This window comes from Caballeronia pedi (assembly GCF_001544915.2).
Classification (GTDB): Bacteria; Pseudomonadota; Gammaproteobacteria; order Burkholderiales; family Burkholderiaceae; genus Caballeronia; species Caballeronia pedi.
This window is the reverse complement of sequence record NZ_FCOE02000054.1, coordinates 1-45894: the sequence shown is the minus strand read 5'-3', so window position 1 is coordinate 45894 and position 45894 is coordinate 1. Positions and strand designations below refer to the sequence as shown.

Below are 45894 nucleotides of genomic sequence, written 5' to 3'. Positions count from 1 at the left end.
CCCCGCCGCAGTTGATCTGCACGACCACGCCGTCGATCGACACCGGCCCGGCCGCGCTGATCGCGATGCCGGACGGCCCGAGCACGATGGTGTTGCCGCCCGCCTTGAGCGTGAGCGTCACGCCGGCCTCGATGGTGACGTTCGCTCCGCCCTTCACATCGACGTTAACACCCGCCCCCACCGAAATATTCGCCCCGCTCTTGTGATGTGTATCGCCGCCGATATCGAGGGAAAACTTGCCGCCGATGCCCGTGCGCTGGTCGCCTCGCACCGCGTCGCTGCGATTTCCGCCGCAGCGCGCGTAGTCGTCCTGCTCGACGATTACATGCCGCTCGCGGCCGATGCGCGTGAGCGCGTCGTGCTTGACCCAGGTTTCCAGATCGCGCTCGGCGTGAAAGAACAACTGCTCGGCATTCTTCGTATCGTCGAAGCGCATTTCGTTGAAGCCGTTGCCGCCTTTCGTCGAATTGCTCTTGAGCGTGGTGCGGGCCATCTTCGCAGGCAGTTCGTAAGGCGTCGTCAGCGCGGCGTTGTAGACGCTGCCGATCACGAGCGGCTGATCCGGATCGCCTTCGATGAAATGCACCAGCACTTCCTGTCCGATGCGCGGCAGGAAGAACGCCCCGTAGCCCTTGCCGGCCCAGGGCTGCGCGACGCGCACCCAGCAGCGCTGCAGCGACTCGCGCGACGCTTCCGGTCCGAGCTGCTCCCAATGAAACTGCACCTTGATGCGGCCGTATTTGTCGGTATGGATCTCTTCGCCTTTCGGCCCGACGACCACCGCCGTCTGCGGCCCCGCCACGCACGCGCGCGGCGTGCTGCGCGCGGCCCGGAATCCGGCGTCGCGCGGCAACGCCGTGAAGGCGCAATCGAACACGGGCGGCCGGGCGCGCGCATCGAAAATTGTAATATAGTCATCCGAATTGATTTCATATTCGGCCGAAACGACGAGGTACTCGCCGTTGTGCTGCGCGAGCGGATGATCGCTCAAATGCACGGTTCCGCCAGGCCAGATGGCGCGCGCGGTCGTGCGCGCGCTCACGAAGACATTGGCCGCCTGATGCGCCTCGACGCGCGTGCGTGCGAGACGCTCGGCGTCTTCGTGGCGCGTGTAGCCCGGCGCGTGCTCCTGCATCGCGTAGACGGGCTCGTCGAAGCGCTTCACGCGATGCGCCCGCGCGACGAGACCTTGCTGCACCGATTGCGACGGCTTCTCGAAGTCGTAATCGTTGAGCTCGACGATGCCTGTCGCCACTTCGCCGCCCGTGGACCATGCGTAGACCCACTCGTGCTCGTGCGGCGCGCTGCTCTGCGCGCGAAATGGCAGTGCATCGCAATGCGGCGTCGCGCCATGCGCCTGTGACGAATCCGTGAGAATCAGCCGATGTTTGCCGCCCCGATGCTCGAAGTAGTAGTAAATGCCTTCGCGCTCGGCGAGCCGGCTCACGAAATCGAAATCCGTCTCGCGGTACTGCGCGCAATGTTCGAGGCCCGGATAGGTCGCCGAGCACTTGTTCTCGAAGTCGATGTGATAGTCGGCGAGCACGCGGCCGATGATCGCGGGCACGGTCATCTGGTGAAAGAAGCGGCAGTGCGACGCGCGCGTGAGCAGCCACAGGCGCGGGCGCACCGTCGCGCGATAGAGCGCCGGGCGGTTGGGCTGCGTGCTCGCGGGCCGCGCCAGCTCGAACGCCGTGACGATGCCGTTGTACTCGCGCGTGCCGCCCGACGGAATCGCCAGCGACAGCGAAAAGTCGCTGCCGAGCATCTTCGCGATGTCGAGATTCGACCGGTCCGCGAGCAGTTCGAGATCCCATTGCGCGAGGCGTCCCAACGCCTCGCGTCCGCGCATGCGATACAGCACGAGCGCGTTCTTGCCGAACGCGCAGGTCACCTGCGCGGTGCGATCGTTGTCGGTGAGCATCATCGGCGGCCTCGTCGTTCAGGGAATCTGCGTTTCGCACGTCGCCGGATCGGCGATCGTCACCACGCCGCCCCAGTTGCAGAGGCACCTGGAGACGTTGTCGAGCGACGGCTGGTTGCCGAGCAGCACCGTGAGCGCGCCTGGCACCCAGGGCGCGAGGGTCGCGGGCACGCAGGGCATCGGCGTCGGCGCGCCGAGCGCGGCGGCGGTGGCCGCGGCGACTTGCGGATTCGCCTGCGAGGTGCACATGCCGAACGGCATGATGTTCACGAGCGGCTCGTGATCCATGATGTTCGCGGCAATCGACCCTTCGCAGCGCACGCGGTTGACGGGCAGCACGACGAGCGCGGACGGCGTCACGCCGAACGAGCATTGCAGCGTCGCGCCCATGACGACTTGTTGTGGCATGACCGGCTCCTCAATCGAACGAATAGGTGAACTCGCCGTCGCATACGCCGACTTCGACTTTCGCTACGCTGCGGCCATCGACGAGACGGCTCAGGAATTCCGTGCTCACGCGCGGCAGCACGGTGTTGGTGAGAATCGCGTCGATCATCCGGCCGCCGCTCGCGAGTTCCGTGCAACGCCGCGCGATCTGCCCAACCACCGCGTCGTCCCAGGCGAAGTGGACGCGCTGCCGCTCGCCGATGCGCCGCCCGATGCGCGCGAGCTGGAGACGGATCACCGCATCGAGCATCGCCTGGTCGAGCGGGTAATACGGGATCACGGCGACGCGCCCGAGCAGCGCCGGCGGAAATGCTTCGAGCAGCGGCTCGCGCAGCGAGCGCGCGATGTCTTCCGGCGATGGCGCTTCACGCCCGCCGCACAGATGCGTGATGAGTTCGGTGCCGACATTGGTCGTGAGCAGGATCAGCGTGTTGCTGAAATCGATCTCGCGTCCTTCGCCGTCTTCCATGCGGCCCTTGTCGAAGACCTGGAAAAAGAGCTTGTGCACGTCCGGATGCGCCTTCTCGAACTCGTCGAGCAGCACGACGCTATAGGGACGGCGCCGCACCGCCTCGGTGAGCACGCCGCCTTCGCCATAACCGACGTATCCCGGCGGCGCGCCCTTCAACAGCGAAACGGTATGCGCTTCCTGGTACTCGCTCATGTTCACGGTGACGACGTTGTCCTCGCCGCCGTACAGCGCCTCGGCGAGCGCGAGCGCGGTTTCGGTCTTGCCGACGCCCGAGGTGCCCGCCAGCATGAACACGCCGACCGGCTTGCAGGGATCGTCGAGGCCGGCGCGCGCGGTCTGCACGCGGCGCGCGATCATGTCCATCGCGTGACCCTGTCCGACGATGCGGCGGTTCAGCGTCGCGGCCAGATCGAGCACGCTGGCGGCTTCGTCGCGCACCATGCGGCCGACCGGGATGCCGGTCCAGTCCTGCACCACCGATGCGACCGCGTGCGCGTCGACGCCCGGCAGGATCAGCGGCGCTTCGCCCTGACGCCGGGCGAGTTCATCGGTCAGCGCTTTCAGGTCCGGGAGCGTGACGGACTCGCCGCCCGCCTCGATCGCCCGCCGCGCCGCGAGAATGCGTCCGACGAGCGCGCGCTCCGCTTCCCAGCGCGCGGTGAGATCGGCGAGGCGCGCACGTTCGGCGTCGAGCCGGGCGGCGACATCGACGGCGCGTTCCCGCGTGTCGATGCCAAGCGCCGCTTCGCGCGCCACGATCTCGCTTTCCGTCGTCCACGTCTCGATGCGGCGCCTCGCATCGTCGATGGCGGGCGGCAGCGCCTGCTGGCTCACCGCGACGCGCGCGCAAGCGGTGTCGAGCAGGCTCACGGCCTTGTCGGGCAACTGGCGCGCGGGAATGAAGCGATGCGAGAGCTTCACCGCCGCCTCCAGCGCCTCGTCGAGCACCTGCACGCCGTGATGGCGCTCCATCTTGCGCACGAGGCCGCGCATCATCGCGATCGCGCCCGCTTCGGTCGGCTCCGGCACCTTGACCACCTGAAAGCGCCGCGTGAGCGCCGGGTCCTTCTCGATGTGCTTCTTGTATTCGACCCAGGTCGTCGCCGCGATCGTGCGCAGCGTGCCGCGTGCGAGCGCGGGCTTGAGCAGGTTGGCGGCGTCGCCAGTGCCGGCCGCGCCGCCCGCGCCCACGAGCGTGTGTGCCTCGTCGATGAAAAGAATCACCGGCCGGTCCGACGCCTGCACCGCTTCGATCACCTGCTTCAGCCGGCTCTCGAATTCGCCCTTCACGCTCGCGCCCGCCTGCAGCAGACCGACATCGAGCGTGCGCACGACGGCGTCGTGCAACGCGGGCGGCACGTCCCCCGCGACGACGCGCTGCGCGAAGCCTTCCACCACCGCCGTCTTGCCGACACCCGCCTCGCCCGTCAGGATCGGGTTGTTCTGCCGCCGCCGCATGAGAATGTCGATGACCTGGCGAATCTCCGTATCGCGCCCGACGATCGGATCGAGCTTGCCCTTGCGCGCTTCGGCGGTCAGATCGACGGTGTAGCGGGCGAGCGCGTCGTTCTGCGCGAGCGGCGCGGCCGGTTCCGTGGCGGGCGCAGCCTGCGCTTCCGGCGAGCCGTCGAGCAGCGCGTCGAAGCGTTCGGACAGCGCATCGAAGCTGATCTTCTCGAACTGGCGGGACAGCGCGTAGAGCGCGTTGCGCAGGTTCGGCGTGCGCAGCATGCCGATCACGAGATGCCCGGTGCGGACCTTCGGGGCATTGAACATCAGCGAGCCGAAGACCCAGCCGCGCTCGACGGCTTCATCGACTTGCGCGGAGATATCGGAAACGGAGGTCGCGCCGCGCGGCAGGCGATCGAGCGCGGCGGTCAGATCGCGTTCGAGCCCGGCCTCGTCCAGCTCGAAATGCCGCACGAGACGACGCAGATCCGAATCCGCCGCGAGCAGAATCTGATGCACGCAGTGCGCCAGTTCGACATACGGATTGCCGCGCAGCTTGCAGAACGCAGCGCCGTTTTCGATCGCACGATAGGCAAGCGGATCGAGCTTGCCGAACAACGCCATGCGGCTGATTTCAGTCATGAGAAGTCTCCTTGCTTCTGGCTTGCTTCCGGTTCGCTTGCGCCTGCCCGGCGATCACGACCCGATGGTTGTCATGAACCGGCGCGCCGCTCGTGAGCCAGGTGTTCCAGCCGAGGCGCGCGCCTTTCGTCGAATGCCCTTGCAGCCGCAGCGGCGGCACTTCCTCGCGCTTCAGATGCAGCGCCACGTCCCAGTCGAGCGGATCGCGCACGTAGTTGCGGACCCAGTCGGCGAGCTTCGTGAGGCTCGCGCCGCCCGGCAGAAAGCGCATGAAGTCGACGTAGCCGAGCGGTCCGATCACGATGCGAAACTTGTGCTGGCAATCCCAGACCCGCGTGCCGACGACCGTCGATACGCCGAGCCGCGCGCCGCAAAGACGTGTGCGCGCGTTCTCCGGCAGCGCGATCCAGTGGCCGCGCCACGGCTCGATCGACACGTTCACGCCGAAAAAGCGCGCGAGAATCAGCCGCAGCCCGTCGGCATGGCGCGTCGGCGCGGCGAGCACGCCCGCGAAGTGACGCTTGGCGGAATCGGGCACGGCGTCGCGATCGGCGAGTGCGGGCGCGCCGAGGCCGAACAGGCTGCCGACGTAGCCCGCGAAGCGATCGTCGCGCGGACGGTCGGCGCTCACGACCGGCTGCCCATCCGCCCACGCGCGATAGAACAGCGACAGCATGCGGTGATGGAACACGTCGAGAAAGCGCGCGAGCGTCGGATCGTTCGCGTTGCGCGCGCGCTCGCGCACGTAGGCGGTCAGGTGAGTCGGCAGCGGTCCGTTCGGTCCGAGCAGGCCGAGAAAATTCACCGCGAGCCGGCCGGGCTTGCCGTCCTCGCCCGGCGCGTAGTCGCCGAGCGTCGTCGGATGAAAGATCAGCTCCGGGTCTTGCGAGAGCCGCACCGCGTCGTCGCGCGCGGACAACGACCGGCCGAGGCGCGGACGCTCCCCATGCGCCTGCTCGATCAGCCGCAGGGCCTGAAAGAAGTCGAAGCGGCGGGCGTCGCGGGCGAGCATGCCGTCGATGGTCAGAGCGTCGCGCATCGTCCGGTCCTCGCTGGCCACTGCATGACCGGACCACGCGCGAGCGTCGCGACGTGGGTCTCGGTGAACGAATTGATCGACACGTACTGCGCGAAGAACTGCGCGAGCACCGCGCCGAGCAGGAACGCGCTCGCGCCTTCGAACGCGGCGTCGTCGAAGTGCAGCGTGATCGCGAGGCCGCGTCCGTAGACGATCGGACCCGGCGAAGGCAAACGGCGCACGACCGGCGCGCACGACACCGAACGCAGCCCTTCGACCTGACGATGCGCGGCGGCGTCATCGGCGGGGCAGTAGAGCGTGAGCAGTTCGCGCAGCGCGCGGGCGCCTTCCTGCTCGTTCGTATCGACGAGCGATGCGTAGTTAAGCGAAAGATGATCGAGCAGCCGCCACGCCGCCGGCCCTTGCGCGAACGAAGGCAGCGGCCGGCTCGGACCCGCGACGCAGCGCACGGCGGTGACGGGCGCTTCGGCGTCGAGCGTGAAGTCGGTCGAGCCCGCGCCGACCGGCATCGAGAGCGGCAGATCGCGGTTCGTGCACCACGCGCTGATGCCGAGCTGGCGCGCTTCGCCGCTTTCGGGCGCGCTCGCCGCATCGACCAGCGCGATGAAGGCTTCGCTGCCGAGGTAGCTGCTGCGCGCGCCGTTCTGCTGCTGCCGCACCGACGCGCGCCGCGCCTCGCGCCGCAGTTGATAGAACGCGCCGCCCTCGCCCGGCAAGTCGAGATCGTTCGCGCAGTGGAACGGCCGATACTGCTTCTGCGCATCGGCGCCCGCGCCGTAGCCGGTGACTTCGTCGATCTGATGGATTTCGTAGTCCATCGGACGCGTGCGGTCGACCACGACGTGATATTCGAACTCCGTGTCCGACAGCGCGACGCGGTCGGTGCGGCGGCGAAACAGGTTGATGGCGGGCGTGCAGTCGAGCGCGAAATTCGAGGCATCGACGCCGCGTTCGAGCGACGCATCGGCCTGATCGAGCAGGATCACGATCTCCGCTTCCCGCCCGTGGCAAAGACGCAGCGCATCGCGCAAGCCGGCCAGTTCGACGAACATGAAGCGCGGCGCGAAGGCGAAATATTCCTGCAGCAGGCGATAGCCGTCGAACGATTGCCGGCCGACCGGCAGAAGCGCCTCGTCTTCGGCGAAGCCGAGCGGCCGCAGCGCCGTGCCGGGCAGCACGGCGAGCGTGGTCGCGGCGCTCGCGCCAGTGCCCGGCTGCATCACCGCGACGCCGACGCAATGCGCGAGCAGCCGCTCGTGCAGCCTGGCCGGCAGGCCATCCGGGCCGCGCAGATACAGCGCGAGACGGTCGAGCGAGAGGCGCTCGAAGCCGAGCGAGCCGGTCGCGCGCACACGCAGGCGCAGTCCCGCCTTGACGCCCGCGGGCAGCGCCGCCGCGTTCAGCGATCCCGCATGCGTGAAGAACTTCGCCTGCGCGATCTCGATGGGCCACAGCGTGAGCGCATGCGCGGTGCGATATTCGCAGCGCGTCGATGCGGACTTGTCGAGCATGCCGCGCAGCGCCGTATGACGCGGCACCACGATGCCATCGGCGCTCGCCGCGAGTTGCGGGTTCGCGTGATCGGCCTGCAACTGCACGACCGTCATCGACGGCGTCGGCGCGAGATAGTGCGGATACGCCTGTTCCAGCAGATGCTGCGTGAAGCGCGGGAACTCGGCGTCGAGCTTCATCTGCACGCGCGCGGCGAGAAAGCTGAAGCCCTCCAGCAGCCGCTCGACATACGGGTCCGCGCATTCGACGCCATCGAGCGCGAGCCGCCCGGCGATCTTCGGAAACGCAGCGGCGAATTCTCCTCCCATCTCGCGGACGTGCTGAAGCTCCTGGCTGTAGTACCTGAGGAACGCGGGATTCATGTTTGCTGCTCCCCGGCCGACGCATCGCAGACGCGCACTTCGCCCGCTTCGAGATCCAGTTCCGTGCGCAGGAACAACCGCTCGGGATATGGCTGCGACCACATGTCCGCCTCGATCTCGAAGCGGATCACGTGGCCGCCTCTCGCGCTTTTGGCGACGCCCGCGCCCTTCGCCTCGTCGATCGCCGTCACCTGCACCGATTCCCGCGCGAGCCGCGGCTCGAAAGCCCACAGCGCGTCGCGGATGATGCGCTCCAGCGCGCCTGCGGCGAGCGCGGCGACGTCGCGGCCCGCGAGATCCGGCAGGCCGTAGTTGAGCACCGACGTCGCAACGTGCGGCAGCGTCGCCGCGCCTTGCGCGTTCGATCTCTCGCCGAGACCGCTCGCGTTGAGAAGCCAGCCGATATCGCGCTGCACGCTGTCGCGCAGCGCACGCGCCGAGATCACGCGACGCTCGCGGGATTCGTGACGCGCGTGCGGTTCGAAATCGGTCAGGCGGTCCAGCAACGACGGCTGCAGTCGGTCGCGGGCGGAAGGTTCGGACATGGGCGGCTCCTTTTGCGGGCAATGGGCGGACGTGCGCGACTCAGGCGGCCTTGGCCGTCGGCAGTTTCGACACGAGCCGCAGCGACACCGTGAGACCTTCGAGCTGGTAGTGCGGGCGCAGGAAGAATTTCGACGTGTAGTAGCCCGGATTGCCCGCCACTTCCTCCACGATGACCTGCGCGTCGGCGAGCGGCTTGCGCGCCTTGGTGTCTTCGGCGGAATGCGTGGGGTCGCCATCGACGTACTGGAGAATCCAGTTCTGCAGCCAGCGCTCCATGTCGTCGCGTTCCTTGAACGAGCCGAGCTTGTCGCGCACGATGCACTTCAGGTAGTGCGCGAAGCGGCAGCACGCGAACAGATAAGGCAGACGCGCGGCGAGATTCGCGTTGGCGGTGGCGTCGGGGTCTTCGTATTCGGCGGGCTTGTGCAGCGACTGCGCGCCGATGAATGCCGCGAAGTCCGAGTTCTTCTTGTGCACGAGCGGCATGAAGCCGTTCCGGGCGAGCTCGGCCTCGCGCCGGTCGCTGATCGCGATCTCGGTCGGGCACTTCATGTCGACGCCGCCGTCGTCGGTCGGAAACGCATGCACCGGCAGACCCTCGACCGCCCCGCCCGACTCGACGCCGCGAATCCGCGAGCACCAGCCGGAGGTCTTGAACGAGCGCGTGATGTTCGCCGCCATCGCATACGATGCGTTCGCCCACGCGTACTTGCTGCTGTTCGCGCCCGTGGTGTCTTCCTCGAAGTCGAACGCCTCGACCGGGTCGGACTTCGCGCCGTAGGGCGCGCGCGCGAGAAAGCGCGGCATCGCGAGGCCGATATAGCGCGAGTCCTCGGAATCGCGCAGCGAGCGCCACGCGGCGTGCTCGGGCGTCTGGAAGATCTTGGTCAGATCGCGCGGATTGGCGAGCTCCTGCCACGACTCCATCAGAAGCGCCGCCGGGTCCGCGCCCGCGATGAATGGCGCGTGCGCCGCCGCCGCGATCTTCGCGATCTGCGTGAGCAGGTCCACATCCGGGCCGCTGTGATCGAAGTAGTAATCCGCGACCAGCGCGCCGTACGGCTCACCGCCGAACTGGCCGTACTCTTCCTCGTAGAGCTTCTTGAAGAGCGGGCTCTGATCCCATGCGACGCCGCGATATTTCTTCAGCGTCTTGTGCAGATCCGCCTTGGAGATGTTGAGCACGCGGATCTTGAGCGACTCGTCGGTCTCCGTGTTGTTCACGAGGTAATGCAGGCCGCGCCATGCGCTCTCGACCTTCTGGAACGGCTCGCTGTGCAGGATCAGGTTGATCTGCCCGGTGAGCGTCTGATCGATCTGCGCGATCAGCGCCTCGATGGTCGCGAGGACATCGCCGGAAATCACGCCGGTGTCGCGCAATGCCTGCTCGGCAAGCGTGCGTACCGCGTTCGCCACGGCGTCGCGGGCACGCTCGGACTTGGGCTTGAATTCCTTTTGCAAGAGCGTGGAGAAATCGTCGAGTCCGGGCGCCGCGTCCAATACGGCGGCGCTGCCCTGTTGCTGGATGCTGAGTTCGTTCATCGCGTCATGCTCCGGTGACGGGTTGGTCTGCGTCGTCGTTCCGACGAGGCTGGGTGGCGAGCGCCTTCATCAACGCGGGCTCTTCGAGCAGACGGGCGATCAGCGCTTCGGCGCCGGTCTTGCCGTCCATGTAGGTCAGGAGGTTCGCCAGTTGCGTGCGCGCTTCCAGCAGTTGCCGCAGCGGCTCGACCTTGCGTGCGATCGCGGCGGGCGTGAAGTCGTCCATGCTCTCGAAGGTCAGATCGACCGCGACGTTGCCGTCGCCCGTCAGCGTGTTGGGCACCTGCACCGCGACGCGCGGCTTCATCGACTTGAGACGTTCGTCGAAGTTGTCCACGTCGATTTCGAGAAACTTCCGTTCGGCGGCGGGCGCGAGCGGCTCGGCGGGCTGTCCCGCCAGATCCGCGAGCACGCCCATCACGAAGGGCAGGTTGACCTTCTTCTCCGAGCCGTAGATTTCGACGTCGTATTCGATCTGCACGCGCGGCGCGCGGTTGCGCGCGATGAATTTCTGACTGCTTTCCTTTGCCACGATGTCTGCTCCTTTGCTTTGCTTGTTTCCAGGGCCGCTCAGACGACGCCGCCCAGATGCCTGAATTGATGCGCGCCGTCCGGCGCGACGTCCTCGATGATTTCGATGAAGCTCTTGCCGACCAGCCTCCGCGCGCGGCGCAGCAGCACCGGCAACGGGCTCGACGGCTCGCACTCCGCGTAGTACGCGCAGATCGCGTCGAGCGCGTCGCTCACGTCTTGCGCGCTCGCGATGCGCCGGGGCGCTGCGGGCCCGGCCGCGACGACTCGATGCGTCGCCGGACCGGAACCCGCGCCCTCTTCACTGCTGCTGGTCTCCATCACCCTTCCCCTTTCCCCTGTATCCGGATCCAGCACTTCGACCCGCGCCGCCACGAACTCCCCGATGCGTCCGAGCGGCCGCGCGAGCGGCCCGAAATCGAGCGCGCGCGCCGGCCCCACGCGAGCGGTCAGCGTGCTCTCGATCTGCGCGAGCGACGCCCGCGCCGCCGAGAGCGCCGCGCTCATCGCCCGCGCTGCGCCGATGCCTGCCTGCGCGAACGCCGCATCGATCGCCGCGAGCGTCGGCATCTCGTCGCCTTCGACAAGCGGCGCTTCACCCGCCATCACATCGAGTTCGCGCAGTGCGAAACCGCGCTGGCCGCGCGGCGCGACGAACGGCACGTCGCGCAGATCGCCCACCAGTCCCGCGTCGTCGACGAGCGCCGAGAGCGCGTTGACCCGCGCGATCGGATCGTCGTCGTCGCTGGCATCGAGCTGCGGATGCACGCCGCCCCAGTGCTGATCGAGCAGCCCTTCGATCAGCGCAAGGCCGCGCGCCAGTCCGATGAAACCCTCGCGGACCGTGCCCGAACGCGTGTAATGCACCGCCACGCGCAAGTCGCGCGTGCGTTCGAGCAAGGTCATCGAGAGCGAGTGGGCGAGCGTCCAGTCGGGCGGCGTGGCGGCGATCACGGTGCCGCCGTACTGGGCGTCGGGCTTGCCGGCGAGCGCCTCTTCCAGCGACCGGAAATCGGCGCTGTACTCTTCGTCCGCGCCGCACGGAACATCCGGCGAGAGGTCGGTGAGCCAGGCTGCGATATCTGCGCGATTCATGGTGAGGTCCGAAAGAGGCGTGGGTTAGTTCGTGAGCGGGCGGTTCATTCCGACTTGTTCTTCGGGATGTTCCACTTGCCCGTCACCACGCCGCCCTTCTTCGCGCCGGTGTTGTCCTGCGGCTGATACTCCATGTTGAATTGCGCGAAGTTGAGCGTGACGCTCTCGGCAATCTGGTCGCCGCCGCCCGAGCCCACCGAGTGGCTGCTGATGAGCACTTCCTTGAGCGTGATCCTCAGATACTCGACCGGCTCGTTGCCGCCCGCCTTGCGCAGCGTGAGCACGGCCTCGGGCATGTGCACGCCCTGGCAGCACGACTGCACGATCGTGGGCGAGCTCTTGTCGACGTACTTGCTGATCGTGAGGTCCTGCACCGACGCGGTCCCGGTGCCGCCGCCCGTGCCGGTGTGCGTGGTGCCCATCTGCGAACAGCCCCAGGACCAGCTCAGCACTTCGATCTCTTCGGTGTGACCCACCGCCAGAGATTCACCCTTGATATCGCCCAGCTTCAGAAACATATCTACAGCCATGTCAGTCTCCAGAGAAAAATGCGCCTTGCGGCACAGGCAAAATTCGCGTCGCCATTGGATCGCGAAGCTTGGTTTGCGGGCTTTGGATGCACCGCATTGATTTGGATGCCTAATTTGTATCGATGCTTCGACGCGTTTTAAACGTCGCACATCAACCACTATTCACGTCGGGGTTCATTCGCCGAGCGCGCGGCGGATCGCCGCCGCCACGGCTGTCGCGTCGCCGCGTTCGCAGAGCGCAGCCCAGCTTTCAAGCGTGTTACGACTCACCGCCGGCGCTTCGCAAAGTTGCGCAAATCGTGCGAGGGTTGCCGTCGAACCGGCTATGCTATGAAAACGTTCGCGTCCGATGCACGCGTCCAGCATGACCGCCATGCCTGCCTGCCGGGCCCGGTCGAGGAGGGTCTCCATGATCTGTCTCCTATTCGGTGGTTCGAGTGCGCGCCGTTGCGCGATCCGTGACCCGAAAACAGCCGCCCCCGGCTGCTTATTCCGCAAAAAAAATCGAAAAATTTCTGGAATAGATCGGGTTCTGGAGTGTTGTCAATCATGAGCGCGCCCATCACAGGAGTTGCCGCGATGAACGACGACGACCTGACGACCGTCCTGCCGACGCTGTTGCCGCGGCTATGGCGGTTCGCGCTGCGGCTCACGCAGAACCAGCACGATGCCGAAGATCTGGTGCAGCGCGCCTGCGTGCGGGCGCTGGAGCGGCGCAGTCAGTTGCAGCCGGGCACGTCGACGCTGAGCTGGCTGTTTTCGATCGTGCATTCGACGTGGATGAACGAATTGCGCGCTCGTTCGATCCGCAGCCGCGGCAGCATGGACTGGCAGGACGAGGAGATCGAATCGTTCGCCGATCCTTCGGCGCGTAACCCGGAGCTCGATTTGCTGCATCGCCAGGTGATTGACGCGGTCGAGACGCTGCCCGAAGCGCAGCGCGTCGTGATGGTGCTGGTGGCGATCGAAGGCCTGAGCTATCGCGAGGCGGCCGAGGTGCTCGACGTGCCGATCGGCACGGTCATGAGCCGGCTGTCGCGCGCGCGGCTTACGATCGGTCAGAAATTCAGCGTGCAGGCCTCGACGGCAACAACTAGAAAAGGGGAATCCTTATGATGAATGTCGATGATTCGCTGCTGATGTCGTACGTCGACGGGGAGCTTTCGCCGGAGCAGCGCGCGGAAGTCGAAGCGGCGATCGCGCACTCCGACGAACTGGCGGCGCGCGCAGCGGCGCTGCAGGCGTCGGTCCTGCCGTATCGCGCCGCGTACGACCGGCAAACGGTTCCGCCCGTGCCGGACAGCCTCACGCGCCGCATCGAGGAGCTGGTGAGCGTCAGCGCGCCCCAGGAGCGCAAGGCGTCGCGCGGCACGCGCCGCTTTTCGATGCAGTGGGCGGCCGCGGCCTTCGTCGCGGGTGCGGTCTGCTCGGGCGTGCTCACCGGTTATCTCGGCGGCTACAATCCGTTGAATCGCGGCGCCGATCCGTGGGTGCAAAGCGTGGCGGACTATCAAGTGCTCTACGGACGCGACACGGTCGCCAATCTGCGGGACGACAAGGCCAGCACGGAGCAGGTTCTGGCCGATATCCACCAGCGCGACGGCATGCCGGTCGCGGTTCCCGATCTGCGTCAGGTCGGTCTCAAGTTCAAGCGCGTGCAGCGCCTGAATTACCATGACCGCCCGCTCATCCAGATGGTGTATCTGCCGGAGCGCGGCGATCCGGTCGCCCTGTGCGTGATCGAGGAAAACGAGGGCGACGCGCCGGTGCGCTCGGGTCAGGTCGGGGAAATGAAGACCGTCACGTGGCGCGCCAACCGGCTCGCTTACGTGCTGCTCGCCAAAACGCCTTCGCTCGATCTGCAGGCCGTCGGCAACAGCATCGCCAGTGGGAAGACGGTTCCGCTATACAGCGATCGCGTGGACGTATCGCACGACAGTTAGCGAGCGCGTGCGCCGCGGACCGCGGGCGCGGCGCATGCATCACGCGGGGCGCTTCGCCAGGACGTCCTTGACAACCGGAAGCGCTGAAAACACATTCGGCCAGCCAGCATAAAAGGCCAGTTGCGTCATCACTTCGGACGCCTGTTCCGCAATCAGTCCGTTATCCATCGCGCGATTCAGGTGATAGGTGAGTTGCGCGACCTGTCCCGTCGCAACCAGAGCGCTGACGGTGACGAGACTGCGATCCCTCGGCGCCAGACCGGGCCGTAACCACAAGTCATTGAACAGCGTGTCGCGGGTGAACTGAAGCACCCCGGGCGACACCAGGCCGAAATTCTGTTGTACCGTGCTTTCTCGCAGGGCCTCCGCGGCTTTGTCAAGCGGGAGAAGCTCGACCGTCGCGTCCGGCAACTGCGCCGCAGTGATTCCACGTCGCTCGAACACGGTGCTCGTCACTTTCGCAGCAGCGGTGGCGTTGGCCCAACCGGAATAAAACGCGAGATGGGTGATGATTTCTGAAATCTCGCCGGGCGTCAGTCCGCTGTCGAGCGCGAGATCGAGATAAGACGGCAACTCCGCGCTCTGATTTCGGGCGATCAGGACCGAGAGCGTAACGACACTTCGATCTCGTGCAGACAGTTGCGGGCGTTTCCACAGATTACCCAGCACTACGTCGTTCGTGTAGCGCTCGAGAGCAGGTGAAACGTTGCTCATTCCGGCAAACGATGTCGTGAAAGATAAGTGATCCGTACTGGTCATATCAGGTTTCCTTTCGAGCTGCGAGCAGGCGGTCGTGCCGAGCGCTACAGACAGCACCGCCACGGCGAATATCCTCATCGGCATGTCCTCCGGTCGCTTAGTCCGCAAATCTGAAATCTAACGCGCCCCGATGCCCGCGACTAGGCGCTAGAATCGGCAAACACCTATGAATCGAGTTCATCAATGCGTCGCGAAAGCTACAACGACCTCCTCGCACTGATTGCCGTCGCGCGCGAGCGCAGCTTCACGCGCGCCGCCGCGCAGCTCGGCGTATCGCAATCCGCCCTGAGTCATACCATCCGGGCGCTCGAGTCCCGGCTTGGCATGCGGCTGCTCACCCGCACGACGCGCAGCGTGGCGCCGACGGAAGCTGGCGAGCGTCTCATTCAGACGGTCGCTCCCCGCTTTGAGGAGATCGATGCCGAACTGGCCGCCGTATCAGAGTTCCGCGACACACCTGCAGGCACGATCCGCATTACCGCAACCGACTACGCGACCGAGACGATTCTGTGGCCCAGGCTGTCGCCGGTCCTGCGTGACTATCCGGACCTCAAGGTGGAAATCATCACCGACTATGGCCTCTCGGATATCGTGGCAGACCGCTACGACATCGGGGTTCGACACGGCGATCAGGTCGCGAAGGACATGATCGCCGTTCGCCTCGCCCCCGAAATGCGCATGGCGATTGTCGGAGCGCCGGAATACCTGAAGACGCGCGCGTTACCCAAGAAGCCTCAGGACCTCACCGCACACAACTGCATCAATCTCCGCTTGCCGACTCTAGGTGGCTTCTACTCGTGGGAGTTGAAGAAAGGCAATCGCGAGGTGCAGGTTCGCGTCGATGGCCAGCTCGCTTTCAATGGGACGTACCAGATGCTGGCTGCGGCGTTGTCGGGGTACGGCCTGGCCTACGTTCCCGCGGATCTTGTCCAGCCGCACGTCCAAGCGGGTCGCCTCGTCAAAGTACTGGATGACTGGTGTCCCACTTTCCCGGGCCTGCACGCGTGCTACGCGACCCGACGCGAGTTCTCACGCGCGATGACCGTCGTGATCGACGCGATCCGCTATCGCAAGGGCGAGCCGAAGCACCGATCGCGGAATTCATGAATCCATCTCATGAGGGTTTGCCGTTTTACGTACTTTATCGCTGGATACGTCCACCCTATCATTGCAGCCTGCATGGAGATGACTGGAATGGACTATCGATATCTGGGGCGCAGTGCCCTGAAGGTTTCGCCCCTCTGTCTGGGCACGATGATGTTCGGCGGCGAAACGGATGAAGCAACCTCGCGCCGGATCATCGACAAGGCGTTCGATCAAGGCGTCAACTTTCTCGACACCGCCGACGTGTACCACGCCGGTCGATCCGAAGAAATCGTCGGGCGCGCGATCGCTCAGCGGCGCGACGACTGGATCGTGGCGACCAAGTTCGGGTATCCGGCTTCGGCCAACGCTCGCCCAAACGAGCAAGGCCAGTCACGCAAATGGATCTGCCGGACGGTCGACGCCAGCCTGAAACGCCTCAGCACCGACTACATCGATGTGCTCTATTTCCATCGGGCGCTCAACGACGCGCCGCTGGAGGAAGGCGTTCGCGCCATCGGCGACCTCATTCGACAGGGCAAGGTGCGTTACTTCGGCCTGTCCAACTTCCGCGCCTGGCGCATCGCGGAGATCGTCCGCCTTGCGGATCAGATGGGTATCGATCGCCCCGTCGCGATCGAGCCGGTCTACAACATGGTCGACCGCACCGCCGAGCTGGAACTGATGCCCGCGGCCGGACACTACGGCATTGGCGTCGTGCCCTACAGCCCGCTCGCGCGAGGCGTACTGACCGGCAAATACGCGCCCGGCGACGCACCGCCAGTCGACTCGCGCGTCGCGCGCGGCGACAAACGCATCCAGCAGACCGAGTGGCGTCCTGAATCGCTCGCCATCGCACAGAAGGTCGCGGCGCACGCCGCCGAACGCGGCACCACTTCGATAGCGTTCGCGATCGCGTGGGTGCTTCGGAACAAGCTGGTGAGCGCTGCCATCGCCGGGCCTCGCACGGAAGCGCAATGGGACAGCTATATGGATGCGCTGACCTTCCAGCTCGGTTTGGATGACGAACGGTTCGTGGACAGTCTGGTACCCGCCGGTCATGCATCGACGCCCGGCTACACGGACCCCAACTATCCGGTCGAGGGCCGTCCTGTGTAGGCGCGCCGGCGGTCACTAGCGACCGCGAAAGCCAGAGTTGAACAGCCGCGAGATCAGCAACAGGCAAAGCACCCCGGCGAGCACGGGCAGCAGCAGAAACTTCACCGACGCCCCGCCCGCCAGCATGATGACCAGCGGGTCCGCGCCCGCCGGCGGGTGCACCGTGCGCGTCAGTTGCATCGCCGCGATAGCGAGTCCGACGGCGATCGCCATCTGCCATAAGCCGACGCCTGCGAGCGCGCAGACGCCTACGCCAATCGCAGATGCAATCAAATGCCCGAACACGAGATTCCTCGGCTGGGCAAACGCGCTCTCGGGCACCGCGAAAAGCAGCACGCACGACGCGCCGAAAGGCGCGATCAGAAGCGGCAAGCCCGTGGTCTTCGCGAGCATGCCGAGGACGCCGATCGCCACTGTGCCCCCAAGAAAACCGAGCAACGCAGGTCCTGCCATGATGCGAGCCGTTGCTCGCATCCCTCCGCCGGATACATTTTCCATTTCGTCGTGACGAGTTTGGTTGATACGCCGCGATGCGTGAGGTCTCACCCATCGCGGCGCGATGGCCATGCCCAATCAGGCAACCTTGAATCGGCTTGCTTCTTCCGAGCCTTTGGTCGCGTTGCCGGCGGAATAGGAATGCGCACCGGTACCGGCGAGCTTGCCGCCATCGACGATCAGGTACTCGTCGCGAATCGGACGCTCGCCGAACCAGCATTCCAGAATCTCACGCGTGCCGGCCGCATAGCGCGTCTGCGCGGACAGCGTCGTGCCGGACGTGTGCGGCGTCATGCCCTGGTGCGGCATCGTGCGCCACGGATGATCACGCGGCGCGGGCTGCGGGAACCAGACATCGCCTGCGTAGCCTGCGAGCTGCCCGGTTTCGAGCGCGTGCACGATGGCATCCCGATCGCAGATCTTGCCGCGCGCAGTGTTGACGATGTACGCGCCACGCTTCATCTTCGAGATCATCTTCTCGTTGAACAGATGCTCGGTCTCGGGGTGAAGCGGACAGTTGATCGTCACGATGTCGCAGACCTTCACCATCGATTCGACGCTGTCGTGCCACGTCAGGTTGAGCTCGCGCTCGATCTCAGCGGACAGACGATGGCGGTCCGTGTAATGCAGCTTGACGTCGAACGGTTTCAGACGGCGCAACACGGCAATACCGATACGCCCGGCCGCCACCGTGCCCACGTGCATGCCTTCGAGGTCGTAGGCACGTTCGACGCAATCGGCGATGTTCCAGCCGCCCTTCTTCACCCACTCGTGCGAGGGCAGATAGTTGCGCACTTGCGAGAGGATCATCATGACGACGTGTTCGGCCACGCTGATACTGTTGCAGTACGTCACCTCGGCGACCGTGACGCCGCGCTCGATCGCGGCCTGCAGATCGACGTGATCCGAGCCGATTCCGGCTGTGAGCGCGAGCTTGAGCTTCGGCGCCTTCGCGATGCGCTCGGCCGTCAGGTACGCCGGCCAGAACGGCTGCGAAATCACGACTTCCGCATCATGCAGTTCGCGCTCGAACACGGAATCCGGTCCGTCCTTGTCGGACGTGACGACCAGCGTATGCCCTTGCGATTCGAGAAAGCGCCGCAAGCCCAGTTCGCCCGATACGCTGCCGAGCAACTCGCCCGGCGTGAAGTCGATTGCATCGGGCGTCGGCGCGGTCTGGCCGCCGGGATAGCTCGTGATTTCGGGCACGCCGTCGCGGGCGTATTTTTTCGGCATGCCGTTGACGGGATCGTCGTAAAGCACGCAAAGGACCTTGGCCATATCGTCTCGCTCCGTTTGATTTGAAAGATCGACCCGGCGAGCCATGATGCGCCGGGTCGATGGAGCCAAGTCTCGGCGAACGGGTATGGTCGCGTCCAATCGTTTGGACGTATGCGCTGATAAGCGCGGCTTATCAAGCGCCGCGTTGCGCGCGCGGCAACAGCGTATCGAAGCGCTGCTGGAGATCGAGTTCGCCGACCGCGCTCCACATCGCCGCGACGAGCGGCGGCATGGCCGGCGCGCTGCGCGTAATGAGCCCGATCTCGCGTGTGAGTTCGGGTTCGAGGGGAATCGCGCGCACGCCGCGTTCCTTGCCGTCGATCACACTGAGAAGACTATGCGGAAGGATGCTGTGCAGCCCCGCGTGCTGCACGTTCGAATGCAGGGCGAGCAGCGAATCGGTTTCCAGCACGACGGTCGGCTGCACGCTCGCGCGCCTGAACGCCGCGCTGATCACCTGGCGATTCTGCATGGCCGTGCCGAGCAGACAGAACGGCAGGTTGCCCAGCTCCGACCAGCGCGCCGCGCGCGGGCGAGCACGCGAGTGCGCCCCCGCCGGTGACAGCAGAAAATAGCGTTCGAGATACAGCGGCAGAACCGCGAAGCCGGCCTGCACGCGTTTGTCGAGGTACGTGAAGCCGATGTCGATCTCGTAGTCGTCGAGTTGACGGAGAATGACGTCGGAACTCAGCGAGCGCACGGTGTAATGGATCTCCGCGTGCTGGGCGCGGCACGCGCCGAGCAACAGGCCGATGATCGGCATGGTGGTCGGGATCACGCCGAAGCGCAGCGTCCCGCTCAGGCGCACCTGCGACGCCGACGCATCCTGGCGCATGTGTTCGAGCGCGGCGAGCGTCTGGCGCGCCCAGCCGAGCACGCGCTCGCCCTCCTCCGTGAAGCCAAGGAAGCGCCGCCCCCGTTTGACGATCACGAGGCCCAGTTCCGTTTCGAGGCTGCGGATTGCCGAGGACAAGGCCGGCTGCGACACGTTGCACAACTCGGCCGCTTTCGCGAAATGCTGCTCGGTCGCGAGCGTGACGAGATATTTCAGTTGGCGGATGAACATGTGGACGCGTCTTTACGGCCGCTCACGCGAGCAGATCTTCGTAGAACGCGCCGAAGGGCCGCGTCGGATGTGCGATCTGAATTTCCAGAATCCACAGACCGACGTCAGGGCACGCGTCGAAATCGCCGAGCTTGCCGGCCTTATAGATGGCATGCGGAAAATCGCTCACGCGATGGCCCTTGATGTCCAGATTGAGCCGCCAGCCGAGTTCGTGCGCGCGTTCTTCCGCATACTCGTAGAGTGCCTTGCCGCTCGAACCGGTCGCACGCCAGCGCGCTTCGACATCGTCGAAAATCTGTTTCGCGGCGGCCGCGCATGCCTTCATTTCCGCATCGTCGCCGACGACGAAAGTAGCGCCCGCATCGCCTTCGTGCCCGTGCCAGACGATGCCGAGGTCGATGAAGAAAATGTCGTCGTCGCCCAGCCGCGGATCGCCCTCGGAGCGTTCCTTGAAGGTCTTGAGCGTGTTCGCGCCGAAGCGCACCAGCGACGGATGCCAGATGCGCTCCATGCCGAGCGAGGTCATGATGCGCTTGCACGCAGCCGTCGCCTCCGATTCGAGCATGCCCGGCGCGATGATTGCGCCGAGCTCGTTGACCACGTCCCAGGTCCGGTCTCGCGCGAACTTCATCGATTCCAGTGTGAACTTCTCTCCGACGCGTTCTTGTGCCGTTTCCATTGCCGCTCCACGTTATATCCTCCCAAATATAACGAGGCGCGTCGAATCTGTCCACGCCGCCACTTCGATCGGCACACGGCGAGTCGCTCAGAGATACTCTACGTTCCCGTCGACGCTGATCGACTGTCCGGTGATGTTGCGAGCAGCGGGGGAAGCAAGAAAAAGCGCCGTGGCGGAGATGTCCTGCACCGTCACCATGCGACGCAACGAGATCTTCCTCAGGTAGTCGTCGCGCATCGCGTCTACCGTCACGCCCAGCGATTCCGCCCGCGCGGCGATCACGCGATCCATCCGTTCCCCTTGCACGATGCCCGGCAGAATGGCGTTGACTCGAATGTCGCTGGGCCCCAACTCGATCGCGAGCGATTTGGTGAGCCCGACCAGCGCCCATTTCGTCGCCGCGTAGGGCGTGCGAAACGCGTAGCCGAGCCTTCCCGCAACCGAAGACATCGTGATGATGCTCGCACTCCGCGAAGTCTCCTTCATGAGCGGCACCGCCTTGCGCAGGAAGTTGAACTGTCCGTTCAGATTGGTCGTGACCGTGCGCTCCCACTGCTGCGCGTCGATATCTTCGATAGCCCCTGTCGGACCGGCGATCCCGGCGTTGTTGATCAACAGATCGAGTCCGCCCAGCGCGCGCCCGGTTGCCGCGACGACCTGATCGACCTGGTCCGCGTCGCTCACGTCCGCGACGCAGCCACGCAACGACGTATTCGTCGACGTAAAGGCTTCGACGGCTGCGGCATCGACGTCGCAGATCATGACCTTCGCGTCGGCCTCGACGAACGCCTGAGCCATCGCGGCGCCGATGCCCGCAGCCGCGCCGGTGATCAATACCCGCAAGCCAGGCCGCGGCTTCAACAGTTCAAAAGTATTCATGTGGATTTCAGAGCGTCATGCCGCCGGACACTTCGATTACAGCGCCATTGATGTAGCTCGCCTCGTCGCTGGCGAGAAACGCGTAGACGTTCGCAACCTCTTCCGGCGCACCGAGGCGGCCCAGCGGCACCTGTTCGCGCATCCTGTGCAGAACGTCTTCGGGGATCGTCGACAGGATCGACGTGTCGATAAACCCGGGCGCGACAGCATTGACGCGAATGCCCTTCGGCCCGAGCTCCCGGCTCCAAGTCTTCGTGAAACCGATCACACCGAACTTGGACGCGGCGTAGTTGGTCTGGCCGAAATTCCCATAGATGCCGACGACCGAACTCGCATTCAGAATGACGCCCGAGCCTCGCACGATCATCCCTTCTGCGACGGCCTGGCTTGCATGGAAGACAGCGCGCAGGTTGACGTCGATGACCGCGTCGAACTGGTCGAGGGTCATCTTCTGGAGACGGGCGTCGCGCGTGATGCCCGCGTTGTTCACGAGCACGTCGACGCGGCCGAAGCGTTTGATCACGCTTGCGACCACCTCGTCGACGGCGAGCCGGTCAGTCATGTCGATGCAGTATGCCGCCGTTTCTGCACCCGCCTTCTGGCAAGCCTCCGTCACTTTCTTGAGCGCTTGCTCGTTGACATCGCACACGACGACCGTCGCACCTTCCTGCGCGAACTTGCGAGCGGTAGCTGCGCCAATGCCCTGCCCCGCGCCCGTAATCAGCGTTACCTTTTTCTGTAGTCTCATCTTTTCGCTCTGTGTCGATGGTTCAGGATTGCATGCCGGCAGCACTGCCGTTGCCAAGCGGGGACGATGCTTCGGTCTCGCGGCGAATCGCCTTTGCAAACAACGGCACGAGCAACAGCCCGAGCAACGACGCCACGAGAATGATGTAAAAGCCCGAATCGCTACGTCCGGTCACGGTCTCGGCCAATCCGAACAGGTAGGGTCCGACGAACCCGCCGATCAACCCGATCGTGTTGATGAACGCGAGACCTGCCGCGGCCTGAATGCCGTGCAGGCGCTTCATCGCAATCGCCCAGTACGACGGCAACACGCCGCCGGCAAAGAACGCTGTCACCGCAAGCAGCACCATGCGCGCCGCGGGGCTCGAGGTGGCGATGAACGCGCACGCGCCGGCGATGAGTCCCACCGTGAGCATGCCCAGGAACGCGCAGTCGTTGCCGTAGCGCCGATGAATCCGTGGCAGGATCAACACGCCCAGCAGGAAACCAAGACCGACGCTCGCGGCGAGCACCCCGACGAGCAGCGGCGACTTGACGTGCATCTGCTGAATCATCGAGGGCGCGAAAAAGTACAGCCCGACGAACGCCACCTGGTTGAGGAAGTAGATCAGGCCCATCAGAACGGTCGTCGGGCGCTTCAACGCCGCCATCCAGTCGGAAGACGTGAGTTCGGGATGTCCTTGCGCATCGGCGGCGGCACGCGACTCCAGCGCCTGCGCTTCCTCGGCGGACAGCCAGCGGGCGTCGCGCGGACGTTCCGGCATCTTGAAGAAAAGCAGAATGCCGACCAGAACGCTGGGAATGCCCTCGATCATGAACATCCACTGCCAGCCATGAAGGCCGCCGAGGCCGTTCATCTGCATCAGCGCGCCGCCGAGCGGACTGCCGAGCATCAGCGCAAGCGCCGGCGCGATGTAGATCCAGCCCACGACGACCGGCTTGTCGTTCGGTGCGAACCACAGCGTGACCATGTACATGAGCGCCGGAAAGAGCCCGGCCTCGGCGATGCCCAGCAACACGCGCAGAACGTAGAACGACCATTCGCCCTGCACCAGCATCATCGCGGTGGAAAGAATGCCCCACGTCACCGCGATTCTCGCGATCCATCGACGCGGCCCGATGCGATGCGCGGCAAGATTGCTCGGCACCTCCAGCAAGGCATAGCCGATGAAGAAGATGCCCGAACCCAATCCATACGCGGCGGCACTGATGCCGACGTCGATGGCCAGTTGCGCTTTCGCCAGCGCGACGTTCGTGCGATCGAGGAACGACATGAAGTAGATCGCACACATGAGTGGAATGAGTCGCTGCATCGCTTTGCGCGTCGCGGCGCGATGCAGCGTGTCGAAGTTATCGATGATGTTCATGTTGTCTCCGGGATGGGTCTGCGCCCTGTCTGCGAATATCGAGAGTTTTACGGTGTGACCTTGTCGCGCCCTTTCAGCCCGAGCATCGCGCGCGCTTCGTCCGGCGACGCGATGTCGAGCGACAGCTCTTCGAGGATTCGACGGATCTTGCGCACCTGCTGCGCGTTCGACTCGGCCTTGACGCCCTTGGCGATGTACACGCTGTCTTCCAGCCCGACGCGGACGTTGCCGCCGAGAATCGCGCTCATCGTGACCAGCGGCATCTGGTGACGGCCCGCGCCGAGCACGGAGAAGTGATAGTTCTCGCGTCCGAACAGGCGGTCGGCCGTTGCGCGCATCACGGTCATGTTCTCCGGGTCCGCGCCCATGCCGCCGAGAATGCCGAACACCGACTGAATGAAGAACGGTGGCTTGATCAAGCCCTGATCGACGAAATGCGCGAGATTGTAGAGATGTCCGAGGTCATAGCATTCGAACTCGAATCGGGTACCTTTATCGCCGAGTTCGAGCAGGATGCGTTTTATGTCCTTGAAGGTGTTGCGGAAGATCATGTCTTCCATGCCCTCGACATAGCCCTTTTCCCATTCGTAACGCCAGGACGATGTTTTCGCCGCGAGCGGATGGATCGAGAAGTTCATCGAACCCATGTTGAGCGAACACATCTCGGGCGCTGCACGCAGCGGATAAGCGAGCCGCTCTTCCAGGGTCATGCGCGTGCTGCCGCCTGTCGTGATGTTGATGACCGCGTCCGTCGCTTCTGCGATGGCGGGGACGAATTCGCGAAAGATGTCGGGGTTCGGCGTCGGGCGGCCGTCGTTCGGATCGCGCGCGTGGAGATGGATGATCGCCGCGCCCGCTTCGGCGGCTTCGATCGCCTGGTCACGGATCTGGGCGGGGGTGATCGGCAGATGCTCCGACATCGTCGGAACGTGGGTGGCGCCCGTGACAGCGCACGAAATGATGACCTTGCGGCTCGAATCGCTCATCGAAAAATCCTTGTCTCCGTTTCCGTTCAGCGCCTCCCTTGCACGGAGTGGCGCCTTGTGACTCGAATCTTATTGAGGTAGCATCCGCGAGAAAAGGTCTTTTTCGGACACCCGCGAGTCCTCAGAGGACAACAGAAAAAATGGCTACTCTTCGCCCTCCGCTGAACGAGCGTATGTTCGCGCCCTACAAGATCGCCGCACTGGTCGAGGTGCTTGCAGAGCAAGGCATCGCGCCCGAAGACAGCCTGAGCGGCTCGGGCGTCACGGTTGCCGAACTGCAGGACGCATCGGTTCTCACGTCCGTCGGGCAGTACGCGTCTGTCTGCAGGAACGCCGTGTCGCTGGGTTGCGAGCCGGCGACGCCCTTCAAGGTCGGACGCAAGCTGCACTTGTCCGCCTATGGGATGTATGGCTACGCGCTCATGTCGTGTTTGTCGTTGCGCGACTATTTCAAACTCGGCGTGAAGTATCACCGGCTGGCGACGCCGACCGTCGCTATCGAATGGACGGAGTATCCGGATCGCATGGTCTGGACATTTCCCGATGCGTTCACCTCGAGTCCGTCGCGTGAACTGCGCGAATTCATCATCGAGCAGCAATACACGCAACACGTGACGCATCTTCAGGACGTCGCCGGCGGTGTATGCCCGCCGGTGAAAGCGTGCTTCTCATATCCCGCGCCGGTGCACGCGGACATCTACGCCGAGTATCTCGGATGCGAATGCCTCTTCGATCAGGAGCAATGCGAGTTGATTTACGACAGCGCCATTCTCGAACGGAAGCCGCAACTCGCTCACCCTCTTACGACGACCTTGCTGCAAGAGACCTGCGACCGGTTGATTGGACAGGCGAAGACATCCAGTGGCGTCTCGGGCGAGGTGTATCAGAGCCTGATGGCCACGCCTGGATCCTTTCCCGACATGGAGAGCGTCGCGAAGTCGATGCATCTGACATCGCGCACCCTGAGGCGGCGACTGGACGAAGAAGGTTCGTCCTTCCAGGCAATCGTCGATGATGTCAAACGCTCGCTCGCGCTCGAATATCTCAAAACGACGAAGATGAGCACCGAGGACGTCGCGATGCTGCTTGGATTCAGCGATGCCGCGAATTTCCGTCGCGCGCTCAAGCGCTGGACGGGGAAGGGGGCGGAGGAGCTTCGTCGCTGAACGAAGATGATCCCGGCGAGCGCCCCCTCTATCTCGACAGCAATCCGAACACGGCTACACCGCTCCTCGTGCCCACATACACCTTGCCGTTCGCGATCATCGGCGTGATGAACTTGTTGCCCTGGCCGAACTGGTCTCGCGCGCCGAAGTCGTTGCTGCTGTAAAGCTGGTTTGCGAGATTCATCGCGTCGTATGCGCGCAGCACACCGACCGTGCCGTTTTCCGCCGCCCACAGGATGCCGTTCGCCGTGCCGTTCGCGGAAATGCTCGGCGTCGCGCCCGGGAAGCCGAACCTGTTCGCCGTCTGGCTCGTTGGCGCGCCCGACAGCGCGGCGTTCGAGATCGTGAACGCCTTGATGGTGTCGCCGACCGATCCGAAATACACCGTGTTGTTGAAATAGGCGGGCGCGCCGAACATCGACCCGCCGAGCCGGCCGACCAGTTCCTGGTAAATGTGGTCAGCGTTCGAATCGAACTTGCCCATCGAATAGCGGTTCACGACGTAGATCGTCTTGTTCTTGCCAGCGCCGATCGCGAGATGGCGCACCGCGCCGGTCGAATCGGTCATATCGGGCAGCACCATCGCGCCGCCGGAGCCGAGATCCTCGTCCTGATTCGATTCCTGCATCGTGTTCGACGGCTGGAAATAGTCCTGCACCCGCAGCGGTCCGAGATTGAGTCGCAGAAAGCCGTTGCCATAGTTGCCGTTGATCGGCATCTCGTGCTCGTTTTGCGTCGGGTCGAAGGTGCCGTTTCCATCGAGCAGATAGATGGCCTCGCCGTCGGACGCGAGGCCCGCTCCGCTCATCCAGATCGCGCCCATCTGGCCGTTGGGCGTCACGTTCAGCACGCTCGTCTGCTGGAGCGTGCCCGCGTCGTAGCCCATCACCCAGCCGGTATACGGCAGGAAATCGCAGTGCGAGGTCCATGCGGTATAGATGGTGCCGTTCAGCAGCAGCAACGCCGCGCGCTCCACGTACTGGCCCGGATCGAATGTGAGCGTGCCGTTCTGGCTGCCCGAGCCATTGCCCGGATAGGTCGCGCGAATTTCCGTCGGGCCGTTGAAGAGCTCGGCGCCCGTGGCGACGTCAAGTGCGTGGATGCGCTGGTGATAGCCGCCCGACGCGTCCCTCGACATGCCGACGACATAGATCGCGCCATTCGGCCCGCGCGTGCGATCGATGACCGGCGTCGCCGTGATGCCGATCCTCGGGGTGATCTGGGTGCAGCCGTGGTCGCCGCTCGGCGACTCGCCGTTGCCGAGCGTGGAGACCTTCCAGAGCACGGCGCCGCTGTCGGCATCGAAGGCGTAGACGCTCGCGTTTTCGGTCTCGACGTAGACGACGTTACGCGTGCCGCCCGCGATCGGCACGTCTGCGAGAAAGAGCGGCTGGGCGTCGACGAGGCCATCGACGGAAAAGAACGCGAGCTTGCCGAAGCTGCTCGCACGCACGTTCGCGGGCGTGAGGATCGTTTCGTTCAGTTGCTGGCCGGTGCGCGCGATGTCGTTGTGCCAGGTGACGACGTCCATCGGATTGCCGGCAGCCGACGTGCCCGCACTCGATGCATTCGCTACGCTCGACGCAGCCCTGCCAGCGGCGGCCGATGTCGAATCGCCGCTGGAGTCACCGCCGCTGCACGCGCCGATGATTGCCGCGACCAGCATGGCGCCGAGTGCGGCGGCACAAGCGGAAAGACGCGCATTCATGTGCATTCTCCTTCACCGGGAGGGCCGGAACGGGCAACGCAATGTCGAGCAACGACGATGCTAACAAAGCAATAACACGAGCGTCCCCGATGGTGACAGAAAAAGCGGACTTTCTCGCCAACGAACGTTCGGGTGCAACCGGGCGGCCTGATTTCGAATCAGGGCGGCAATGACGCTATTGCTCACGAACCTTGAAAGCGAATGTATCCGAGGACACATATTTACCTATTTATTTATCGTTCCGGACGTTTCTTGCCGATTTGGACTGCTAGTCTTCGATCCGGAGATATTGCAATACAAAAGAGCCAAGGGCTGCGACACATCTGCTCGCACCGGTCAGGCCGGATGTTCGACGTACAAGTCGCACCGTGATAGCCCGGAACGGGGATCGTAAAACGTGTCGATGAGGACGAATTCGGTGAGTCAGGAAAAGATGCCCGACGGTCTGAAATCCGGCATGGGTGCGATTGCTTTCGCCCTGACTCGCCGCGCTCTGCTTTGCGACATGGCTGCACTCGCGCTTGGCGCAGTGTCCCCTTTCTCGTTCGCACAACATGGCGGGCTGGGACTCGTCACGCCGCCGGTTCGCCTCGACGATACCTTGCTCGTCGACCAGTCGGGCAAAAAGCGGCTGTTGAACGACTTGCTCCGCCAGGGCGTTACCGCACTGCAGACGATATACACCGGCTGCGGCACGGTATGCCCGCTGCAAGGAACGCTTTTCAGCGCGGTTCAGGAACGGATCCCGGAAATCCGCGCTCATCGTCCCGTGCAATTGCTGTCGCTCGGAATCGATCCGCTTTCGGATTCACCGCCGGCATTGCGCGCCTGGCTTGCGCGTTTCCGGGCGGGTCCGGCGTGGATTGCGGCGACGCCAGCACTTACTGATGTAGACCGGATGCGAGTGGCGCTCTCAGGCAGCAACAGGCCCCTCGGCGACATCGCGGATCATTCGACACAGGTGTATTGCTTCGACGCCAACGCGATGTTGCGCTGGCGAAGCGCTGACCTTCCCCGCGTCGACGATCTCTGCGATGTGCTCCGCGCACTTGCACGTACATAAGCAGACTTCCTCCACGCGGAGCGAAACCATGCCAGCAATTCCTTCGACGAGGAACGCGGCCCGCTTGCTCGTCCGATGCATGCGCTTTTTGCTGGCGATGGCATTGCCGCTGGCTCTGGCAGGCATATCGCCCGCTGTCCGGGCGCAAACCTCCGCCCCCATCACGCTGAGCGGCACCAGCATGTGCGCGGACGTCAGCGGTGCGGCACTGGCGCCGGGAGCACCCGTGATTTCCTGGCCCTGCTGGGGCGGCGCAAATCAGAAATGGCTCCCTGTTGCGACCGGCACCCGGTACAACCTCGTCAACCAGAACAGCGGCCTGTGCCTGGACGTGTCGGGCCAGGCCCGCGACCCAGGCGGCCCGATCATCCAGTGGACCTGCAATGGCGGCTTGAATCAGGCCTTCTCGCTGATGCCGCAAGGCGCGGGCTATGCAATCGTCGCGGGACATAGCGGCTTGTGCGTGAGCGCGTCTAGTACGACCTCCCAGGGGGTCCAGCTCACGCAACAGGTGTGCAACGGCAGCGCGACACAGACCTGGCAAGTGAGCGGCTTGCCGGCGCCGAGAACCGTATTGCCCTCGAAGTGGACGGCGCCCATCACGGTGCCGCTCGTCCCGTTGCAGGCCGCCAATCTTCCCAACGGAAACGTGCTGGTCTGGTCTGCGGACAGCGCGCTCAACTTCACCACCGGCGAGGTCACGCCGGGCAAGACCTACACGGCAATCTTCAATCCATCGACCGGCAACAGCAGGCAAGTGATCGTGAGCAATACCGGACACGACATGTTCTGCCCGGGCATCGCCAATCTCCCCGATGGCCGGATTTTCGTCACCGGCGGTTCGAGCACGAGACTGACCAGCATTTATTCGCCTTCGACGAACACGTGGACCGCGAGCGATCACATGAACATTTCACGCGGCTATCAGGGAAGCGTGACCTTGAGCAACGGCAACGTGTTCCTGGTGGGCGGCTCGTGGAACGGCGGGCTCGGGGGAAAGACCGGTGAGACCTGGACCCCGGGTTCGGGCTGGCAGATTAACGGCGCCATCACCGACGACACCATCCTCACCAACGACAACGCGGGCGTATTTCGCGCCGACAATCACGCATGGCTGTTCGCGGTCGCCAATGGACGCGTGTTTCACGCGGGCCCCAGCCGGGCCATGCACTGGTTCGATACAGCCGGCAACGGCAGCGTCACCCAGGCAGGCAACCGGGGGCGCGACAGCGATGCGATGAACGGCAACGCCGTCATGTACGACGTCGGCAAGATTCTCGCGGTCGGCGGCGCGCCGAGCTACGATCAATCTCAGGCCACGTCCAATGCGACGCTCATCAACATCAGTAACGGAACGGCGGTGACGCAGACCATCGCGCCGATGATCTACCAGCGCGCGTTCAGCAACAGCGTCGTGCTGCCGAACGGACAGGTCGTCGTGGTCGGCGGACAGACTTTTGCTGCGCCTTTCTCGGACGACAACGCGATCCTCACCCCGGAACTGTGGGACCCGGCGACCAATGCGTTTTCTCCGCTCGCCGCTCAGGCCGTGCCGCGCACCTATCACAGCGTCGCGCTGCTCCTGAACGACGGGCGCGTGCTGAGCGGCGGCGGCGGATTGTGCGGAGCCTGCGCGACCAACCACACCGACGTGGAGATATTGACGCCGCCGTATCTGCTCAACGCGGACGGCTCGACCGCGTCCCGGCCCAGTCTCAATTCCGTGCCGTCCGACGCGCAGCTCGGCACGACGATCGTCGTGACGGCCAGCAGGGGAATGAGTGCATTCACGCTGATGCGCTCCTCGTCGGTCACGCATTCGCTGAACAACGAGCAGCGACGCGTGCCGCTTACGTTCACGGTGGGTACCGGCGGTGAATATCAGTTGAAGATTCCTTCCGATCCCGGCGTCGTGGTTCCCGGCTATTACATGCTGTTCGCCCTGAACGCGAAGGGCGTGCCGAGTGTCTCGCGCGTGCTGCTGGTGCATTGAAATGGCGCGGCCATTTCGCTCTGTGACGCGAACCGCCGCGATCGGACTTGCCCTTGTCGCGATGACACCTTCCGCACATGCGCAGGCCGCGTGCGAACCCGCCAACCTGGGCTGTGCGATATTCAACGGACAGCAGCCGATGTCCGCGCATCTGCGCGACGACGATCGCCCGTTGCCTGCCTGGACGACTCGATGCGTCAGTTGTCATGCAGGCACGCCGACGGCGGCAGCCTTTGCGCCACCGCTGACGCACGACTCCCTGCTCGCCGCGACACAGCGCCGTGGAGGGCCGATCAGTCACTATGACGCGACGGCCTTCTGCCGTGCGGTCAGAGAGGGTGTCGACCCGGCGGGCGTCCTGCTTCGCAAGTCGATGCCCCGCTATCGGATTGCCGATGCGCAATGCATGGCGCTCTGGCGCTACGTCGTGCACCAATGATGGTATCTTGATCGAATGTTCTCGCGCCCGGCCGAGGTCGCACATGTCCGTCTTTCTCGAAGTCGAGCACGTCACGACCTATCGCTACAGCAAGCCAGTGGAGTTTTCCCCGCACCGCGTGATGTTCCGGCCGCGCGCCGCGCACGACATCCGTGTGCTGTCGGCGACACTGGCGGTGTCGCCGCACAGCACACAGTTCTGGATGCAGGACGTGTTCTCCAATTCGGTCGCGATCGTCGAGCCACGGGTGCCCGCCGAAACGCTGGAATTCCACGCGCGCTTCGTGATCGAGCATTTCGGCGTCAAGAATCTGGAGTTGCCGGTGGCGCCCGAAGCCGAGAACTATCCGTTCCAGTATACCGACGAGGATCGGCTCGACCTGGCGCCCTTCCTGCCGCCGCAATATCCAGACGATCAGCCCGTGCTGCGCGACTGGGTGGCGCAGTTTCTCCCCCGCCGCGGCACCACCCACACGCGCGACATCCTGGCCAATATCAACACAGCCATCCGCAGCGATTTCCAGTACCAGTCGCGTGACGCCATGGGCACCCAGCGTCCATCCGAGACACTGAACAGGCACAGTGGCACCTGTCGGGATTTCGCGCTGCTGATGATGGAGACGGTGCGCGGGCTGGGCTTGGCCGCGCGCTTCGTGTCGGGGTATCTGTACGATCAGGCGCTCGACACGCCGGCTCCCCCAGCGGTACGCAATACGGGACTGCAGCAGGGCGCGCGACAGGTCGAAAGCCGCGACGAGCCGCTCGTGGCGGGCGCCGGCGCGACCCATGCATGGTTGCACGTCTTTTTGCCAGGAGCCGGCTGGGTGCCATACGATCCGACCAACTCACTGGTCGGCGGCACTGACCTGATCCGCGTGGCGTTCACGCGCAAGCCCGAACAGGCGGCGCCCGTGTGCGGTTCCTGGCTCGGTGACGCGCAGGACTTCATGAGCATGGACGTCCGCGTCAGCGTGCGGCGAATCGAACAACAGGCGCAGCCGGCATCTGTCGGCGAACGTCCGTAGTGGGCCAGGAGCACTGCGCACATGACGGAATCAGTCAGACGCGCGCGTGCGCCACGCGCCACTCGAGCGCTTGCCCGGACAAACTGAACCCGACACCCGGCCGAGTCGGCAAATACATCAACCCGTCCTTGATCTCGAGGCGTTCGTTGAACATCGGCTCCAGCCATTCGATGTGCTCGACCCACGTCTCGTTCTGAAACGCCGCCGCCACATGGACATGCTGCTCCATGACGAAATGCGGCGCGAGCTTGAGCCGGTGCTGTTCGGCCTGAGCCATGATCCTGAGAAACGGCGTGAAGCCGCCGACGCGCGGAACGTCGGGCTGAAGGAACGTGACTGAGCGCTGTTCGATCAGATTCTGCACTTCGGCCACGCTGCTGAGCATTTCGCCCGTGGCGATGGGCGTCTTGAGCTTCTCCGCCAGTCGCGCGTGTCCCGCGTAATCGTATGCGCTCAGCGGTTCTTCGAGCCAGACGAGATTGAACTCGTCGAGTTCGCAGCCGGCGCGCAAGGCGGTCGTATAGTCCCACTGCTGATTGGCGTCGACCATGATGGGCACGCTGTCGCCGACGTGCTTTCGCACCGCGCGCACGCGCTCGATGTCCTTCGACAAATCCGGCTGCCCCACCTTCAGTTTGATGCCGCCGAGACCTTTGTCCAGCGACGTATCCACGTTACGCAGGACTTCATCCAGCGTGGCGTTCAAGTATCCGCCTGACGTGTTGTAGCAGGGAATCGCCGTCCTGTAGCAGCCGAGAAACTTGCCGATGGACAGTTCGACGCGCTTCGCCTTGAGGTCCCACAACGCCGTATCGAAAGCCGCGATCGCCTGCACGGCGAGGCCGCTGCGACCGATCGATGCGCCTTGCCACGCGAGCTTTTCCCAAAGCCGGCCGATATCGTTAGGGTCCTCGTCGATCAGGAAGGGCGCCAGTTCCCGAGCGTGAGCGAAGATTGCCGCGCTTCCCGCGCGCAACGTGTAGCTGAAGCCGAAGCCGCGCGCGCCGTGAACGGTCTCGATGTCGGCGGTCAACACCGCCACATGCGAAAGCGGCTGCTGGCGGCCGGTCAATACCTTCGCGTCGCTGACGGCGTTTTTCAGCGGGACCTGAATGAGAGAAATCTCGACGTGCCTGATCTTGTCGTCGTGATGCGCCATTTACTTCACCTCTGACTGATTGTTGATTCGATTGAACAGAGCGCCGGCGTCACTCGACTTCCAGCCGCTTGACCGGACCCATGAGCAGGGTGTACGAAAGCACCCCGACAAGAGACACGATCGCGCAGAAGCCGAGCGCCCATTCGAACGATCCCGTCTTCTGAACGATGAAGCCGATGGTGATCGGTGTGACGATGCCGGCGATATTACTTGCGAAGCTCGCGATGCTTCCCGTCATGCCCACCAGCTTCAATGGCGAAATTTCGGAAAGGATCACCCAGGTCGTCGATGACATGCCCTGTGCGAAGAAGGCGAAACACAGGATGACCATGACGATCGAATTCGACGTCGTGAAGTTTGCAAGGACGATCGAACCCGTCAGCAGGAGGCCGATGACCATCGGAAGCTTGCGCGCGAACGTCACCGAAAAGCCTTTGCGAACCATCCAGTCGCCCCACCAGCCGCCGAACATCACGCCGGCCGCCGCCGCGAGATACGGGCCAATCGCCGCCGCGCCGGCATGCAGCATGGTCATGCCGCGAGCCTGAATGAGATAGGTCGGAAACCACGTGAGGAAGAAGTAAAGCGTCGTGGTCGCGGCGAACTTGCCGATGCACACGCCCCACATCTGGCGAAAGCTCAGCAGCTTCAGGCAGTGTTCCCAACGGAAGCCAGCGCTTTTGCCTGCCGGGCTGCCCGCGGCCTTGCCTTGCTGAATGTAGTCGAGCTCCTGCCTGTTCGCGAGCTTGCTGTTGCCGGGCTCGCGATAGAACAGAAACCAGACCACCGCCCAGATCAGTCCGACGACACCCGACGACAGAAACACGCCGCGCCATCCATAACGCTCGGCGATGTAGAACTCCACAGGCGTGAGAAGCGCCGTGCCGAGATAGATGCCCATCGAGCAGACGCTTCCCGCGACGCCGATCTCGCGTTGGGGAAACCACGACGTGGCGACCTTGTTGTTCGCCGGAAACGCGGGCGCCTCGGCAGCGCCGACGCCAAAGCGCAGACCGAACAGCGACGCGAATCCGCCCGCGAGAATCTGCAGCGTCGTCGCAAGCGACCAGGCGGTCAGACAGAGTCCGTAGACGAGTTTCGTGCCGAAGCGGTCGAGCAGATATCCGCCCGGAATCGTGGAGATTGCAAACGCCCACGAAAATGCGGAGAAGAGAAAGCCCATCGCCACGGGCGATATGCTGAACTCTTTCGAGATCAGCGGCGCGACGACCGACATGTTCGCGCGGTCCAGATAATTGATGATCGTGCCGATGAAAACCAGGCCGAGCATCATCCAGCGGACGTTCGTCCGTCCCTCGGTTCTTGCCAGTTGTTGCGGCAGAGCCGCCGCGCTTGCGTCGTCCTTCATGATTTCGCCTGTCTCCGTCTATTGGTTTTGGTTCGTGGCTTGCCGGCTTATGCGCCAGTCCGTCACACGAGAATGCGGTCATCGACATCGAGTTTCGAAGCCCAGCGCCTCAGTGCGGCAACCGTCGAAGGCGACAGAAGAATGCCGTCACGGCGGCTCTGTTCGATGTTGCGCGAAGCCTGTTCACCGGGAAGCCGCACGGGCTGTGCGGGGTCGATTGGATCGTTGGCATGACACTGCGCAACGAAGAAGTCCATCTGCGCAATCGACGCTTCCGCGCCCGCAAATGCCGCCGGATCGATGATCTGCAGATAGACGCTCGCGCCCCAGCGCGTCGGCGCGTCCATGCGTCCGAAGCCCGATAAACCCTGCGTCAGTGCTTCGATCATCAATGCGAGACCGAATCCCTTGTGGCCCGAATCCGCTCCGCCGAGCAACATCAGGCTGCCCTTGCGCTCGCTGCGTTCCATGACGCCGGGATCACGCGTCGGCTTGCCCTCGGAATCGAGAAGCCATGCGTGATCGAACTGCTCGCCCGCCGCCGCTTTCTGGCGCGTCATCGAAACGGTCGTGATCGATGCGCAGGTATCGACCAGCACGGGAAAGCGGGTCGTCGGAAAAGCGAACGCGAACGGATTCGGGCTGAACAGCCCCTGCTTGCCGCCGAACGGCGCGACGAGTTTCGTGTGAGGACCGGAAGACGCGATCATCGCGTAGTAGCCCCGGTCGGTGGCCTGCTTCGCGAGCGCGGCGAGACAGCCGATGTGATGGCTTCTGCGCATCGAGAAGGTAAAGACGCCGCATTCGGGAATGCGCTCGAAACCGAGCGATAGCGCTTCCTGCATGAGCCACAAGCCGGGAAGATAGTTGCCGTCCCATACGACGGTGGCGCCCAGGTCGCGCACGACTTCCGGCCGCCCTGCGGCCGTCATCCTCCCGCTCGCGAGTTCGTCGAGGTAGGGGCTGCACTGAGCGAGACCATGCGTCGAGCGCCCCATCATGTCGGTGAGAACGAGCAGATCGGCGACAGCGCGCGCCTTCTCGCTTTCCAGGCCCGCCGCGCGCAAGAGACTGTCGGCCAGCAGGGTGAGCGCCTTGTCGGAGCGGCGGATTGCTTCAGCGGTTTCGATGGTGGACATAGGTCGGAGCGCGTGTGGTTGCCAGTTGATGCACCACGATAGCGATGAATTCCGATACCGAAAAGGCTTGCTTGGGAATCGGTTGATACTTATTCTGTATCAATGATTACCTATATCCAGTTGCGCTGCTTCCTCGCGGTCGTCGACGAAATGAACTTCAGACGCGCGGCCGAGCACCTGAACATGACGCAGCCGCCGCTTACCCGGCACATTCAGGCGCTCGAACATGCGCTCGACTTCGACCTGTTCGATCGTGGTGGCCGCAACATCCGTCTCACTGCTGCGGGCGCTGCGTTTGCGCGCTCGGCGAGACTGATCGTCGGGCAAACGAATGCGGCTGTGATCGACGCGAGACGCATCGCATCAGGCGACGAGGGTTCCCTGACCATCGGTTTCACCGCGGCATCGAGCTATCAGTTCCTGCCGCGATTCGTGAAGCTGCTTCGCGAGCGAATGCCGAGCGTGTCGCTGACGCTGCGTGAAATGACGTCGGCGCAGCAACTCGACGCACTGCGTTTGCAGCAGATCGACATAGGGTTATCGCGACCGCCGATCCTCGAACGTGGCGTGCGCTCTGTCTGTGTGTTTCGCGAACCGCTGGTGCTTGCCGTGGCGAAGGAGCATCGCCTTTCGCAACGACCGAGTGTTGCCGTCGCTGATCTCGCCGGCGAAAGTCTCATTACCTATCCGCCCGTCGAGGGTGCGTATTTTCATGGACTGATCACGGGGCTTCTCCAGGCCATGAACGTGCGCGTGGCGGAGACGCAGCACGTCACCCAGACGCATTCGATCCTGGCTCTGGTCGGCGCGGACCTGGGCGTGGCGCTCGTTCCGCGATCGGCCGAAAGCATCCACTTCGACAACGTGATCTTCCGGCCATTGGTCGAGGCGCACGCCGTCCATGCGGAGCTTGTGCTTGCCTGGCGGAATGACACGGGCAACCCGGTCAGCGAAACGGCGCTGCGCTATCTGACCGAGTTCTTTGCTGCGGCCACTCGCAGGCCGGACACGCAAGCCGGGACTGCCTAGCCTGCCGAGCTTCAACTCAGCGAATCACGAATGGATTGCCCGTCTTCGCTCCCGTATTGATCCAGACGCTCTTCGTCTGCAGGAAGTCGTTGATCGCGTCGATGCCGTTCTCGCGGCCAAGGCCCGAGTCCTTGTATCCGCCAAATGGCGACATGTAGCTGACTGCGCGGTAGGTATTGACCCAGACAGTGCCGGACTGAATGCGTTCGGCCATGCGAAAAGCGCGTCCGATGTCACTCGTCCAGACGCCTGCGCCCAGCCCGAACCGGACATCGTTGGCGATGGCGACCGCGTCTTCCTCGTCGTCGAACGGAATCACGGACAGCACCGGACCGAACACTTCTTCCTGTGCGATGCGCATGTCGTTCGTAACGCCCGTGAAGATCGTCGGTTCGATGAACCATCCGTCTCCGCATTCAGCCCGCGCCGCTTTCCGGCCACCCAGCGCGAGACTCGCCCCTTCTTCCCGCGCGATGCCGATATAAGAAAGCACCTTGTCGTATTGGGGGCGCGTCGTGATGGGACCGACTTGCGTCTCCGGGCTCATCGGATCGCCCATGCGCGCGGTTTTCGCGAGCGCCACGACACGATCGACCACTTCATTGTGAACCGACTTCTGCACCAGCAACCGCGAGCCGGCGATACACGTCTGACCCGTTGCCGCGAAGATGCCCGAGACGGCGCCGTTGACGGCATCGTCGATATTGGCGTCGGCGAAGACGATGTTCGGAGACTTGCCGCCCAGTTCGAGCCCTACATGCTTCAAATCGCGGGCGGCCTGCTCGTTGATGCGCCGGCCCGTCGAGTCCGCACCGGTGAACGTGATCTTGCGCACCAGCGGATGCGACACGAGCGCCGCGCCCACTTCATTGCCGTAGCCCGTCACGACGTTGACGACGCCGCGCGGAAAGCCGGCTTCTTCGAATAGCCGCACGAATTCGAGCGTCGACGCCGAGGTGAACTCGGAAGGCTTGATGACCACCGTGCACCCCGCGGCGAGCGCCGGGGCGAGCTTCCAGGTCAGCAACATCAGCGGTGAATTCCACGGCGTGATGATGGTCACGACGCCGAGCGGTTCATGCCGCGTGTAGTTGAAGTAGCCCTTCTTGTCGAGCGGAATGACGCTGCCCTGTACTTTGTCCGCGAGGCCGCCGTAGTAACGGAACCATTGAGGGATGTAGCTCAGTTGCGCGTGCATCTCGGAGTACAACTTGCCGTTGTCCCGAACCTCGATTTCGGCGAGCTTCGCGGCGTCGCGAGCGACAAGATCCGCGACGCGATGCAGCAACAGACCGCGAGCGCTGGCCGTCAGCGACGGCCACTCGCCCGACGCGAACGCGCGATGCGCGGCATCGACCGCACGCTCGGCGTCGGCTGCATCGCCTCGCGCGATTTGCGCCCACGGCTCGCCCGTAAAGGGGCTTTCGCTCGCAAACCATTCGCCCGTTGCAGGATCGAGGTCTGCACCGTCGACGTAGTGACGATAATGTTCCATCGAATTCTCCTGGAAGGATCGGTAGAGCGGGCTTAGAACGGTGCGTAACCCAGCGCCGCGCGGAAGCGGTTCTTGACGAATACGCCATCGCGCGGAGGAAGCGCGCGCGGCGGTTCGTTGGCTGCGATCAACACCTGCGCCACGAGCGGCCCGGTCTTTGCACGAATCCGTTCGACGAGGCCGGGCAGATCATCGAGGCTTTGAATGCGACTTGCGTCGGACACGTTGCATCCCCTGGCGACGGCAACGAGATCCGTACCGAGGCTCGTATGACTGCGTTGCATGCCCGTTTCGCCGAAATGGCCGTTATCGAGCACCACGATCGACAGATTCCTGGGTTGTTTCGCGCCGATGGTGGCGAGACTGCCGATGCCCATCAACTGCTCGCCGTCGCCCGTAATGACGATGACGGGCTTGTCGGGTTGCGCGAGCGCGAGGCCGAGGCCGAGCGACGCAGCACCGCCCATTGCGCCCCACAGATAAAAGTTTCCATCGCGATCGCCGGCGGCGAACACGTCATATGACGCTGATCCCAGGCCGGTCACGATCAGCGCATCGGGCACAGACTCGACGAGGCCTGCAACGAAAGCCCGACGATCAATCGTCTCAATCGCATCAGTACGAGTCGACATTACTTTCTCTCCCATTTCTTGCGCCCGATCAGGCTTTGCGACAACAGAACGGCGACTTGCTCGCCCGCTTCGAATGCGGCGTCGAAACCCGCGCTGACGATCTCGCCGACCTGCTCCGGATCGTCCGCGCGCAGCACCGTAATGCCCATCAGTTCCAATGCGGCTTGCGTCTTTTTTCCCATCGGTCCCTGCCACGGATTGAACTCGGCGTATTCGCCGCGCATCGTCACAAGCGTGAAGAACGGAAACCGGCAGCTCGACAGCAGCGAGAACATGTTCACGCAATTGCCCACGCCGCTGCTCTGCATGAGCAGGACTGCACGCTGCCCGCCGAGCCACGCGCCGCTCGTCACCGCGACACCTTCCTCCTCGGTGGTGAGCACCACATCCTCGATTTCGGGATCTGCGATGACGCTGCGAATCACGTGCGAATGTCCCGCATCCGGAACGTAGGCGACCTGTTTGACGCCCCCTTCTTTCAGCACCTGAAAAATCTCCCGCTGCCAGGCGGGCGCCTGCATCTCTGTCGAACTCATCACTCCTCCTTGGAAACCGGCATTGGCGAAGTCATCATAGTTCGCTATTCCTGACGCTCTGAAATAGAATTTCGTGATTCCTGCATTCGATTCTGGCATTGGCCAGGGTTTCTCCGGAGCGCGCGTAATGGACATCAAACAGCTTCGAGCGTTGATCGCGGTCGCTGACACGGGCAGCGTCACGCGGGCGGCCAGCCTGCTGCATATCGTTCAGCCGGCGGTGTCGCGGCAGCTTCGTCTGCTCGAAGAAGACGTCGGTACGGCGCTGTTTGCCCGTGGCCGATACGGAATGGAAGTCACGCAAGCCGGGGCCATGTTCGTCGAACATGCGCGCCGCGCGCTCGCCGAACTGGATCGGGCGCGCTCGGAGTTGCGCGTGTCGGAAGGCGTCAGCGGCACCGTCACCGTGGGATTGCTGCCGAGCACATGCGACCTGCTGGCCAGCAATCTCGTGGCGGAAGTGGCATCGCGTTATCCAGCGATTCGATTGAGAGTCCTGATGGGCTATACCGGCACGCTGCAGAACTGGCTCGAACAGAACGAAACCGACGCCGCGCTTCTCTACGATCCCAAGCCGTCGCCGGTTCTTGCCGTGACGCCGCTCGTCGAGGAGAGACTGTGGATCGTCGGTCTGCCCGAGGCAGGATTCGTCGCCGATGAACCTGTGGCGCTCGCGGACGTCGCGCATTTGCCGATGATCCTGCCGAACGCGCCGCACGGCATTCGCTCGCTCGTCGAGCAGACCTGCGTGAACGCCGGCATCGAGCTCACCGTTGCCGCCGAAACCAACGCGATGAGCGTCCAGAAAGGACTCGTCTCCGGCGGACACGGCGTGACGATATTGCCCGGCATCGCCATCGCCGACGACCTCACGGCGGGACGGCTCAGCGCCGCGCCGCTCGCCGATTCGCTGCTGTCACGGCGGATCGTGCTCGCCATGCCGAACAACCGGCGCGTCGCGGCGGCGGTGCGATGCGTCGTCGATTTGCTGGTTGCGCAGATTGGCGAGGCTGTGCGCGGCGGGGCATGGACCACGGCGCAGCTCTTGCAGGAAGCCACCGGCGGCGCGCAATAGGATGACCCTATGACCGGCACATGAAACTGGTATTTCCGCGTTGTGAGCGAATCCCATACAGTCTGTCTACCGACAACGTACAGCTGGCACGCCCGCGAGGAAGACCAGCATCGGAGACAAGCATGAACAGCCGGTCCGACGCATATCAGCAACGTACCGAAGCAGCCGCAGACCTGGTGGCGCCCGCGCATGCAGCCGGGCTCAGCGCCACGCTCGATTACCCGACGCCGCCGCTCGCCGGCGAAGCCCTTCCGCCCTTGTGGCACTGGATATTCTTCCGTCCGCTCGTCGCGCAGTCGCTGATCGCGCAAGACGGTCATCCGCAAAAGGGCGATTTCCTTCCCGACCTGGGTCTGCCGCGCCGCATGTGGGCGGGCGGACGGCTTCGTTTCGAATCACCGATCATCGTCGGCAAGCCGGTCTTGCGCGAGTCGCGCATTCTCGATGTGACGCAGAAGCAGGGAAGAACCGGCAGGCTCGGTTTCGTGACCGTTTCGCATCGCATTGCCTGCGACGGCGTGGCCTGCATCGAAGAAGAGCATGACATCGTCTACCGCGAGCCGGCCGCGCCCGGCGCACCCGCGCCCGCGCCGACGGCCGCGCCGGGCGGAGCCGAGTGGCAACGAACCATCGTTCCCGACGAGGTGCTGCTGTTTCGCTACTCGGCCCTGACGTTCAACGGTCATCGCATCCACTACGACAAACCTTACGTGACCGAGGTCGAAGGCTATCCCGGTCTCGTCGTGCACGGCCCGCTGATTGCAACGCTGCTCCTCGATCTCGTGCGCAGACAGCGTCCCGATGGCCGCGTCGTCGAATTTTCCTTCAAGGCCATGCGTCCGTGCTTCGCCGGAAACGCCCTGCATCTGTGCGGCAATCCGTCGGCCGATGGAAAGACGGTCGAGCTGTGGTCGAGAGACCACGAAGGATGGATCGGCATGACCGCCCGCGCCACGCTCGCCTAACACGCTCTGGAAGATTTCATCATGTTCAATAGCTCCGCCGATGCTTATCAGGACATTCGCGATGCCGTGCGCGATCTCTGTCAGCAATTCCCATCCGAATACTTTCGCAAGGTCGATGAAGAACGCGCCTATCCGGAAGCCTTCGTCGATGCTCTGACCCAGGCCGGCTGGCTCGCCGCACTGATTCCGCAGGAATACGGCGGCTCGGGCCTCGGCCTGACGGAAGCGTCGGTCATCATGGAAGAGATCAACCGCTCCGGCGGCAACTCCGGTGCGTGTCACGGCCAGATGTACAACATGGGCACGTTGCTGCGGCATGGCTCGAAAGAGCAAAAGGAACGCTATCTGCCGAAGATCGCGTCGGGCGCATTGCGCCTGCAATCGATGGGCGTGACGGAACCGACCACCGGCACGGATACGACGAAGATCAAGACGACCGCGCAACGCAAGGGCGATCGCTACGTCATCAACGGCCAGAAGGTGTGGATCTCGCGCATCCAGCATTCCGATCTGATGATTCTCCTCGCACGCACCACGCCGCTTTCCGAGGTCACGAAAAAGAGCGCAGGCATGTCGATCTTCCTCGTCGACCTTCGCGAAGCGATCGGTCATGGCATGACGGTCCGGCCGATCCCGAACATGGTCAATCACGAGACCAACGAACTGTTCTTCGACAACCTGGAGATTCCGGCCGAGAACCTGATCGGCGAAGAGGGCATGGGCTTCAAGTACATTCTCGACGGCCTCAACGCGGAGCGCACGCTGATCGCGGCAGAATGCATCGGCGATGGCTACTGGTTCATCGACAAGGTCTCGCAGTACGTGAAGGAACGCGTTGTCTTCGGCCGGCCGATCGGACAGAATCAGGGCGTGCAATTTCCGATCGCGCGGGCGCTGGTCAATGTCGAGGCGGCGAATCTGATGCGCTACAAGGCATGTGAGCTTTTCGACGCGCATCAGCACTGCGGCGCGCAAGCCAACATGGCTAAGCTGCTTGCAGCGGATGCGTCATGGGAAGCCGCGAATGCGTGTCTGCAGTTTCACGGCGGGTTCGGATTCGCCTCCGAGTACGACGTCGAGCGCAAGTTCCGCGAAACGCGTCTGTATCAGGTGGCGCCGATTTCCACGAACCTGATCCTGTCCTACGTCGCCGAGCACATCCTCGGTCTGCCGCGTTCCTTCTGAGGAGGCACCGACATGCGTCCGCTTCAAGGCATCAAGGTCGTCACATTCGAGCATGCGATCGCCGCGCCATTCTGCACGCGCCAGCTCGCGGATCTGGGCGCGCGCGTCATCAAGGTCGAGCGGCCCGGAACGGGCGACTTCGCACGCAACTACGACGAGCGCGTTTCCGGCCTTGCGTCGCACTTCGTCTGGACGAACCGCTCGAAGGAAAGCATCACGCTGGATGTAAAACAGCCGGCCGCGATCGAAGTCGTCCATGCCCTGCTCTGCGACGCCGACGTGTTCGTTCAGAACCTCGCGCCGGGCGCGACGCAGCGTCTCGGGCTCGATTTCGAAACGTTGAGCGCGCGCTATCCGCGCCTGATCGTGTGCGACATATCCGGCTACGGCCTCGACGGTCCATACCGGGACAAGAAAGCGTATGACCTGCTCATTCAGAGCGAATCAGGATTCCTGAGCATTACCGGATCGAAGGGACAACCCGCAAAAGCAGGATGTTCCATCGCGGACATCGCCGCAGGAATGTACGGCTACACGAACATTCTCGCCGCGCTGATCGAACGTGGCCGAACAGGACGCGGCAAGCACATCGACGTATCGATGCTCGAAAGCATGGTCGAGTGGATGAGCTATCCGCTCTACTACTCGATCGACGACCAGCCCGCGCCGGCACTTGCGGGCGCGTCTCATGCGACGATCTTTCCCTACGGCCCCTTCCCTTCAGGCGATGGCAAGACCGTGATGCTCGGCTTGCAAAACGAGCGGGAATGGAAGAGCTTCTGCAATGTCGTCATCGTGCGCCCTGAGCTTGCGGAAGACGAGCGCTTCTCGTCGAACAGCCGGCGCACGAAGAACCGCGACGAACTCACGCAGATCATCGTCGATGCCTTCTCGAAATGCTCGGCGGAGGACGTCATCGAGCGGCTAGAGAAAGCGAGCATCGCCAATGCGCACATGAACGACATGCACGCCGTCTGGAAGCATCCGCAACTCGATGCCCGAAACCGCTGGACGCGCGTGAAAACCGCGGCGGGCGAGATGCCCGCGCTCTATCCGCCCGGCGTCTCCGCCACGGATGAGCCGCGCATGGACGCAGTGCCCGCGTTGGGCGAGCACACGGTGCCGATCCTGAAGGAACTCGGATTCGACGATCGCGCGATAGAGCAAATGCGGAAAACCGCCGCGATCTGACCTTAGCGCGCGTCGCCCTGTACGCGCAGCGACACGCCCTTCCACGTCCCCTCCCGCGCAACGAGCTCGGTAATCAGCTCGACCAAGGTCTGCCGGACAGCGACCGTGGCAGCATGCATCGGCATGCTGTTCGGCCAGCAGATGCTCGCGGGACGGCGAATCACCGGATCGACGATCTTGCGCATGCGCGGCAGACGCGATGCATCGAGCTGTGCAACGGCGGAAGCCGGCAGGATCGTGCACGCTCTGCCCGACTGAGCGATGAGCAACAGCGCCGGCAAGGAGTCGATATCCGCGATGATGTTCAAATCGACGTTCTCGCTGGAGAACGTGCGCTCGATCAACAGCCGCAATCCATTCGCGACGCCAGGCGCGACCAGCTTGACGCCCGCGAGCCTGGCCAGCGCACATGTGCTGGAGCGCGGGGAAATATCGATGTCCGGCTCGCCCAGCAAGTACAGCGTTTCATCGAGAACGGGCAATGCGCCTATTCCCGGTGTGTCCGACTCGCGGAAAAGTATGCCGAGATCGAGTCGGCCGTTTGCCAGCAACTCGTTCAGATAGCCGCTCATGCTCTCGAAGAACTGCAGGCGAATGCCGGGATAGGTGTCCTGTACGCGCTCGAAGAGCGGCACGGCGAGTACGGAGGCCATCGTCGTAGGCAGACCGAGCGCGACGGTTCCCGACTCCACCCCGCCGCCTTTGCTCACCTCTTGTTTGAGTTGCTCCATCTGGCGCAACACCAGCCGCGCGTGCCGATAGAGCGAGTTGCCTTCCGCCGTTGGCGTGACGCCGTGATTGCTGCGCAGCAGAAGCGGTACGCCGAGTTCTTCTTCGAGGCGCGCCATTTGCTGACTCAAGGAGGGCTGGGCGACGTATAGCTTTTCCGCTGCCCTGCCGAGACTGCCATAGTCGACGATGTTGACGAAATAACGCAGCTGGCGAACGTCCATGGTCAGCGAGTCGGGCGTTGAATTGAAGGGCATTGTACGCCCCGGACACCGGTCAGCGGGCTTCCTGCACGCCCGGATGGTGCGGTCCGCCGCCGCCGATGTCGACTTATGCGCCTACCGCATCGAGAATCGACTGCGCGCGCTGCATGACGGGGCGATCGACCATTTTTCCATCGACGGCGACTGCGGCGCCATCGGCAGCTTCGAAGGCTTCGACGACACGTCTTGCCCATGCGAGTTCGTCTTCAGTCGGCGCGAACCCCGCATTCACGATCGGAACCTGGCGTGGATGAATGCAGAGTTTCCCGGCGAATCCCCATCGCCTTGCCTTGAGCGTTTCGGCGCCTAGCAAGTCTTCATCTCCGATGGCAGGTGTCACGCCATCGATCGGAGGGGCGATGCCAGCGACCCGTGAAATGACGGCGAGATCGGCGCGGAAATGGTCGAGTTCGCCGCCATCCGAAGCGAGCTTCAGGTCCGCGCAGAAGTCCAGCGTTCCGAACATCAACTGGCGGACGAACGGTGCTTGCGCGACTTCCAATGCATTGAACATACCCTTCGCCGTCTCGATGAGCGCGTAGACGGGCATCCTGCTCTTCGTTCGGGATACGAGTTCGACGACGTCGGATGCGCTTTCCGCTTTCGGCAGCACGATTCCGCCGACGCCGCGCAGCTTGCCAAGCTGCGCGTCCTGCTCGAACCACGATGTTCCTCGCGCATTCACGCGGATGAGCACCGGGCGATCGGGCGTCAACCATGCTTCGATCGCTCGCCTTGCTTCATTCTTGTTCTCCGGCGATACCGCGTCTTCCAGATCGAGGATCACAGCGTCCGCGCCGCTTTGAAGTGCCTTGTCGAAACGCTCCGGGCGATCGCCAGGCACGAACAGGAATGAGCGGGGTTGCGCGCGACCAATCATGACAGTGTCCTCGTTCACAGCGTTGTCGTCAGTTCCGGCACGACCGCGAACAGATCGCCGACGAGACCGTAATCCGCCACGCTGAAGATCGGCGCTTCGGGATCCTTGTTGATCGCGACGATGACCTTCGAGTCCTTCATGCCGGCCAGATGCTGGATCGCGCCCGAGATGCCGACCGCCACATACAGTTGCGGCGCGACGATCTTGCCGGTTTGTCCGACTTGATAGTCGTTCGGAACGTAACCCGCATCGACCGCCGCACGCGATGCGCCCAGCGCCGCATTGAGCTTGTCCGCGAGCGGCTCCAGCGTCTTCGTGTAGTTCTCGCCGCTGCCCAGACCGCGACCACCCGACACGAT

44 protein-coding genes are annotated in these 45894 nt (G+C 63.9%); 14 read left to right on the top strand and 30 right to left on the bottom strand.

Features of this window, described 5'->3' with window-relative positions; translation table 11 throughout:
* The 11 genes from AWB80_RS38810 to AWB80_RS38760 all read right to left on the bottom strand — a co-directional run.
* A partial coding sequence (locus tag AWB80_RS38810) for a type VI secretion system Vgr family protein (RefSeq protein WP_061179920.1) occupies positions 1-1927 on the bottom strand: 1927 nt, incomplete at its 3' end.
* Between the two features lie 15 nt (positions 1928-1942).
* Entirely contained in the window at positions 1943-2332 is a 390-nt protein-coding gene (locus tag AWB80_RS38805) for a DUF4280 domain-containing protein (protein ID WP_061179919.1), read from the bottom strand.
* Positions 2333-2342: 10 nt separating this feature from the next.
* Entirely contained in the window at positions 2343-4934 is a 2592-nt protein-coding gene (gene tssH / locus AWB80_RS38800; RefSeq protein WP_061179918.1) for a type VI secretion system ATPase TssH, read from the bottom strand.
* Positions 4927-5973: a type VI secretion system baseplate subunit TssG gene (gene tssG / locus AWB80_RS38795; protein ID WP_061179917.1), complete on the bottom strand. Its 1047-nt coding sequence runs from the start codon at positions 5971-5973 to the stop codon at positions 4927-4929. Before tssG ends, tssH begins: the two co-directional genes overlap by 8 nt.
* On the bottom strand, positions 5958-7847 hold the full coding sequence (tssF, locus tag AWB80_RS38790; protein ID WP_061179916.1) for a type VI secretion system baseplate subunit TssF: 1890 nt from the start codon (positions 7845-7847) through the stop codon (positions 5958-5960). Before tssF ends, tssG begins: the two co-directional genes overlap by 16 nt.
* A complete protein-coding gene (tssE, locus tag AWB80_RS38785; RefSeq protein ID WP_061179915.1) occupies positions 7844-8392 on the bottom strand; it encodes a type VI secretion system baseplate subunit TssE in 549 nt (182 codons plus the stop codon). The genes tssF and tssE overlap by 4 nt, the downstream gene beginning before the upstream one ends.
* A 40-nt stretch (positions 8393-8432) precedes the next feature.
* Complete coding sequence (gene tssC / locus AWB80_RS38780; protein ID WP_061179914.1) at positions 8433-9935, bottom strand: type VI secretion system contractile sheath large subunit; 1503 nt, start codon at positions 9933-9935, stop codon at positions 8433-8435.
* Between the two features lie 4 nt (positions 9936-9939).
* On the bottom strand, positions 9940-10467 hold the full coding sequence (gene tssB, locus AWB80_RS38775; protein ID WP_061179913.1) for a type VI secretion system contractile sheath small subunit: 528 nt from the start codon (positions 10465-10467) through the stop codon (positions 9940-9942).
* A gap of 38 nt (positions 10468-10505) precedes the next feature.
* Positions 10506-11561 carry a type VI secretion system protein TssA gene (gene tssA, locus AWB80_RS38770; protein WP_061179912.1) on the bottom strand — a complete coding sequence of 352 codons (1056 nt, stop codon included), beginning with the start codon at positions 11559-11561 and terminating at the stop codon, positions 10506-10508.
* A 44-nt stretch (positions 11562-11605) separates the two neighbouring features.
* Entirely contained in the window at positions 11606-12091 is a 486-nt protein-coding gene (locus AWB80_RS38765) for an Hcp family type VI secretion system effector (protein WP_061179911.1), read from the bottom strand.
* A gap of 174 nt (positions 12092-12265) precedes the next feature.
* The gene (locus AWB80_RS38760; RefSeq protein WP_035498969.1) at positions 12266-12502 is read right to left on the bottom strand and encodes a hypothetical protein; all 237 of its coding nucleotides are present in this window, start codon (positions 12500-12502) and stop codon (positions 12266-12268) included.
* A gap of 168 nt (positions 12503-12670) precedes the next feature.
* Between AWB80_RS38760 and AWB80_RS38755 the strand changes: the two genes are divergently transcribed.
* Positions 12671-13207 carry an RNA polymerase sigma factor gene (locus AWB80_RS38755; RefSeq protein WP_061179910.1) on the top strand — a complete coding sequence of 179 codons (537 nt, stop codon included), beginning with the start codon at positions 12671-12673 and terminating at the stop codon, positions 13205-13207.
* Positions 13204-14034: an anti-sigma factor family protein gene (locus AWB80_RS38750; protein WP_244206981.1), complete on the top strand. Its 831-nt coding sequence runs from the start codon at positions 13204-13206 to the stop codon at positions 14032-14034. The genes AWB80_RS38755 and AWB80_RS38750 overlap by 4 nt, the downstream gene beginning before the upstream one ends.
* A gap of 39 nt (positions 14035-14073) precedes the next feature.
* On the opposite strand, the gene AWB80_RS38745 is transcribed toward AWB80_RS38750, so the two are convergent.
* Positions 14074-14871 (bottom strand): carboxymuconolactone decarboxylase family protein, encoded by a 798-nt coding sequence (locus AWB80_RS38745; RefSeq protein ID WP_061179926.1) that lies wholly within the window; start codon positions 14869-14871, stop codon positions 14074-14076.
* Positions 14872-14976: 105 nt separating this feature from the next.
* Between AWB80_RS38745 and AWB80_RS38740 the strand changes: the two genes are divergently transcribed.
* Together AWB80_RS38740 and AWB80_RS38735 are read left to right on the top strand one after the other, a co-directional pair.
* Positions 14977-15900 (top strand): LysR family transcriptional regulator, encoded by a 924-nt coding sequence (locus AWB80_RS38740; RefSeq protein ID WP_061179909.1) that lies wholly within the window; start codon positions 14977-14979, stop codon positions 15898-15900.
* 87 nt (positions 15901-15987) lie between these two features.
* Positions 15988-16995, top strand: a complete 1008-nt coding sequence (locus AWB80_RS38735) for an aldo/keto reductase (protein ID WP_061179908.1) — start codon at positions 15988-15990, stop codon at positions 16993-16995.
* A 15-nt stretch (positions 16996-17010) separates the two neighbouring features.
* Here AWB80_RS38735 and AWB80_RS38730 read toward each other — a convergent pair whose 3' ends face one another.
* From AWB80_RS38730 to kce, 8 genes are all read right to left on the bottom strand, one after another.
* Positions 17011-17448, bottom strand: coding sequence for an HPP family protein (locus AWB80_RS38730; RefSeq protein ID WP_208635750.1), 438 nt, complete (start codon positions 17446-17448; stop codon positions 17011-17013).
* A gap of 120 nt (positions 17449-17568) precedes the next feature.
* Complete coding sequence (locus AWB80_RS38725; protein ID WP_061179907.1) at positions 17569-18771, bottom strand: NAD-dependent formate dehydrogenase; 1203 nt, start codon at positions 18769-18771, stop codon at positions 17569-17571.
* Between the two features lie 133 nt (positions 18772-18904).
* A complete protein-coding gene (locus AWB80_RS38720; RefSeq protein ID WP_061179906.1) occupies positions 18905-19837 on the bottom strand; it encodes a LysR family transcriptional regulator in 933 nt (310 codons plus the stop codon).
* Between the two features lie 22 nt (positions 19838-19859).
* Positions 19860-20516 (bottom strand): M24 family metallopeptidase, encoded by a 657-nt coding sequence (locus AWB80_RS38715; RefSeq protein WP_061179905.1) that lies wholly within the window; start codon positions 20514-20516, stop codon positions 19860-19862.
* Positions 20517-20603: 87 nt separating this feature from the next.
* Complete coding sequence (locus tag AWB80_RS38710) at positions 20604-21395, bottom strand: SDR family oxidoreductase (protein ID WP_061179904.1); 792 nt, start codon at positions 21393-21395, stop codon at positions 20604-20606.
* A gap of 7 nt (positions 21396-21402) precedes the next feature.
* Positions 21403-22143 (bottom strand): 3-oxoacyl-ACP reductase FabG, encoded by a 741-nt coding sequence (gene fabG / locus AWB80_RS38705; protein WP_061179903.1) that lies wholly within the window; start codon positions 22141-22143, stop codon positions 21403-21405.
* Between the two features lie 22 nt (positions 22144-22165).
* The gene (locus tag AWB80_RS38700; RefSeq protein WP_061179902.1) at positions 22166-23509 is read right to left on the bottom strand and encodes an MFS transporter; all 1344 of its coding nucleotides are present in this window, start codon (positions 23507-23509) and stop codon (positions 22166-22168) included.
* A 47-nt stretch (positions 23510-23556) separates the two neighbouring features.
* Entirely contained in the window at positions 23557-24495 is a 939-nt protein-coding gene (kce, locus tag AWB80_RS38695) for a 3,5-dioxohexanoate:acetyl-CoA acetone transferase (RefSeq protein WP_061179901.1), read from the bottom strand.
* A 140-nt stretch (positions 24496-24635) separates the two neighbouring features.
* On the opposite strand from kce, the gene AWB80_RS38690 reads away from it, so the two are divergent.
* Positions 24636-25661 carry an AraC family transcriptional regulator gene (locus AWB80_RS38690; protein ID WP_061179900.1) on the top strand — a complete coding sequence of 342 codons (1026 nt, stop codon included), beginning with the start codon at positions 24636-24638 and terminating at the stop codon, positions 25659-25661.
* A 28-nt stretch (positions 25662-25689) separates the two neighbouring features.
* On the opposite strand, the gene AWB80_RS38685 is transcribed toward AWB80_RS38690, so the two are convergent.
* Positions 25690-27369 (bottom strand): PQQ-binding-like beta-propeller repeat protein, encoded by a 1680-nt coding sequence (locus tag AWB80_RS38685; RefSeq protein ID WP_061179924.1) that lies wholly within the window; start codon positions 27367-27369, stop codon positions 25690-25692.
* A gap of 433 nt (positions 27370-27802) precedes the next feature.
* Here AWB80_RS38685 and AWB80_RS38680 point away from each other — a divergent pair, with 433 nt between their 5' ends.
* From AWB80_RS38680 to AWB80_RS38665, 4 genes are all read left to right on the top strand, one after another.
* Positions 27803-28432: an SCO family protein gene (locus AWB80_RS38680; RefSeq protein WP_061179923.1), complete on the top strand. Its 630-nt coding sequence runs from the start codon at positions 27803-27805 to the stop codon at positions 28430-28432.
* 28 nt (positions 28433-28460) lie between these two features.
* Positions 28461-30425 carry an RICIN domain-containing protein gene (locus AWB80_RS38675; protein ID WP_061179899.1) on the top strand — a complete coding sequence of 655 codons (1965 nt, stop codon included), beginning with the start codon at positions 28461-28463 and terminating at the stop codon, positions 30423-30425.
* A gap of 139 nt (positions 30426-30564) precedes the next feature.
* Entirely contained in the window at positions 30565-30864 is a 300-nt protein-coding gene (locus tag AWB80_RS38670) for a hypothetical protein (protein ID WP_244206980.1), read from the top strand.
* A gap of 43 nt (positions 30865-30907) precedes the next feature.
* Positions 30908-31888 (top strand): transglutaminase family protein, encoded by a 981-nt coding sequence (locus AWB80_RS38665; RefSeq protein ID WP_061179897.1) that lies wholly within the window; start codon positions 30908-30910, stop codon positions 31886-31888.
* Between the two features lie 34 nt (positions 31889-31922).
* On the opposite strand, the gene AWB80_RS38660 is transcribed toward AWB80_RS38665, so the two are convergent.
* The 3 genes from AWB80_RS38660 to AWB80_RS38650 all read right to left on the bottom strand — a co-directional run bounded on the left by AWB80_RS38660 (position 31923) and on the right by AWB80_RS38650 (position 35555).
* Positions 31923-33047: an L-talarate/galactarate dehydratase gene (locus tag AWB80_RS38660; RefSeq protein ID WP_061179896.1), complete on the bottom strand. Its 1125-nt coding sequence runs from the start codon at positions 33045-33047 to the stop codon at positions 31923-31925.
* 49 nt (positions 33048-33096) lie between these two features.
* On the bottom strand, positions 33097-34416 hold the full coding sequence (locus tag AWB80_RS38655) for an MFS transporter (protein ID WP_061179895.1): 1320 nt from the start codon (positions 34414-34416) through the stop codon (positions 33097-33099).
* Positions 34417-34478: 62 nt separating this feature from the next.
* On the bottom strand, positions 34479-35555 hold the full coding sequence (locus tag AWB80_RS38650; RefSeq protein WP_087131946.1) for an Ldh family oxidoreductase: 1077 nt from the start codon (positions 35553-35555) through the stop codon (positions 34479-34481).
* 102 nt (positions 35556-35657) lie between these two features.
* Between AWB80_RS38650 and AWB80_RS38645 the strand changes: the two genes are divergently transcribed.
* A complete protein-coding gene (locus AWB80_RS38645) occupies positions 35658-36584 on the top strand; it encodes a LysR family transcriptional regulator (protein ID WP_061179894.1) in 927 nt (308 codons plus the stop codon).
* A gap of 16 nt (positions 36585-36600) precedes the next feature.
* Here AWB80_RS38645 and AWB80_RS38640 read toward each other — a convergent pair whose 3' ends face one another.
* Genes AWB80_RS38640 through AWB80_RS38630 form a run of 3 tightly spaced genes read right to left on the bottom strand, consistent with a single transcriptional unit; the run spans position 36601 to position 39247 of the window.
* Positions 36601-38079 (bottom strand): aldehyde dehydrogenase, encoded by a 1479-nt coding sequence (locus tag AWB80_RS38640; protein ID WP_061179893.1) that lies wholly within the window; start codon positions 38077-38079, stop codon positions 36601-36603.
* A gap of 32 nt (positions 38080-38111) precedes the next feature.
* Entirely contained in the window at positions 38112-38711 is a 600-nt protein-coding gene (locus tag AWB80_RS38635) for a thiamine pyrophosphate-dependent enzyme (protein WP_061179892.1), read from the bottom strand.
* Positions 38711-39247 (bottom strand): thiamine pyrophosphate-binding protein, encoded by a 537-nt coding sequence (locus AWB80_RS38630; RefSeq protein WP_061179891.1) that lies wholly within the window; start codon positions 39245-39247, stop codon positions 38711-38713. The genes AWB80_RS38635 and AWB80_RS38630 overlap by 1 nt, the downstream gene beginning before the upstream one ends.
* A 127-nt stretch (positions 39248-39374) precedes the next feature.
* On the opposite strand from AWB80_RS38630, the gene AWB80_RS38625 reads away from it, so the two are divergent.
* From AWB80_RS38625 to AWB80_RS38610, 4 genes are all read left to right on the top strand, one after another.
* Positions 39375-40322 carry a LysR family transcriptional regulator gene (locus AWB80_RS38625; RefSeq protein ID WP_061179890.1) on the top strand — a complete coding sequence of 316 codons (948 nt, stop codon included), beginning with the start codon at positions 39375-39377 and terminating at the stop codon, positions 40320-40322.
* 122 nt (positions 40323-40444) lie between these two features.
* Positions 40445-41287 (top strand): HTD2 family dehydratase, encoded by an 843-nt coding sequence (locus AWB80_RS38620; RefSeq protein ID WP_061179889.1) that lies wholly within the window; start codon positions 40445-40447, stop codon positions 41285-41287.
* A 21-nt stretch (positions 41288-41308) separates the two neighbouring features.
* A complete protein-coding gene (locus AWB80_RS38615) occupies positions 41309-42472 on the top strand; it encodes an acyl-CoA dehydrogenase family protein (RefSeq protein WP_061179888.1) in 1164 nt (387 codons plus the stop codon).
* A 12-nt stretch (positions 42473-42484) separates the two neighbouring features.
* Entirely contained in the window at positions 42485-43663 is a 1179-nt protein-coding gene (locus AWB80_RS38610; protein ID WP_061179887.1) for a CaiB/BaiF CoA transferase family protein, read from the top strand.
* Between the two features lie 2 nt (positions 43664-43665).
* On the opposite strand, the gene AWB80_RS38605 is transcribed toward AWB80_RS38610, so the two are convergent.
* The 3 genes from AWB80_RS38605 to AWB80_RS38595 all read right to left on the bottom strand — a co-directional run.
* Complete coding sequence (locus AWB80_RS38605) at positions 43666-44616, bottom strand: LysR substrate-binding domain-containing protein (protein ID WP_061179886.1); 951 nt, start codon at positions 44614-44616, stop codon at positions 43666-43668.
* A gap of 106 nt (positions 44617-44722) precedes the next feature.
* A complete protein-coding gene (locus tag AWB80_RS38600) occupies positions 44723-45535 on the bottom strand; it encodes an HpcH/HpaI aldolase/citrate lyase family protein (protein WP_061179921.1) in 813 nt (270 codons plus the stop codon).
* Positions 45536-45549: 14 nt separating this feature from the next.
* Positions 45550-45894 (bottom strand): electron transfer flavoprotein subunit alpha/FixB family protein (locus AWB80_RS38595; RefSeq protein WP_208635749.1); only part of this gene is annotated, 345 nt, incomplete at its 5' end.

Coding starts and splice junctions, on each gene's coding strand:
- AWB80_RS38805 (WP_061179919.1), bottom strand. CDS start 2,332: ATGCCACAACAAGTCGTCATGGGCGCGACGCTGCAATGCTCGTTCGGC.
- tssH (WP_061179918.1), bottom strand. CDS start 4,934: ATGACTGAAATCAGCCGCATGGCGTTGTTCGGCAAGCTCGATCCGCTT.
- tssG (WP_061179917.1), bottom strand. CDS start 5,973: ATGCGCGACGCTCTGACCATCGACGGCATGCTCGCCCGCGACGCCCGC.
- tssF (WP_061179916.1), bottom strand. CDS start 7,847: ATGAATCCCGCGTTCCTCAGGTACTACAGCCAGGAGCTTCAGCACGTC.
- tssE (WP_061179915.1), bottom strand. CDS start 8,392: ATGTCCGAACCTTCCGCCCGCGACCGACTGCAGCCGTCGTTGCTGGAC.
- tssC (WP_061179914.1), bottom strand. CDS start 9,935: ATGAACGAACTCAGCATCCAGCAACAGGGCAGCGCCGCCGTATTGGAC.
- tssA (WP_061179912.1), bottom strand. CDS start 11,561: ATGAATCGCGCAGATATCGCAGCCTGGCTCACCGACCTCTCGCCGGAT.
- AWB80_RS38765 (WP_061179911.1), bottom strand. CDS start 12,091: ATGGCTGTAGATATGTTTCTGAAGCTGGGCGATATCAAGGGTGAATCT.
- AWB80_RS38760 (WP_035498969.1), bottom strand. CDS start 12,502: ATGGAGACCCTCCTCGACCGGGCCCGGCAGGCAGGCATGGCGGTCATG.
- AWB80_RS38755 (WP_061179910.1), top strand. CDS start 12,671: ATGAACGACGACGACCTGACGACCGTCCTGCCGACGCTGTTGCCGCGG.
- AWB80_RS38750 (WP_244206981.1), top strand. CDS start 13,204: ATGATGAATGTCGATGATTCGCTGCTGATGTCGTACGTCGACGGGGAG.
- AWB80_RS38745 (WP_061179926.1), bottom strand. CDS start 14,871: ATGAGGATATTCGCCGTGGCGGTGCTGTCTGTAGCGCTCGGCACGACC.
- AWB80_RS38740 (WP_061179909.1), top strand. CDS start 14,977: ATGCGTCGCGAAAGCTACAACGACCTCCTCGCACTGATTGCCGTCGCG.
- AWB80_RS38735 (WP_061179908.1), top strand. CDS start 15,988: ATGGACTATCGATATCTGGGGCGCAGTGCCCTGAAGGTTTCGCCCCTC.
- AWB80_RS38730 (WP_208635750.1), bottom strand. CDS start 17,448: ATGGCAGGACCTGCGTTGCTCGGTTTTCTTGGGGGCACAGTGGCGATC.
- AWB80_RS38725 (WP_061179907.1), bottom strand. CDS start 18,771: ATGGCCAAGGTCCTTTGCGTGCTTTACGACGATCCCGTCAACGGCATG.
- AWB80_RS38720 (WP_061179906.1), bottom strand. CDS start 19,837: ATGTTCATCCGCCAACTGAAATATCTCGTCACGCTCGCGACCGAGCAG.
- AWB80_RS38715 (WP_061179905.1), bottom strand. CDS start 20,516: ATGGAAACGGCACAAGAACGCGTCGGAGAGAAGTTCACACTGGAATCG.
- AWB80_RS38710 (WP_061179904.1), bottom strand. CDS start 21,395: ATGAATACTTTTGAACTGTTGAAGCCGCGGCCTGGCTTGCGGGTATTG.
- fabG (WP_061179903.1), bottom strand. CDS start 22,143: ATGAGACTACAGAAAAAGGTAACGCTGATTACGGGCGCGGGGCAGGGC.
- AWB80_RS38700 (WP_061179902.1), bottom strand. CDS start 23,509: ATGAACATCATCGATAACTTCGACACGCTGCATCGCGCCGCGACGCGC.
- kce (WP_061179901.1), bottom strand. CDS start 24,495: ATGAGCGATTCGAGCCGCAAGGTCATCATTTCGTGCGCTGTCACGGGC.
- AWB80_RS38690 (WP_061179900.1), top strand. CDS start 24,636: ATGGCTACTCTTCGCCCTCCGCTGAACGAGCGTATGTTCGCGCCCTAC.
- AWB80_RS38685 (WP_061179924.1), bottom strand. CDS start 27,369: ATGAATGCGCGTCTTTCCGCTTGTGCCGCCGCACTCGGCGCCATGCTG.
- AWB80_RS38680 (WP_061179923.1), top strand. CDS start 27,803: ATGCCCGACGGTCTGAAATCCGGCATGGGTGCGATTGCTTTCGCCCTG.
- AWB80_RS38675 (WP_061179899.1), top strand. CDS start 28,461: ATGCCAGCAATTCCTTCGACGAGGAACGCGGCCCGCTTGCTCGTCCGA.
- AWB80_RS38670 (WP_244206980.1), top strand. CDS start 30,565: ATGTCCGCGCATCTGCGCGACGACGATCGCCCGTTGCCTGCCTGGACG.
- AWB80_RS38665 (WP_061179897.1), top strand. CDS start 30,908: ATGTCCGTCTTTCTCGAAGTCGAGCACGTCACGACCTATCGCTACAGC.
- AWB80_RS38660 (WP_061179896.1), bottom strand. CDS start 33,047: ATGGCGCATCACGACGACAAGATCAGGCACGTCGAGATTTCTCTCATT.
- AWB80_RS38655 (WP_061179895.1), bottom strand. CDS start 34,416: ATGAAGGACGACGCAAGCGCGGCGGCTCTGCCGCAACAACTGGCAAGA.
- AWB80_RS38650 (WP_087131946.1), bottom strand. CDS start 35,555: ATGTCCACCATCGAAACCGCTGAAGCAATCCGCCGCTCCGACAAGGCG.
- AWB80_RS38645 (WP_061179894.1), top strand. CDS start 35,658: ATGATTACCTATATCCAGTTGCGCTGCTTCCTCGCGGTCGTCGACGAA.
- AWB80_RS38640 (WP_061179893.1), bottom strand. CDS start 38,079: ATGGAACATTATCGTCACTACGTCGACGGTGCAGACCTCGATCCTGCA.
- AWB80_RS38635 (WP_061179892.1), bottom strand. CDS start 38,711: ATGTCGACTCGTACTGATGCGATTGAGACGATTGATCGTCGGGCTTTC.
- AWB80_RS38630 (WP_061179891.1), bottom strand. CDS start 39,247: ATGAGTTCGACAGAGATGCAGGCGCCCGCCTGGCAGCGGGAGATTTTT.
- AWB80_RS38625 (WP_061179890.1), top strand. CDS start 39,375: ATGGACATCAAACAGCTTCGAGCGTTGATCGCGGTCGCTGACACGGGC.
- AWB80_RS38620 (WP_061179889.1), top strand. CDS start 40,445: ATGAACAGCCGGTCCGACGCATATCAGCAACGTACCGAAGCAGCCGCA.
- AWB80_RS38615 (WP_061179888.1), top strand. CDS start 41,309: ATGTTCAATAGCTCCGCCGATGCTTATCAGGACATTCGCGATGCCGTG.
- AWB80_RS38610 (WP_061179887.1), top strand. CDS start 42,485: ATGCGTCCGCTTCAAGGCATCAAGGTCGTCACATTCGAGCATGCGATC.
- AWB80_RS38605 (WP_061179886.1), bottom strand. CDS start 44,616: ATGGACGTTCGCCAGCTGCGTTATTTCGTCAACATCGTCGACTATGGC.
- AWB80_RS38600 (WP_061179921.1), bottom strand. CDS start 45,535: ATGATTGGTCGCGCGCAACCCCGCTCATTCCTGTTCGTGCCTGGCGAT.